The following is a 55858-nucleotide window of genomic DNA, read 5'->3' as shown; positions in this document are numbered from 1 at the left end:
CAACAGGATCTTCAAGTCCTACGAAGACATTCTCGACCATTGCTGTTTCGCTTGGAACAAGCTCATCGCCCAACCATGGCGCATCATGTCCATCGGCCTCAGGGACTGGGCTCACGCGTACTGATCAATGCGGATTGGTATAAAGCGCCACGAACAAAGCTGTCATGTCTCATGGCATTGACGCTCTGGAGCCCGGTCTCCGCATCCCACAATCGCAAGGTTTGGTCATCCGACCACGACAGGATGCGGCCGTCAGGCATTTTTAGAGCGCCCTGAATAGAGCTGTCATGTTTCATCGCGGGGCCACTCTGCAGCCCGGTCGTTGCATCCCACAATCGCATGGTAGCGTCAGCCAACGTGAACAGGATACGGCTGTCCGGCATTTCTAGAGCGCCCTGAACCAAGCTGTCATGTTTCATGGTGGGGCCACTCTGCAGCCCGGTTGTTGCGTCCCACAGCCGCAAGGTCTGATCGTGCGACGATGACAGGATGCGGCCGTCAGGCATCACCAGCGCATCATAGACCGGACCGTCATGTTTCATGGGGGCGCCGCTCTGAAGACTGGTCGTCGGATCCCACAATCGTAACGTCTGGTCATCTGACCATGACAAGATGCGGCCATCAGGCGTCACCAATGCACCAGTGACTACGTCGTCATGTTTCATAGCGGGGCGGCTCTCCAGCCCGGTCGTAGAATCCCACAGCCGCAGAGTCTGGTCTTCCGACCATGACAGGATGCGGCTGTCAGGCATCAAGAGCACACCACTGACGGGGCCTTCATGTTTCATGGCCGTACCGATCTGTAGTCCGGTACTTGCATCCCACAGCCGCAGGGTCTGGTCGTCCGACCATGACAGGATGCGACCGTCAGGCATCACGAGGGCACCGTGAACAGAACTGGCATGTTTCATGGTGGGGACGCTCTGCAGACCGTTCCCAGAGTCCCAAAGCCGCAGGGTGTCGTCCATTGACCATGACAGGATGCGGCCGTCAGGCAGCACCAATGCACCAGTGACCACGTCGTCATGTTCCATAGCGGGACCGCTCTGAAGACCGGTCTCTGCATCCCACAGCCGCAAGGTCTGGTCGCCTGACCTTGACAGGATGCGGCCGTCAGGCATCAAGAGCGCACCACTGACTGGGCCTTCATGTTTCATGCCCGTGCCGATCTGCAGACCGGTACTTGCATCCCACAGCCGCAGGGTCTGGTCGTCCGACCACGATAAGATGCGGTCGTCAGGTGTCACAAGTGCACCAGTGACCACGTCGTCATGTTCCATGGCGGGACCGCTCTGCAGCCCGGTGTTCACATCCCACAGCCGCAGAGTCTGATCTTCCGTCCATGACAGGATGCGGCCATCCGGCATCGCGAGGGCACCGTTGACCCAATTGTCATAGCGCAGCAATCGTGCAGGCAGTCGCTCGGATGAGATCGTCCTGGAGATGGTGGTGAGAGCGCCGGGGAGCCTTGGACGCGAATCCGCCTCGTTCCTCGGCCATGACGCCAACGCCAGCTTCAGTGCCTGAACGGGCCTGTGGTTCAGAAGCATCGCATCCGCTGCGGCAGCCAACGCATGTGACTCGTTGATCGTTGCCACACGAGCCTGACGGGTGCTCTCGAAGTAGCCATAACCAGCCGCTGCTAGTGCCAGAAAGACCACGCCAAGTGCTGCCATCAGCAAACGGTTCCGCAACCGCAACCCAGTCTGAGCTAAACTTGACAGATCAAAAGCCCTTTGCCTTTCCTCTGCCAGCTTTTGGCTTTCTTCTGCGAGTTTGTTTGCCAGTTCTTCGCGTTCTTTTGCCTTTCGGACTTCTTCTTCAGCTTCGCAGGTGGCATTGTCGCGGCTGGCTTCGATGAAGGCCACCTCACGGGCATTGAGTTCGTCGCGATGGCTGGAAAGCCAGCCCGCCGCCTCCGCCAGCACCCGGCCCTGCAGCAAGGCGTCCTCCGGTTTGTCCGACCAGCGCTCCAGATCGACCTTCAGGCGCTGCTGCCACAGCTTGAACAGCCGGTCTTCCGCGATCCAGTCGCGCAGCCGCTGCCAGGACCCGATCAGCGCCTCGTGCACGACCTCCGCCGTCTCCTCGCCGCGCGATGGGCTTTGCCCGATCATCACCAGACGCTCGTCAGCAAGGCGCTGCACCAGCGTCCAGTCTTCCGGCCGGAAGTCGTTGCGCAGCGCGACTGCCCGCGCATCGGGAGTGGCCTCCGCATTCTCCCCCACATGCACCAGCCGCAACATCACCCGGCGCAGCCGCTTCTCGATGTCACTGCCCAGGTCGCGGTTGCGGCGCAGGCTCTCCAGCACCGTCTCGGCATGATCATCAAGAGCCGTCTCGAGGCCACCCCGGCCATTCGGGCCGCGATACGCCTGCCAGGTCAAGAGGCGGTCCTTCTGCCGCCGCCACAACCGGTCGAGGGCAAACTGCAGCAGCGGCAGGCCGCCGGGCCGTCCCTTCATGCTGGCAACGATCTCCTCGACCAGACCATCCTCGAAGCCGACCCCGAAGAGCTTTGCCGGCTCGCGGATTGCCGCGGTCAGCTCCGAGGCCCCCATCGGTCCGAGCTTCACATCCGCGTCGCGCAGCAGCTTTACCAAGGCACCGATCTTCAGCGCCGGGCTCATGAAGTCCGCCCGCAGCGTCGCCACCGCACGGATTGCCAGAGGCCGGCTTGCGTCCTGGCTGCCGATCGTCTCGAGCACCTTCAGGAAGGCCTTCTGCCGCGGCGAGCCATGGTCGGGCGTCACTTCATCAGGCTTCGCCACCGCCCCGTCAGGCGCCGTCACATCATCGGTGAACAGCTGCTCGAACTGGTCGATGATCAGAAGCGTGTAACCGGAGTCCTCGCCGTGGGACCGGGCAATGCCTGAAGCAAGCTCGAGGATGCGGCCAGGGTCTTCCCGCAGCCGTTTGGCCCATTCCTCCGCCCGCGCGTTGCGGGCTGCGAAGTCGTCGCTGCCTGCGCCAAGCAGGGGTGCCAGGCCGTAAGCCAGGTCGTAGATCGCATCGCGGCCCGGCCGGCAGGTGGCGATCCGCCAGCCTTCCCGGCGGAGCTGCGGCGCAAGCCCGGCCATCACCACCGAAGACTTGCCGGACCCCGAAGGACCGACCACCACCGTGAAGGGGTACCGGTCGAGCTTGGCGCGCAGTTCCTTGACGAAGTCTGCCCGGCCGCACAGCAGGTCGGCGTCTTCTTCCTTGAAGGCGGCGAGACCCCGATAGGGCTGGGCCAGCGCCGGCCAGGCCCTGCACAGAAGTTGCGCCGGAAGAACAAAGGCCAGCCTGCGGGCCTCGTCCCGATCGGCCTGGGTGGCCATGCCGATCAGCCGATTGCCGCCCGGCGAGAAAACCGGCGCACCGCTGAAGCCCCGCTCGATGAAGTAACCGTGGTCCCCGATGCCGCGCACCTGCAGCCAGCCGCCGGGATCCTCGATCAGGACCTCGCCATCAGCCACAGTGCCATTGTCCAAACCCACCGGAAAGCCGTAGCTCACGAACGAGGCTCCGGCAGCCTGCCTCCGCCGGTCCACCTTCGCAGGAACACTGACCCCCGAAACATCTGCCTCTGCCGCCAGTTCCAGGACCGCGATGTCGGCCAACGGGTCGGCAATCAGCGTGGCGGGGTCCCGCATCGGATACCAGGCAACCACCCGGCCCTTCAGCCCCGTCCTGCCAAGAAACGGAAGGTCAAGGGCGATCTCCTCCGCCGGGCACTGCGCCGTCCCCCGGCTCCGCTTCAGCGCATCGTCGATCACATGCGCGCAGGTCAGCACATGACGGCCACCCACCAGAAAACCTGTCCCGCAGACCTCACCATCCGACCTCAAAATCCGCGCAACAGGACCGGTAAAATGTACCGTCATCGGTCAGATCCGTATTCTTTTGAGTTCCTGGCTGTCGTAACGATACATTTGCGATTAATCTACAGCAAGCAAACACTTCTTCCAAAATTGGTGTTCATGTTGCGGTAGTCGTGGCGCTACTGCACTCGGATAAAAGTGAAACGCTTGAAACAAGCACCAAGTGCATCGGAAAACATCTTCCACTAGCCAATCTGGACACCTAACAATGCTGGAGTACCATCGTGGTACCGCGCACATGTGCTTCAGCAGGTATTCGCGGGGTGATATGGGAAACGTGGTAGGTGTGTTTTCATAGACTTAGGATGAGCTGAGTGACCAACAGATCCATTGGGACATCCAATCCCGAGAATTGAAAATCCGCGTGTCACTGGTTCGATTCCGGTCCCGGGCACCATTCGTTTCCATCGCAATTTTGTCTCCACCGCATCTTTCTGAGTGCCTTCGCGCAAAATCCGTGTGGCACGCAAACTGCGGCGGGCCGTGTCAGGTGACAGCCGTGCTAAGGCCAATGACTACTGCTGGCTGGGAGACAAGCTTTCACAAACCGGGTTTCACGTTTTGCCATGGCGGCGGACTGCCCGCCTGTTTGCAACACACTTCTGCCGCATGATGGGGCTTAGGACGAAGAACGATCAGGACCAGACTCCGGAAGGCACAGCTGTTGCGAACACCCATCATTCTGAGTTGCATTCTCGCGCTAACGGCGCCGGCTGTCTCGGCGGAGGCCATCCGCGAGGTTTCGGCGACCTACAATGTGAACGTGGGGCCCATGACCATGATGGTCGTGAGATTTGGATCCAGTTTCTCGAGCGACGCAGTGCGCTCGCAGGCGACGATCAAGAGCAAGGGGATCAGCGCCGTCTTCTCTGAGTTTACGGCTCGCGCCGAAGGCGATGGCCGCCTCGATGGCCAAATCATCCAGCCCGCGCTCTTCACGCTTTCCAGGGAGCGTGATGACCGCAAGAAGAAGACCACCATAGAATGGGGTGATGGCGGAACCATCACGACAGACCCGCCGGCACACAAGAAGCCCGATGTACGGGCCCGGATCGAGAGCGCGTTGACGCCTGACGTATCCGATCCGATCACGGCGATCCTCAGGGTGGGCACGACTGCCGAGAACCCGTGCAATGCCAAGCAGAGGGTCTTCGACGGCCGCGATGTGTTCGATCTGACCTTGAGCGACGCGGGGGCGGGCGTGAAGAAAAAGGACGGAGCCTATCGGGGGCCTGTCCGCAATTGCCGGGTCCGCTGGCATCCGGTTGCCGGGCGGTCCGCGGAAAGGCGGGAACCCGATGGAACATATGGCATCTCGTTTGCGCCTCTCGGGACGCTCGCATCAGGCCAGACCTTCTGGTTACCCGTTGCGCTGAGCGGCACGATCAAGGGTCTGGACTTCGAGGTTCATATGACCAAGCTCAAGGTGGATGGCGGGCAACGGGCCGATACCGGAACGCAGAACTGAACAGAGTACTGCGCATGCCGCGAACGCCGGGCCACGGCTTTCAGGCTCCATCTTCGGCGGGACCGGCAGGGAGAACGCCCAGCGCCAGCGCCGACCAGATGGCCGTTGGGTATATTGCCCACCGGTCTCGCGGATGCCGGGCGGATAACCCTCGATGCAACCCGGGTCCTGCGGGGACTTGTCGAAAGGTGGCGTGAACAGCAGGGCAAGTCCATCCTTGCGCCTCACACGCTCGCGTTCCATCACTGCCATCGCAATCTCGGCGTGCTCAGGCTTTGCAGCACCCGAAACCATTGATCATGATCGTGCAATCGGTTCGATCCGGCACTCGTCATTTGCGGCGGCAGACGCGGCATCCTCGATCGGGAAGCAGGCAAGCGCCAGTTCCTACTTCCAGCCCTTCTCCATCGCGCGGAGATACTTGCCCAGCGTGTCGCGGTTCGCAGGCTCGTCCTTGAGGCTTGGTTCTGGTTCGAGGATCGCGTCAAGCCGGTCTTCACAGGCCAGGCAAAGCGAGGGGCAGGCGGGATGTTCCGCAAAGCTTCCATCAAGATTGAGCCGCGCGAAGGCAACGATCTCTCCGGTGCCGCACCGCGGGCATACGGCGGAATAGGTGGCCTCGTTGCCTTTTCGCTCCTGGAGCGTGAAGGTGAGGGTGGTTGCGGTCATGCGGGCATTCTTGATGGCGATGGCCGTGCGCGAGGCCGTCAGCGGAATGTCCACGGTCTCGAGAAACGATTCCGGCGGCTGGCGACCTGCGCCACCTTCTATTGCTGTGCTGCTGTGATCGGTCATTGCTGTGTCCACACGCGGTTCGATGTCCCCATGTAGTCATCGCGATGCATGCAATGCCACACAAAAATCGCCACGCCAAAATCGCCACGCCAAAATCGATTGCCCGCAGCGGACCGTCCCGCAGCGCAAAGGAATGCTTGCCGATCTGTGCCTGAAGGCCCATGTTCACAGTCGACACGCGCGACGCAGTGTCTTGAGAGTGCAGGCAATATTGCCGCGAGGCTTCCCTCAGGTGGCGGGCAGGAAGACGGAAGGCGCACTCAAATGGCTGCCGGTTCACGGGTTTCGCCCGGTCCCGGCCTTGGTCCACACAGAGATAATCACACAATGTTTTTTCAATCGACGCCGAAACAAGTCAGGCTGCTGGCGGGCAATCCGGCGCGGTCATCGGCCAACAGATCATTCAGGAACGCCGCCATGGACGATACCGCGATCGACATTGCCGCCATGGGGCGGCTTGCCAAGGCTCTTGCCTTCATCTCGGGTCCGAAGCATCCGGCCACGCTCGCGCTGCAGCTCGCTGCGGTGAGTCAGAATGAGCATGACATCAAGAAGGCCCGCCTGCTCTTCCTGCAGTTGAAGCCCGGCGACCGCAAGGCCGCACTCATGATGATCAGCGACGAGAACTGAGAGCGGACCGGCCTGGCGTTGCCGTTCCGTTTTGGACTGGAACTCAAATGGCTTCGCAATGCAATCGCCCTTCGGTAAAGTTTATTTTCTCCTGAGGCGGAACATGCCTTGTTATTGCCTCGGTTCAGGCTCATATTGCGGCAATCGAGTTTCGGCCGGTTGGCTTGGCTCCGCGCTTTCAACACGCAAGTGCATCAGCCCTATCCCTTGCTTCCAGAACATCGATTGGTTGCTGCGCGCACGTTGCGCGTGGGGCTATGCATTTGAATCTTGAAAGGAACGAACATGGCAACAGGTATTGTAAAGTGGTTCAACGCCCAGAAGGGCTTTGGCTTCATTCAGCCGACTTCGGGCGGCACGGATGTTTTCGTGCACATCAGCGCGGTCGAACGCGCCGGCATGGGCAGCCTCAATGAAGGCCAGAAGATCTCTTACGAAGTCGTGACGGACAAGCGCAGTGGCAAGCTGTCGGCGGATAGCCTTCAGGCTGCTGACTGAGCAGGTTCAGACTTACCGATCGCCCACGAGCCACGGATGTACTGGTGGTGGGCGGCCGGAACGTCGTGTGGCGCTGGTGGTTTCACCGGCGCTATTTTTTTGCCGGAACTTCACTGCCCCCGAACTTCACTGCCCAAGAAGCTTTCTCAGCTTCGCCTCGCGCATCTCGGGTGCTTCGCCATAGGAGATCGTGCTGGCGAAGCGGCCATCGGCGCCCATGAGAAACACCGTTGCGGTGTGGTCCATCGTATAGCCGCCATCGCTGGTCGGTACCTTCGCATAGTAGACGCGGAAAGCGGATGCGAGGCCCGGCAACTGATCGGCCGTGGGAACCAGCGCCTCCATGCGCGGATCGAAGCTCGCGATATACGCCTTCATCTTTTCCACCGTGTCGCGCTCGGGGTCCACGGTGACAAAGAAGACGCGGAAGTCCCTGGCGGCATCGCCCAGCTTTTCCAGCACGTTGCTCATCTCGTAAAGCGTTGTCGGGCACACTTCCGGGCAATTGGTGAAGCCGAAGAAGATGGCGTAGGGCTGCCCCGCCAGATCGCCGGAATCGACATGTCCGCCGCGTGACGAAGCCAGCCGGAAGGGCGCGCCGATGCTGACCGCCTCCCTGACCGTGTCGCGCAAGGCATCACGCTGGAACCAGGCATAAGCGGTGAGCGCCGCCAGAAGGACGGCGCTCACGAGGGTTGCGGCACGAAGATGTTTCAGCATCATTCTACTCCTGTTGGCGGCTTGCCCGGCGCCAGGGGCACAGCCGGTTTCCGGATGCTGTGCAGCATGCAGGGCCTCATGCGCCGGGATCGTCTACTCAGTTCATGCCGGCATTGGGTGCGCCGACCTCGAACTCCACCTCGATTGTGCCCGCCTTCTCGAAGATGAGCGTGCCGGCAATGGTTTCTCCCTCCTTCACCGGAGCCTTCAATTCCAGGAACATGACATGGAGCGAGCCGGGCTTGAGCTCGACTTTCGCGCCGGCCGGAATCGGAATGCCCCCGGCAAGCTCGACCATCTTCATGACGTCGTCCACCATCTTCATGTCATGGAGCTGGACGTTGTCGCTGATGGTGGCGGTGGCGCGCACGAGCCGGTCATCCTGCTGTCCGGTGTTCTCGATCACCATGAAGCCGGCGCCGACGTCGGCCGCCATTGGCGATTGCCGCGACCACGGGTGAGAAATGACGATATCGCCGATCTTCGTCTCATGGGCATGAGCCGTTGCAAGGTCGAGGAAGGCGGCGATGGTGAGGGCTGACGCGAAAGCGATCTGCTTGAAGAGTTTCATGGCTGAAGTCCTTGTGGATTCGTGCCTGCGATCCTGCGGCTCCCGGGAGCACAGCGGATTGTTCAGGGTACTGGTGATGGGCAAGGTTTTGAGGATCCGCCGGGACGGATTTCGGCATCAGGCCGATAGAGGCGGCCCGCGGGGCGGGCTTCCGCGCAGCATGGCGCGAAGATGCGGACTGGCGGTTCCGGTCTCTGCGGGAATGACAGAAACCTGACCGGCGGCCGGGGCTGGCACGCTCACCTGCTGGGCATCGAGGCCTGACGCGTGGACGGAGCAGGCGACCGTACAGACGATGCAATGCTGATGATCCGCGCCGGGCAGACTCCCGTTTGCCGGGTATCCGCTGCCCGACGACGAACAGACGGACAAACCGAGATCGCGATCGAGCGCGGCGGACGCAGAGATGGCGGGCGCAGGCACCAGCGCCATCACGAGCGGCAGCACCATAGCCGCCACCATCCACCGGACAATGCCGCGGCGGTGCGCTCTCAGTGACTGAAGCCAGCCCGTTCTCATGGCCCCATGTGCTGCAATCTGCCTTTTGCTGTCGAGATCACCAAGAGTCGCACCTCGCATAGTGGCGGAGATGGGTGGAGCGTATGGCCGTCAGTTCGCAAGCCAGCCCGAAACCGTCTTCCAGACACCGTTCTTGAGAGCGATGACCGGCGTGTCGCCCTTCACTTGCGGCGGTGCGGACACAGGTGCAGCACCCGGCGACAGGACGGCAACATGGATTTCGCCATCGGTGTAGTAACGGTCGCCCTCCCCGTTCCGGCCATTGAGCGTGGGACCGACGCCGGAGACGTCATAGAGCGCCGTCACCACTTTCACCGCCACGAGATCGGCGATCAGCCGGCCGCGCTCGCCATCGACGTCCGGCGCGATGTGGTGGGTGAACTGGCCCGTATAGTCATTGAAGCCCACGCTGTGATCGAGCGTCGCGGAGCCCAGCCACACGGGCCGGCCTTCCACACCCTTGTCGATCACCTTCCAGAAGCGGACATGGTTGCGCTTGTCGGCGCTCCCGCCGATCGGCTTCTCGAAGGCCAGATCCTGCTTGCGGCCCTCATAGAGAAGCGTGCTGACCGGCGCATCGGCATAGGGCCGGTCGAAGACGACACTCCCGGCAATCTCGATGCTGCTTTTCAGGGTGATGGGGTCGGCCGGATTCCAGCCTGCCTCGTGCATGGCGAGCACCACATCGGCCTGATCGCCGACGAGGCCCACATTCAGCGGATCGCCGGGAATGCCCGAGGGGGTGGTGGTCAGGGCGGGCTTCGCGGCAAGGCCCGGTTGATGCTCGTGATGATACCAGAGCCGCGGAAGGACGATGTAGGCGGCCACGACATAGATGACCACGATCAGCGCCGCCGCCCTGATCGTCCGCACCAGGCCCGAACGCCTGCGCGGCCCTGCCTTGATCTGGTTGCCGTCCATCAGCTGGCCCGGTCAGTTCCGCGCCACGTATTTTTCGCGCTGGTTATAGGTGACCTGTATGGCGCCCGAGGTCTTTTCAGCAATCCGCTTCACATACTTGTCGATCTTGTGGTCCTTGAGATCGGCGATCCCGATGCTGCGCCAGAACTCGCCGATGTCGAGGCGGTTTGCATCGTGGCTTGTGAGGTAGACATAGCGCGGGCCTTCGAGAAGGATCACCTCGGGGCCGACATGTTCATAGGGACCATAGGTCTTGTCGCTGGCCATCGCCGGCGGCAGCATCGGTATCACGTCATTTTCGTCGACCACGCGGGTGAGCGGCAGGAACCCAAGCTTGCTGACTCCCGATGCCGTGGTGAAGCGCGGCTGGCCGAAGGTAACGATCCTATCGACCCGATACCCATCCTCGATCGCGTAGATGCCGATGATGGCGGCAACAGCCCCGCCCAGCGAATGGCCCGTGATATGGGTGCGGTAGCCGGTCTTGAGATAGGGCTTCGCATCGCCATAGATCGCGCGGGCATCGGAATCGAATCCGGCGTGAATGGGAATCTTGGTCCGGCGGTCGTCGCGCACAGCGATATCGAAGTCTTCCGAAATGTTCTTGTTGTTGGCGGTTCCGCGAATGGTCAGGTATTGCGTCTTCGCGGCATCGTCGCGCTCGAGGAAATAGCGGACATCGGTGCCATCCGGCGAGGCGATGCGAACCGTCTTCGGATAGGTCTGGCCGATGGCCGCCTCGGTGCCATAGGCGACCTTCGACCGCCCCGCATAGACTTCATAGCTGGCGAAATTGACATCCTCGCGGGTGAGTTTCGAACCGAGGCTCTGGAGTTCCTGCCGGGAGATGTTGTCGCACGCGGTCAGCAGGCCGAGGCACAGGAGGGCGGCGGCCATGGCGCGGAAGGTCCCACCAGAGAAGGCCGTCAAGCGAATGACGCGATCGATCACGATTTCCTCCCGGGCGGACATCTTGTGTTCCGGTGACCCAAAGCATTGGCGCTCCCGGGGCCGCAAAGTCAATATTGCGAATCGGTTCGCCTGCAGGTTCGCACGTTCGCGTCACTTGAAGGTTTATGAAGCAGGTTCCATACGGCACCCTGATCCCCGATCAGCCAGCCACTCTTTTTCAGGAGACCTAAGCCATGACATCGATCCATCCCGCCATCGCAACCGGCAATGTGGCCGTGATCACCGGCGGAGCGGCGGGCATCGGCCTTGCCGCCGCCCTGCATTTCGCGCGGGCTGGCCTCAAGGTGGCAATCGGCGATCTCGGGCGGGACCGCCTCGAAGCAGCAGCTTCCGCCTTGGCCGCCGCCAGCCCCGGGGGTGCCTCAGATGTGATGGCGGTGGAGACCGACGTGAGCCGGGCAGAGAATGTGGCGGCCCTTCACGAGACGGTGCGGACGCGCTTCGGCGGTGTCGACATTCTCATGAACAATGCCGGCATCCAGCCGGGCAGCAGCATGTTCGGCCCGCGCGAGAACTGGGAAAAGGTGCTCGCCGTCAATCTCTGGGGCGTGATCAACGGCGTCCACGAATTCGTTCCCGCCATGCTGAAGCGGGGAAAGCCGGGCCTTGTCATCAACACGGGCTCGAAGCAGGGCATCACCACGCCGCCGGGCGACCCCGCCTACAATGTCTCGAAGGCGGGCGTGAAGGTCGTCACCGAGGCGCTGGCACATGAACTGCGGAATGTGGAAGGCGCATTGGTCAGCGTGCATCTGCTGATCCCCGGCTTCGTCTTCACCGGCCTCACCGCCAAGGGCCGCACCGAGAAGCCCGCAGGCGCTTGGACGCCGGAACAGACCGTCGCCTTCATGTTCGAGAGCATCGCGGCGGGCGACTTCTACATCCTCTGTCCCGACAACGAGGTCAGCCGCGCCCTCGACGAGAAGCGCATCATGTGGGCCGCGGGCGATATCGTGGAAAACCGTCCGCCGCTGTCGCGCTGGCACAAGGACCACGGCGAGGCCTTCGCCGCCTACCTGAAGGGCGGGAAGGGCTGAGGCCCTACTGCTCAGTCCCAGCCGCTTCCGGCCCAAGCTCGCGGAGCAGGCCGCAGGCGGCTTCCCTCAGCACGGGGATCGTCGGTGCCAGCAGCTGGTTGCGGTCGAAGACCCCGTGGTGCGTGGCGAGCGAGGTTCGCAGGGCCGCACCGAAGGCCATGCGGAGCTCGGTGCCGATGTTGAATTTCTTCACACCGGTTTCGCGCGCGAGCCTCTGCCTGACATGCGGAGGAATGCCGCTGCCGCCATGCAGGACCAGCGGAAGCCGCGTGACCGCCTCGACATGGCGCAGCGCCTCGAAGTCGATGCCATCGGATTTCTCGGTCTGGAGATGCACATTGCCCACTGAAATCGCCAAAGCATCAGCACCGCTCTCGGCCGCGAAGCGATGGGCGTCTGCCGGAGACGTGACCGCCGAAGGCCTGCCGTTGGCATAGCCCACCACACCGACCTCGCCTTCGACCGACACGCCTGCGCGCCGCGCGATCTCGGCCACGCGCGCGGTGATCTCGATATTGGCGCCGATCTCCAGTGCCGAGCCGTCGATCATCACGGACGTGAAGCCGTGCTCGATCCCGGCCGCGCATTCCTCGACCGTATAGGCATGGTCGATGTGGCAGACGACAGGAACCCGGGTCTCGTCCGCGAGGTGGCGGAACATCTTGCCCAGAACCTGAACCGGCATGTACCTGCGGCACCCCGGTCCCGCCTGGAGGATCACGGGAAGGCCTGTTACGTCCGCGGCTTCCACGAAGGCGCGGGCATCTTCCCAGCCCAGCACCACAAGACCCGCCACCGCGCAGCGCTGCCGTGTGGCCCAGTCGAGAACCTCGGTGAGCGGTGCTGCGGTCATTTGAACTTGGCGATCATGTCCTTGATGCCGGGAATGGTCTCGATCTGATAGGCATGGGCCGGCTGGAAGAACTGCACCAGCGGGCGCTGGCTCAGCCCTCCGAGAATGGTGAAGTAGTACATCTCGTAGCCTGGCGCTGCCACGCAAGGATGGTAGCCCTTTTCGAGTACCACGGTGGAGCCGTCGACGAGATGATAGGCATCGCCCACCTTGCCATCCTCACGCTGCACGAGTTGCAGACCGAATCCATGGTTGGGACGGAAACGGAAATTGTAGGTCTCGTCGTGGCGCGTCTCCAGCGGCAGGCGGTCGGTATCGTGCTTGTGCGGCGGAAAGCCCGACCAGCCGCCCTGACCCACGGTGAACAGTTCCGACACCAGCAGGCGGCCCACGCGGTCGCGGTACTTCGTGCCGAGAATGTGCTTGATCTTGCGGTGGGTCTTGGTCTCGTCGGAACCGTACTGCACCTTGTCGATGTCGGCGGCGCGCACTGCGAAGGGCGTCAGGGCCTGATCGAACTTCGCCCCCGCGATGAACACCTCCGCCTGTTCCGACCGGCAGACGAGCCTCGTCGTCGCGGCGGTCGGCACATAGACGCCTTCGGGCTCGCCATCCCAGACGTCGGCACCGCGATGGCCGATGCCATCGAAACACTCGCCCTCCACATCGACGTCAACCGTGCCAGTGGCGGGGACGATGGCCGTCTCGTAGCCCGGCACCCGGTACTCGAAGGCATCGCCCCGCTTCAGCTTCACGATGTTGAAGTAGTTGAGCGGCACGCGGGCGTCGCCGGTGTCGATGATGGGCCGGTTTGCATTGTCGTGGGGTGGAATGTGCATGGGTGAAATCTCCTCAGCCGGCAGCGGCCATCGTGTGGCGCCGCATGAAGTCATCGAGTTCGGTATGGGTCGGGATCGCGGGTGCGCAGCCCACGCGCATGACGGTGATGGCGGCGGCGGCGGACCCGCGCGCAACGCAATCCTGAAGCGGGAGGCCCGCCGCAAGCCCGGTGACAAACCCGCCCATGAATGCATCGCCCGCTCCCGTGGGCTTGAGCGGCGTCACGGGATAGATGCCCGTGGCGAAGGACTGGCCACAGCCGAAGCTGACGGCCCCCTTCTCGCCCTTCTTGTAGATGACGGTCCGCGCCGAAGCGCCAGCCAGCTCCTGTGCCAGCGCAAGCCCGTTGCCGGCGCTGCCCATCACGTCGAATTCCACATCGTTGCCGATGACGATGTCGCTGGCCCGCGCGGCCTGGAGTGAGATGGCGGCGGCCTCTTCCGGGCCCGCCCATGAATAGGGCCGGTAATCGACATCCAGGATGATGACGAGACCGGCCTCGCGCGCAAGCTCCATCGCGCGGAACGTGGCCCCGCGCGACGGCTCCACGGCGAGGCTGGTGCCCGTGACGATGAGGGTTCCGAAATCCGCGAAGTCGACGGCGTTCACGTCCTCGCCCGCGAGCAGGAAATCAGCCGCGCCATTGCGATAGATCACCGACTGGCAATTGACGGCGCGGGTCTCGACCACGGCCAGCGACGTGCGCGCCTCGCCGCCCGCCACATGCACATGATCGGTGGCAACGCCATAGCGCCGCAACTCGTTCGTCACGTAGCGCCCAACCGAATCGTCCGAAACGCGGGTGAGGAGCGAGGCCGCGCCGCCGAGCTTGACGATGGCCACCGCGATGTTGGCCGCGGACCCGCCAAGGGCAGCCGAGAACCGCGCGGCATGTTCTGTCTCGGTGCCTGGCGGATCGGCATAGAGGTCGATCCCCGCGCGGCCCAGCACGAGGAAGCGGTATTTCAGGGTGTTTTCCGAATGCGGCATGCAGGGGTTCCGGGCGAGCTTGACGGCAAAGCTTAAATGCGGTTTGAGATCATTGCAACCGGTTGCAACATTCGAGGAGCCTGCATGTCGATCAGGATTGGAAATGCGCCCTGCTCCTGGGGCGTCGAGTTCGGGAACGATCCGCGCAATCCGCCATGGCAGCGCGTCCTCGATGAGTGCCGCGCCGCGGGCTACAACGGCATCGAACTTGGTCCCATCGGCTTCATGCCAGAAGATCCTGCCATGCTGGGTGACGCCCTTCAGTCCCGCGAGCTGGAGCTCATCGGCGGCGTGGTCTTCCGCCCCTTCCACGATGCCGCCTCATGGGACGACGTGAAGGATGCCTGCGTCCGCACCTGCCGGGCGCTGGTGGCGCATGGCGCGCAGCATCTGGTGCTGATCGATTCAATCTCGCCCCGCCGCGCGCCCACCGCCGGCCGGCCGGCTGAGGCCGAACAGATGGACAAGGCGGAATGGACAAGTTTCGCTGTGCGCTTCCGCGACATCGCCCGGATGGGCACCGAGGAATACGGGCTCACCGTCTCCATTCACCCGCATGCCGCGGGCTTCATCGACTTCGAACCGGAAGTGGAACGCCTGCTGGGCGAGATCGACCCGGCCATCCTGAAGATCTGCCTCGACACCGGCCATTCGCACTATGCGGGATTCGACCCCGTGGCCTTCATGTCCCGCCACATGGACCGTATCGCCTATGTGCATTTCAAGGACATCGATCCGGATGTGAAGGCCAGCGCGGTAGCCAAGCGCACCGGTTTCTATGACGCCTGCGGCCAGGGCATCTTCTGCAATCTCGGCAAGGGCATCACCGACTTCGACGCCGTGCGGAACCTGCTGCTCGACAGCGGCTACCAGGGCTGGTGCACGGTGGAGCAGGACTGCGATCCGCTGGGGCCGACATCACCCGTGGACGACGCCCGCGCCAATCGCGACTACCTCCGCACCATCGGCTTCAACTGAACGGGGCTTACGCCATGAAACGACTGAACTGGGGCATGATCGGCGGCGGCGAAGGCAGCCAGATCGGCCCGGCCCACCGCATCAGCACGGCACTCGACGGGCTTTTCGACTTCAAGGCGGGCGCGCTCGACGCATACCCGGGCAAGGGCCGCGACTTCGCCATGCGCCTCGGCATCGCGAAGGACCGCGCCTATGGCGACTGGAAGGAGATGCTGCAGGGCGAGATGAACAGGCCCGACCGCATCGACCTCGTCACCGTGGCAACACCCAATTCCACGCATTACGAGATCACAAGAGCCTTTCTCGAGGCGGGCATCAACGTGCTGTGCGAAAAGCCGATGACCGTGACTGTGGAAGAGGCCGAGGACATCGCCGCGACGGCGAAACGCACCGGCTCCATCTGCGCGGTGAACTACGGCTATTCCGGCTATCCGCTGGTGCGCCACATGCGGGCCATGGTGGCGCGCGGCGACCTCGGAAAGGTCCGCCTGATCAAGGCCGAGTTCTCGCATGGCTTTCACGCCGATGCGGCGGACGCCGACAATCCGCGTGTGCGCTGGCGCTATGACCGGGCACTCGCCGGCATCTCGGGCCAGTTCGCCGATTGCGGCATCCACGCGCTCCACATGGCAAGCTATGTGGGAGGCCAGGATGCGCGCGAACTCACCGCCGACTTCGCCTCCTGCCTTCCGCAGCGGACCCTTGAAGACGACGCGATGGTCAGTGTACGGATGGATGGCGGAGCCCTCGTGCGGCTGTGGACCAGCTCGGTTGCCGTGGGCAGCATGCACGGCCTCAACATCCGCGTCTTCGGCGAGAAGGGCGGGCTGCGCTGGGCCCAGCAATGGCCGGACCAGCTCTACTGGACACCGCTCAACAGCCCGACCGTAAGGCTGGAGCGAGGCGGCCCCGGACTGTCGCCGCTGGCCGACCGCGCATCGCGCATCGCGGTGGGACATGCCGAGGGCATGCCGATCGCGTTTGCCAACATCTATGCCGATCTGGCCGAGGTGATCCAGGCGAGGAAGGACGGCCGCGCGCCCGATCCGCTGGCCTGCCACTATCCGACCGCCACCGATGGTCTCCGCTCGATCGCGGCGATCCGCGCTGCCGTCGATTCGGCAGAAGCCGGCGGCACCTGGACCGACGCACGGCCTCCCAGCCTGAGGTAGCCGGCTCAGGGAAGCGGTTTCAGCGTCGCGCGCTCGACGATCTCGCAGGCCAGCAGCCGCACCTCAGGGGCGCGTGCAGGCTCTTCCGCAAGTTCCACGATGAGTTCGACCGAGGCGAGGATGATGCCGCGCAGCGGCTGCCGGATCGTGGTGAGGCGGTAGGCGTCCCACGACGCCATGGCCATGTCGTTGAAGCCGAGAAAGCCGATGTCGCCGGGTATGCCGAGGCCCCGCGCGCGCGCCGCATCCATGGCACCCATGCAGATCAGGTCATCTCCGCAGAACACGGCATCGCCCCCCTGCTGGTCGAGGAGCCGGACCATGGCCGCGCGGCCCGCGTCATAGGTGTAGTTCGCGGCATAGGAGATGCTCGACACTGTGCGGCCGAGTTCGGCCATGCGACGGGTGAAGCCCGCCACGCGATCCTGCGTCGAGGTCGCATATTCGGGCCCGCCGATGACGGCGATCCTGCCATAGCCGCGCCGCACCAGCGTCTCCGCCGCCATGCGGCCCGCCAGCACATTGTCGATCCCGACCACGTGCACATTCACGCCGGGATCGAATCGCCCGAAGGCATGAACGACCGGCACCTGCGCCTCGCGGAAGGCGCGGGCAAAATCCGGCGGCAAGGTCGAGGTTGCGACGATGACGCCATCGACGCTGTATTGCCGCAGCATCCTGACCGAGAGTTCCGGATCGGTCTCGTCCGTGAGGTTGACAAGCAGCGGGCGCAATTCGCGCTGCTGCAGGGCGCGGGTATAGAGATCGAAGACCTCGAGAAAGGCGGGATTCTGGAAGTTGTTGGCGACGAGGCCGATGAGCTTGGTCTTCTTGGTGGCAAGGCTGCGCGCGATAAAGCTCGGCGAATAGCCCAGTTCACGCGCGGCGCGTTCCACCTTCTCGCGCGTCCGGGGCGAGACGCTGGCCCCCGCGGTGAATGTGCGTGACACAGCCGAGCGCGACACGCCCGCCCGCTCCGCCACATCTTTCAGGGTCACCGACATGGCCGGGGAAACTGGCAGGTCGAAGGCACTGACGCAACATCGCTGGCGATGGTTCCGGCGCGAGGCTCCATGCTAGAAGAGAAACATGACCCTGTTGGACCAGTATCACGCTCACGGCTGGCTGAGCTTTTCCTTTGACGGCAAGATCGCAGAGTGGGCCGCAAGCGCACTCCCCGCTGCGAAGGCTTCCGCACGCGACCCGCAACAGGCGCATTGGCTGCGCTGCGGCGGCACCTGGTTCGTGGGAGTGGATGCGTTGCCGAACGACGCCATGGGGCGCGTGGATGGTGGCCTCGCTCTGGAAGGCGCCGCGATGTCCTTCATCCGCGATGGCCTCGGGCACTCGCTGCCGCTGCACCGCGCGCAGGTCTCGGTCTGCCACGAAGGCTACCCCCGCCCGTCAGATGACGAAACGCCCGCTGCTTATCAGTATCGCGTGAAGCGCGACGCGGCCCATGTTGATGGTCTTCTGGCCGAAGGCCCGGACAAGCGCCGCTACCTGAAGGAGCCGCACGCCTATATTCTCGGCCTGCCGCTGAACGACGCGGGTTCGGACGCCGCCCCGCTCGTGGCATGGAAGGGCTCGCACCACATCATGCGCAAAACCTTCGAAGCGGCTTTCGCCGGAACCTCTCCCCGCTTGTGGAAGGATGTCGATGTGACGGACATCTATCAAGCCGCGCGCAAGGAAGTCTTCGCCAGTTGCGAGCGCGTGGTTCTGTTCGCAAGGCCGGGCGAGGCGACGCTGCTACATCGCCACGTGCTGCATGGCGTGGCGCCCTGGGGCGATGCCAGGGATGCAAGCGGCGATGGCCGCATGATCGCCTACTTCCGCCCGGAGTTCGAGAACGCCGAAGACTGGCTCCGCGCGCCGTGACGCTTCAGCGCCAGATTCGGCGGAGCTTCAGGAACCCCGCGTATACGACGTCGAGAACGGCAATCGCCGGCCCATTGCGGAACAGCGGCGCGATCAACCTGAGGCCTGGCGTCCGGCTCCACAGTTCAACGAAAGCCCGCGCGCCCGAAACGAGTGTCCCATCCGCCATCCGCACATGAAACCGCTTCAGCGCATCCTCGCGCGTGAGGTCGGGTGCGGGGCAAGTGCCTGCAGCAACGTTGCAATAGTCTACCGCCTGCCCGGTCCTGCCTTGATAGAAGCCAATCTCACGGCGGCAGACAGGGCAGTCACCATCGTAGTAAACCGTGAGGGGCGATTGCGGCTTGGCGGTCATGCGGGTTATTACGGCACGAGGTCCATGGCGGATTTGAGGTCCTGACGGCATGAGCGTTTTCGAAGAACTTGGCGTGCGCACCATCATCAATGCAAAAGGCCCGGCCACGCGCCTGTCGGGCGGCATCATGCGGCCCGAGGTGGCGGCGGCCATGGCGGAAGCCTCGCAATCATGCGTCGACATTGCCGAGCTTCAGGCAGCGGCCTCCCTGCTCATCGCTGAAGCCACGGGTGCCGAAGCGGGATATGTCGCGTCGGGCGCGTCCGCCTGCCTGCTGATCGCGGCGGCGGCCACCATCACCGGGCTCGATCCCGGCCGCATGGCAAGGCTCCCCGACACCACCGGCATGAGACAAGAATGCGTGATGGTGCGGAGCCAGCGCAATTTCTACGACCACGCGATCCGCGCCGCGGGTTTGAAGATCATCGAGGTCGGCCTTCCCGACCGCTATGCGGGTGCGGGCGTGCGCGATGCCGAGGCCTGGGAGATCGAGGACGCGATCACGGCCAATACGGCGGCCGTGTTCTACGTGGCGGATTCCCAGTCCCGCCCGCCGCTCCGGGAAGTGGTCGAGGTGGCGCATCGCCATGGCATTCCCGTCATCGTGGATGCTGCCGCGCAATTGCCGCCGCAGTCCAACTTGCGGAGGTTCATCGCCGAGGGTGCCGATCTCGTGGCTTATTCCGGCGGCAAGGCGCTGGGCGGCCCGCAGGCCAGCGGAATTCTCTGCGGCAGACGCGACCTCGTGATGGCGGCGGCCCTGCAGCATCTCGATCTCGACATTTTCTGGGACATGTGGGAGCCGCCCGCCACGCTGATCGACAAGTGGCGCCTGAAAGGAACGCCGCAGCATGGCATCGGCCGCAGCTGCAAGGCAGGCAAGGAAGAGATCGTCGGCCTGCTGACAGCACTCCGCCTCTTCATCGCGGAAGGCGATGCCGTTCGCCACGCCCGCTGGCTGAAGGATTGCGAAACAGTGGCGAAGGCGCTCGACGGATTCCTCGTCACCATCACCGGCAGCAACGACGTCGATGCCGTGCCAACGGTGGAGATCACGCTCGATCCCGACCGCATCACTGCAGCAAGGCTTTGCCTTCGGCTGCAGCAGGGAGTGCCCGCCATCGCGGTCGACCCGTTCCTGCGCGACCGCAACATGGTGATCGTCAATCCCCTCTGCCTCAAGCCCGGAGAAGCCGAGGTCGTCGGCCAGGCGATCGCCCGTGCCCTCGCCATCGCCTGATTTATAAAAACCGTTTGCATAAATCTGAATTCAAGGCATGATCTGCTCCTGAACAGGGCGGAAAAACGTGTCTCTCAAAGGGACCAACCAGGAATTCGGGCGGCCTTACAACCGGCGGATCGTTCTTGAAACGATCCGGCAGCACGGGCCCATCGAGCGTGGCGACATCGCCCGCCGCGTTGGACTCACGGTCCAGACGGTCGCCAACATCATCCGCGAACTGGAAGAACTCGACTTCGTGACGGGTGCCCGCGCCCAGCCCAAGGGCCGTGGCTCTCCTGCGACCAGCCTCAGCATCAATCCCTCCGGTGGTTACACGATTGGTGTTCACGTCGCGCAGTTCAAGCTCGAAGCCGCCGTTGTCGACCTCTCGGGCAACATTGCCACCGTCATCGCGCGCGATATCAGTACCGACAATCCCGAGACCGCTTTCGATGCCATCGGTGCCATGATCCGCGAACTGGCCGCCAGCAGGGAAAAGCAATTGCTCGGCGTTGGCCTTGCCATGCCCGGCCCCTTCGATGTCGACCAGATGAGCTTCATCGGCCCGACCACGCTCGAGGGCTGGCGCGGGTTTCCTGTGGCGCAGCGCCTTGCCGAAGTCTCGAACGTCCCTTCCTTCATCGAAGCCGACAGCGCGGCGGCGGCACTGGGCGAAAGGCTGCATGGCGCGGGCAAGGCCTTCCGCGACTTCTTCTATCTCTACTTCGGCATCGGGCTTGGCGGGTGCATGGTGCATGACGGCGAAGCGCTGCGCGGCGCCTTCCGCAACGCCGGCGAAATCGGCCACGTGCCTCTGATCCCCGATGGCGAGCCCTGTGCTTGCGGCAACAATGGCTGCGTGGAACGCTACGTGTCGCTGGAATCCTATTACCGCAGGAGGCCCGTGGTCGGCCGCGAGGGATGGATCGCCGAGGCCGCGCCCGTGTTCAGGCGCACCATCGCCACCATCGAGAACCTCTTCGATCCGGAGACCATCATTGTCGGCGGAATTGCGGAAGACGAGTTGCTCGACGGACTGATCGCCGCCGCAACGCCGCTGCTGAGTTCGGTGTCGCAGAGAAACGGCCGCAAGGTGCCGCGCATCCTGCGCTCGGCGAGCGGGCATGACGCGGTGTTGAAAGGTGCGGCGGCCTTGGCGCTCTCAGGCGTGCTCTCGCCGCGCTTTGGCATCATGTTCAAGGATGCCGACCGGACCGACACCGACCCGACCTTCGCAAGGAGCCGCGTGGCATGAGTTTCGAGACCCTGCTCGACCTTCAGGATATCCGCATGAACTTCGGCGCCATCGAGGCGCTGCGCGGCATCAGCTTCACCGTGGGCAAGGGCGAAGTGGTGGCGCTTCTCGGTGACAACGGCGCGGGCAAGTCGACGCTTGTCAAGATCATTTCAGGCGGCCTGAAGCCAACAGCGGGGCGCATGATGTTCGAGGGCAACGAACGCGCCTTTGCGTCGCCAGCGGAGGCCAAGGCGGAAGGCATCGAGACCGTCTACCAGGACCTCTCGCTCTGCACCAATGTCGATGTCGTCGGCAATTTCTTCATGGGCCGCGAGATTGTGAAGAAGTATTTCGGCATTCCCGTGCTGCAGGAAAAGGAAATGGAAAAGGTGGTGGCCGATGCCATGGCCCATGCCGGCACCCGCATCCCCTCGCTTCGCACCAATGTCGAATATCTCTCGGGCGGCCAGCGCCAGGCGATCGAACTCAACCGCTTTGCCCATTGGGGCGGCAAGCTGGTGCTGCTCGACGAGCCCTTCGCGGCCTTAGGGGTGGAGCAGACGCGGCGCGGCCTCGACATGATCAAGCGCATTGCCGCGCAGGGGATCGGCGTCATCATCATCACACACATCATGACCCAGGCCTTCCAGGTGGCTGACCGCATCGTGGTCATCCGTCAGGGAAAAGTCGCGGGCGACGTCGCGGCGAAAAAGACCAGCCCCGACGAGGTCGTCCGCATGATCACCGGCGAGTCCATGATCGGAACCGCCCAAGAAACGAGGCCGAACGGCCCATAATGTCCAACCAAAGCAAAAGGAGACGTCCATGAACCGCATCCGCAGACTTCTGACTGCGTCCATCGCCATCGCGGCGGTGGGCCTCGTCAGCCCGGCCTTCGCCCAGTCGAAGGGCAAGATCTATTACATGGTGCCGACACTGCTGGACGAGTTCCAGACCGAGTCGGTCTCCTCGCTCACCAAGTTCCTGGGCGATGTCGGTTATGAGGTCGTGACGCTCAATGCCGACAACAAGACCGACCTGCAGCAGAGCCAGATGAACGACACCATCCTGCTCCAGCCCAAGGCCATCGTGCTCGCAGCCGTTGACTTCAACGCGCTCGTGCCCTCGATCGAGAAGGCACGCGCCGCAGGCATTCCGGTGATCCAGTTCGACCGCCAGATCAAGTCGACCATGTCGGACTTCACGTCCGTCGCCGGAACGGTCGAGATCGGCTACGTCGCAGCGGGTGAGGCCGAGCGCATGCTGAAGGAGAAGAACGGGTCCGTGAAGGGCAAGATCCTCCAGGTGCTGGGCGATCCGGCAGATCCCTACACGCTCGACATCCAGCAGGGCTTCGAGGAAAAGATGAAGGCCTTCCCTGACGTGCAGATCATTTCGCTGCCAGCCATGCAGTGGGAAGCGTCGAACGCCGGCACCATCGTCTCTGACCAGATCGTTGCCAATCCCGACATCGACCTGATCTTCCTCCATGCGGCGCATCTCTCGGTCGCGGCCGTGGCGGCACTCGAAGCCAAGGGCAAGAAGCCCGGCGACGTGATGCTGATGTCGTCCAATGGCGCACCCGTCGGCCTTGACCTGATCCGCAAGGGCTGGCTCAATGCCGAAGTCGAACAGCCGCTCTATGCGCAGTCGGCTGCCGTGGCGATGTTCGCCGACAAGGTGGTGAACAAGCAGGAGATCAAGCCCGGCACCTACAATGTGCTGGGACTTGAATCGACGGTGACGATCGAAACCTGGGGACCGAACATCAAGATCCCCGGCGCCGCGATCACCAAGGCGAACGTCGATGAACCGCGCTTCTGGGGCAACCTGAAGGCGCCCACCGACAAGATCACACCGGTGGAATAACGAGCAAGGTTCCGACTCCTCCGGCCGTCATCCCGGCGAAAGCTGGGGCGGCGGCCGGAGACCAGCAATTGAACTTCATCTGGACTCCCCATGACATCTCCCCGCCAGCGGGCCATTGCCGAATTCGTGCTCGACCATCTCGTCTGGTTCATGCTGGCGGTGGTGCTGATCATCTTTTCCATCTTCGTGCCGAACTTCTTCCAGATCGGCATCTTCGCGAACATCGTGGAGCAATCGACCTTCGTGGGCGTGATGGCAATCGGCCTCGCCATCGTCATCATCGCGGGCCACATGGACCTGTCGGTTGAATCGACTGCGGCGCTGGCCGCCATGGTCACCGGCATACTGTTCTGCTCGCGCGGCATCGGCATCGGGCTGACGCTGACGCCCGAATGGCTGGTGCTGCCGCTCTCGCTGTTGCTGGCGCTGGCCGTTGGCGGCATCATCGGGTTGCTCAACGGCTTCTTCGTCATCCGCCTCAAGATGAATGCCTTCATTGTGACGCTGGCATCCTACATCTGGGTGCGCGGCCTTGTCGTTGCCTTGTCCGGCGGCCGCTCCGCGCAGGACATGGATCCGGCACTTCGTTTCATCGGTATCCAGCACTTTGTCTTCATACCGCTCATTGCCTGGATCGCCATTGCCTGTTTCGTGGTCTTCTCCTTCATTCTGGGGCGTACGCCGTTTGGCCGCCATGTCACTCTCGTCGGCGGGAATGCTGTCGCCGCATTTCGCGCCGGCATCAAGGTTGACCGGCTGATGTACATTGCCTTCATCATTGCCGGAGCAGTCGCCGGTCTTGCCGGCTGGCTTCTGGCCATTCGCACCAGTGGTGCCACCGCCAATCTCGGCACCGGCATGCTGTTCAATGCATTTGCCGCCGTCGTCATTGGCGGCGTCAGCCTGAAAGGCGGCGTCGGAAAGTTGCCGGGTGTCTATGCCGGTGTGCTGCTGCTGTCCTCCATTCACACGGCGATCAACCTGATGGGCCTTCCAGCCCACTATACTCAGGTGATCCTCGGCCTGCTAGTGCTGGCCGCCGTGCTGCTCGACACATTGAAACTCCAGATCCGCCAGAGGTTCGCATGACGGCCAGACTAGAAGGCAAAGTGGCGCTGGTCATCGGCGCCGCACGCGGCATCGGCGAGGGCATCGCCGAGCGCTTCGTGGAAGAAGGAGCCAGGGTCGTCATCGCCGATACAGAGGTGGACGCCGGCAAGGAAACCGCAAAGCGCCTGAACGGCCTCTTCATCGAGACCGACATCTCGCGCTTCGACCATGCGCAGCGCGCGGTCGAGACGGCACTCGACGGCTTCGGCGCTCTCGACGTTCTCGTGCAGAACGCCGGCATCTACCCATGGACGCTGATCGAGAACACATCCCCGGAAGAATGGGACAAGGTGCTCGCCGTCAACCTGAAAGGCACATTCCTCGCCGCGCGCGCCGCGCTGCCGCACATGAAGGCAAAGCGCTCAGGCCGCATGATCTTCACGTCCTCCATCACCGGGCCGCGCGTGACCAGCCCTGGCCACGGCCACTATTCCGCCAGCAAGGCCGGCATCAACGGCTTCATCAAGTCGGCGGCGCTGGAGTTTTCCAGCTACGGCATCACCGTCAACGGCATCGAGCCCGGCAACATCCTCACCTCGGGCATGAAGATGCACCGCTCGGAAGCCTTCATCAAATCCATGGAAGTGGCCGTGCCGCTGGGCCGCCTCGGAACGCCGCGCGACATTGCAAACGCAGCTCTCTTTCTGGCCTCCGACGATGCCTCCTACATCACCGGGACAACGATCATCGTCGATGGCGGACAGACGCTGCCAGAGGGTGCGGACTTCAGGATCAACCCGGATTGAAGCGATAGTGGCCTGTGACGGGATAACGTCCCAGCACATCTTCCCGCTGCGCGCCGCCGCCGATGTTATGCACCAGCAGCGGGCGTGAGCCATCGTCGCTCAGCGTGAAACTCGCGATGCCGATATGCGGCAAGTTGCCGGGAAGCATCATGGTGACGAGATCACCCGGCCTGACATCTTCGGTATCGCGTTTGGCACCCTTCAGCTTGAGATAAGTCTGCAGGTTGGGCACGCGACGATGGTCGATATTGCGGTCGGGCCGCTTCAGGCCCCAGTGCTTCGGGTATGCGGAGAATCGCGCCGACATGTCGTCATGCACCGCCTTCTGCAGGTCGAAGCTCAAGCCCTTGCGATAGGCGCGGATGACGACATCGGTACAGACGCCGCGATCTTCCGGCACATCGCCGCCCGGATAGGTAAGCTTCACATAGGCGGGGTCGTAATGGATCGTGCGCCCGATCTGCGCTTCTGCGGCCTCGACCAACTTCTCCTGCCAGGACGCGGCGCGAACCGGCGTGGCGATGAGCGCAAGCGATGAGGCGAGGAACAGGCGGCGTGTGATCATGCGGCCCACTCCGCCACGCCAATGCGGCGGCATTGCGGAGATCAGGCGGGGCGGAAATCAGGCGGGCTCCACGGTCACGAACACTTCGTTGTAGGCCGGCTGCCCCGCTGGCGACCAGCGCGATGGGGTGAGCAGGTTCATGGCGGCAAGCGGCTTGTCCTGCTCCCACCATTTTCCCTCCATCGTCGCCACGCCGGGCCGCACGGCATCGCTGACCTTCAGCACGAGTTCGAGTGCCTCGCCTCCGGACTTCACCGCGACACGGCTGCCCTGCACCAGTCCCAGCCGCGCTGCGTCGCCTGCGTTGAGCGTGATCACAGGCTGGCCCTGCGAAGCCTGATGGCGCGGCATGTTGGCGAAGGTGGAGTTGAGAAAGTAATGCGACTTCGGGTTCAGCAATTGCAGCCGCGCTCCATTAGCTCGGGGCGGCGCCACGATCGAACCATCGGAAATGCGCAACCGCTCTTTCAACGGTGTCGCAGGAAGACGCGGCGCAGGCGATTTCCGCCAGCCTCCGCGTGCGAGATCGTCGAGCGACCAGCCCTCGGGAAGTGCGGAGGCAGCGATCTCCTCGTCGGTTTCCTTCAGTGCCGGATGATCGAGCCCCAGCTTCTCGCCAAGCCCGCGCATGATGGCACCACCGCTGCGCGCCTCACCCAGCGGCGCAATGGTGGGCGTGTTCGCCAGAACATAGTGGTGGCCCCAGGCGCCCTGCACGTCGAAATGCTCGAACTGCGTGGTGGCAGGCAGCACGATGTCGGCAAGGATCGCCGTGTCGGTGAGAAAGTGATCGGCCACCACCGTGAACAGGTCATCCCGCATCAGCCCGCGCTTCACGCGGGGCGCATCGATCTGTGTCGCCGCCGGATTGGCCGACCATACCATCAGGCCTTTGACGGGAGGCGTTGCGCTGTCGAGATGTACCCCGAGTCTTGCGATGTCGAGGGACCGCGGGTTGCCCGGAACAAGATCGGGACGGGCCGCCTGTGCCTCGTTCATCTCGGGCATCGACAGGATCGACAATCCCCCGCCCCTGTGGCGCCAGTGGCCGCCCAGAATGGCAAGCGCCGAAAGCTCGCGCACGAAGGCCTCGCCGTTCTCGGCCTGCTGCGGCGCGATGCCGGCACGAATGAGTGCCGGGCTGGCGCTGGCGAAGGCCTCAGCCAAAATTTCTATCTCGTTGGCTGTCAGCCCGGTCGCTTCCGCTGCCGCAGGGAAGGTCCACGGTGCGACGCTCGATTTGTAAGACTCAAGATCTTCCACCCAGAGCGCCGCCAACTCGAGATCGGCACGCCCTGTTTCAAGCAGATGCCGCCCGATTGCCGCCGCCAGAATGGCATCGGTGCCCGGCAGCGGTGCCAGGTGCATGTCGCATTGCCTCGCGGTCCGCGTGCGGCACGGGTCGATGGCGATAACTTTCGCGCCACGCTTTCGGGCTTCCTCGATGAAATGCCACTGGTGATGGCAGGTCGAGAGCACGTTCTGCCCCCACAGGATGACGAGCTTTGCGTCGGGCGTCTCCTCCGGATCGACGCCGATGGGATGCCCCTCGATCAGAAGCGAGATGGCCGAGACGGAGCAGACGCCGCCGGTCTGGCGGCTGGCGCCCAGCGCATGGAAGAGGCGCGCCAGTGCCAGCCGCTGCACCACGCCTTGCGTGCCGAGATAGGAAAACGGCATCAGGGCTTCCGCCCCATGCTCGGCAATGATCGCCTTGAAGCGGGAGGCAATCTCATCCAGTGCCTCGTCCCACGAGATCTGGGTGAACTGGCCGGAGCCCTTTGGCCCTGACCGCCGCAGCGGATGCAGCAGCCGGCCGGGTGCGGTGAGTCTCGCCTCGTAGTCCTTCACCTTGGCGCAGAGCACGCCGCGCGTGACGGGATGGTCCTTGGCGCCTTCCACTTTCACCACGCGGCCATCTTCGACATGCGCCACCCAAGCGCAACTGTCCTGGCAATCGAGCGGGCAACACCCTTTGACCTGCATGGCTTCTCCCCGTTTCCGGCCCCCTGTCCCAGACGCGAGCATCCGCCGTTTTCCGCCTCCCTGTAAAGACCCGGCCTGCAAACCTGCCATGCCGCGGCATGCCGGGGTTTGACTTGGACCCCCAAGTCGCTAAATACGCCCCAAAATCCATCTCACCCGAAGGCGAACACCCGATGGCCAAGCCGCGCACGCTCTATGACAAGATCTGGGACGATCATCTGGCCCATGAAGCCGAGGACGGCACCTGCCTGCTCTATATCGACCGCCATCTCGTCCATGAAGTGACGAGCCCGCAGGCTTTCGAGGGCCTGCGCATGACTGGCCGCAAGGTGCGCCACCCGGAGAAGACGCTGGCCGTTGTCGACCACAACGTGCCGACGACCGACCGCACCAAGGGCATCGCCGAGCCCGAAAGCCGCATCCAGGTCGAGACGCTGGCCGCCAACGCCAAGGAATTCGGCATCCTCTATTTCCATGAGCGCGACAAGCGCCAGGGCATCGTCCACGTGGTCGGCCCCGAGCAAGGCTTCACCCTGCCCGGCACAACCATCGTCTGCGGCGACAGCCATACGTCCACGCATGGCGCTTTCGGGGCGCTGGCCCATGGTATCGGCACCTCCGAAGTGGAGCACGTTCTGGCCACCCAGACGCTGATCCAGAAGAAGGCCAAGAACATGCTGGTGCAGGTCGATGGCAAGCTGCCGAAGCATTCGACCGCCAAGGACATCATCCTCGCCGTCATCGGCGAGATCGGCACCGCGGGCGGCACCGGCTCGGTGATCGAGTTCGCGGGCGAAGCGATCCGCGACCTTTCCATGGAAGGCCGCATGACCGTCTGCAACATGACGATCGAGGGCGGTGCGCGCGCTGGCATGATAGCACCCGATGAAAAGGCCATCGCCTATTTCGAGGGCCGCCCCATGGCGCCCAAGGGCGAGGCGTGGGACAAGGCCAAGGCCTATTGGCAGACGCTGCGGACGGACGAAGGCGCGCATTTCGACCGCGTGGTGACGCTCGATGCCGCCTCCCTGCCGCCCATCGTCTCGTGGGGAACCTCGCCTGAAGACGTCGTCTCGATCGGCGGCGTCGTTCCGAACCCCGACGACATCGCGGATGAGGGCAAGCGCCAGTCGAAGTGGCGGGCACTCGAATATATGGGCCTCAAGCCCGGCACGAAGATGACCGACATCGAGCTCGACGTCGTGTGGATCGGCTCGTGCACCAATGGCCGCATCGAAGACCTGCGCAATGTGGCGAAGGTCGTCGAGGGCAAGAAGATCGCCGGCAATCTCGCCTACGCGATGATCGTTCCGGGTTCCGGCCTCGTGAAGGAACAGGCGGAAGCCGAAGGCCTGCACAAGATTTTCCTCGCCGCCGGCTTCGAATGGCGCGAGCCCGGCTGCTCCATGTGCCTCGGCATGAACCCCGACCAGCTGAAGCCCGGCCAGCGCTGCGCCTCGACCTCGAACCGCAACTTCGAAGGCCGCCAAGGCTACAAGGGCCGCACACACCTGCTCTCGCCAGAGATGGCCGCAGCGGCAGCGCTCGCGGGCCGGTTTGTCGACGTTCGCAAGAACGGCTGAAACCATTCAAGACGTTCCTGCCGTGCGGGAACGTCCAATACTCTTGTCACAATCGTTTTCGTCAACCCTGGGGATTGGGTGGAACCGAAGTGACTCCGCAGGAATTGGACAAATACGTCACCAGATTGTGACGCACATCATTAATGGTTGATGAACTTTTCGTTAGGCTTTATGTCACCGGCGTGGCGTTAAGGTGATTCCTGCGTCAAGAGCAGCGCCACAATTTTATGGGGGTTTAAGTGGGTACGACAGTTCAGGCGGATGCAAAGTTTCTCCGCCGCATATTTTTGGGTCTCGTGTTCCTGACGCTGGTGACCGGCGGCATGGCTGGCCTGACGACCGTGCAGGCCATGAGCGGCACGAGCTCTTGCGTGATGTTCTGTCAGTAACGCGCTGACCATGGCGGAACACAGGCTTTCTGGCCTTTCCGCCCCGACCCTCTCCGACATCGAAGAATTGGCCGCCGAAGCCTTCGCAGCGCTCCCCGAGGCTTTTCGCGCGCTCTGCGGCGACATCGTGATCGCCGTGCAGGACTTTCCGGACAAGGATGTCCTGGACGAGATGAACGCCGGGGAGTTCGACCTTCTGGGGCTGTTCCACGGCGTGGGCCTCGCGCATGACGCCGCGTCGCCCGAAACCGGGCGCATGCCCAACATGGTTTTCCTCTATCGCCGTGCCATTCTCGACTACTGGGCCGAGCATGACGAGACGCTGGGCGCCATCGTCACCCATGTGCTGGTGCATGAGATCGGTCATCACTTCGGCCTCTCCGACGAAGACATGTACGCCATCGAGGATCAGGTGAAGTGAGCCGCGAGGACGACGCGAAGCGCGACCTGCGGCGGCTTGAGAACGAGCGCGAGAAACTCTTCCACGGCTCACCCACGTCGGGCGACAATGACAATGATCCGATGGAAATCCTCGGCAAGCGCATCGCCCGCATCCTGGGGCCGCTTCTTGCCGCGGGGCTGCTGCTCTATCTGCTCGCCACATATTGGCCACGAGGCTGAAACGACACTGACATGCCCGTTGCGCCTGCGTTCAGGTGCATACCGCTAGAAGCGGGGCACACTCTGAAAGGGAGCCAAACCATGAAATCCTCAGTGATCGCCATCCTTATCCTCGCTGCCACCGCACTTCCCGCCGCCGCGGGCACAGCGCCCGTCACGTCGAAGCTGTCGCCCGCCACCGCCGCTGCCTCATGTGAAGCACTCGGCGCCAATGGCGCCACGTTGACATCTGGCTGCGTGAACACGGTGACTGGAGGCGCCGTCACCTGCTCCGGCGGTCAGTGCACGGACTATTTCGCCGATCCGCGCTACGGCAAGATCAAGGCGCTGCTCGACGCCGACCGCGCGCAGCCGCAAAAGCAGCCGCTCTGACGCTGCTCCAACGCCTTGAGGACACGCGCAACGCAATACGCAACGCGTGTCCTCAAACTATTCCGGCAATTCGATCGGCTTCAGCTTCTCGAACAGGTCGCCGGGACCGGGATTGTCCGTCGGGCTCTTGCCTCCCAGGTGGTGCATGATGCCCCACACGGCATTGAGCGAGGTCTGCACCGCGCCCTCCACCCAGCCGGGCGTCCATGACACGCCATCGCCCGCCATGAAGATGCCGCGCTCGTGGGCGGGCATTTCATCCTGCATGAAGTGGCAATACATGCGGCGATTGTAACGGTAGTGTCCGGGCAGCGCTCCCTTGAAGGCGCCAAGGAAATTGGGGTCCGACTCCCATGAGACCGTGATCGGATCGCCGATGATGTGGCTGGCGAGATCGAGGTTCGGATAGATCTTCGCAAGCGACTCGAGGCAAAGCTTCACGCGGTCCTCCGGCGTCTCGGGAAGCATCTTCAGCGCATCGCTCATCCATGAATAGGAGAGGCAGATGACGCCCGGCTTGTCGTCGCCATTGTCGAACAGGTAGGTGCCGCGCGTCAGCCGGTCGGTGAGCGTCTGGCTCATCAAGTCGCGGCCCGTCGCCGGGTCCTTGTCCTTCCAGAATGGCCGGTCGACCATCACGAAGGTCTTTGACGACTGCATGTAGCGCGTGCGGTCGAGCGCCATCCAGAGCTTGGGCGAGAACAGGTTTTCCTCCACCTCCATGTTGGTGGTGAGAACCCAGCTCTGCACGGTGACGAGGCAGGCCTCGAAGGATTTCGTGTGGCCCCAGCGGTCGGTGACTGAAATCCTGCCGTCACTATCACGCGAGATCCGCCGCGCGGCGGGCCGTGTCGCGCCGCTGTGCAGGCTGGCGAGGCTGGTGCCTTTGGGCCAATGTGCCATGTTCTCTGGCGACATATGCCACAGGCCACGGGGCACCTGCTCAACGCCGCCCACCATGAAGCGCTGGTTCTCGTCGCAGTCGGTGCAGACCACGCGGAGAATTTCCAGCATCGAGTTGGGAAAATCCGAATCCCAGCCGCCGGTGCCGAAGCCGACCTGCCCGAACACCTCGCGGTGACGGAACGACTTCTGCCCGAAGGCATAGGACGTGGCGACGAAGTCATAGAAGGTGCGGTCGTCCCAAATCGGCACCAGCCTGTTCCAGATCTCCTTCACCCGCGCCGTGTCGCGCTCGCGCACTGCCTGGCGCAACTCGGTAAATGCGGCGCCTTCTTCCAGCGCCTTCGACCAGCATTCCTGGATTTCCTTGAAGAAGGGCGGTAGCTGGTCGGGGCGCTCCACATAGATCGTCTCGCCCTCGAGATCGATCACGGTGGAGTTCGAAGCCGGGTGCGCGAGCGGGTTGGGGAACGGTTTCGAGTCGATTCCCAGCATGTTCACGTAATGATAGAAAGCCGTGGAAGACTCCGGAAATCGCATGCCGCCCAGTTCCGCGATGATGCCCTCGGCCCCCTCGAAGGGCTGCGAGCGGAGCCTGCCGCCAATGCGGCTCGCCTCGTAGATGACGGGTTTCAGCCCCATCTTCATCAGTTCATGGGCGGCCGCCATGCCGGCCATTCCGGCTCCGATGATGGCCACCTCGGCCCCCAGCACGTGCGGTGGAACCGAGCCAAGCCCGGACGGGTGCTTCAGCCAGTCGTCGTAGGCGAAGGGAAAGTCCGGCCCGTACATGGTGATGGGTTTCGACGTGTCGGCTTCGGGAAGAAACAGGTGGGAAGGGGCGGACATGGCTTTCCGGTCTCCGGCGCAAGGGTTGCGCAGGGAGAACTCTAGCCCGATTACAAGGCCTCCGTCATGGGCTAGGTTGAACGGCGTGGTCCTTCCGGCACGGGACTTGCTGGAAGCGCACAAGGCATCATCGCGTGAGGCGTAAACCCAATGGCAAAGCTCATCGTCGCTCGTTCCACAGATTTTTCCGGCACATTCCTGTTCCGCATTGATACAATCGATTTTATCGCACCCGCGATCATCACCTTTTCGGGCACGCAGTTTTACGGCAACCAGATCAGCGACAACGTCCACATCGACGGCAGCAGCGGCACCAACCGCATTGTGATCAACACCGGAATCCAGGGCTTCAACGGGGCAGGCTGGACCTTCAGCAACTGGCAATCGGCCGACCTTGTCGTGGTGAACGGGTCGAACTTCGGCGAGACGCTGGCCGGCACGATCCGCAACGACGAGATCCATGGCAATGGCGGCCGCGACACGATCTTCGGCGGCGCGGGCGACGATGTGATCTCCGGCGGGTCAGGCTATGACAAGCTGACCGGAGGCGCTGGCATTGACTGGGTGAGCTACGAAGAAAGCCTGTCCGCGGTGAATGTGAACCTCTCGTCGAACCGCGTGAGCGGCGGCGATGCCGCGGGCGATACCATCTCGGGCTTCGAGAACGTGAGGGGCGGCAGGGGCAACGACATTCTCACCGGCAACGGAGGCCGGAACCAGCTACAGGGCGACCTCGGCAGCGACATCCTGACCGGCGGTGCCGGCGCTGATCGCTTCGTCTTCCGCATCTTCGAGGAATCGCGCGCCGGGACCAGCCGAGACATCATCACGGACTTTTCGAGATCCCAGGGCGACCGGATCGACTTCTCGCGTCTCGATTTCGACTCGTTTCCCTTCATCTGGGACGGCGAACTTCGCTTCATCGGATCCGCCGCCTTCGATCTGGCAGGCGACATCCGCGTGGTGCGCAGCGGTAGCCTCACGGTGGTGCAGGTCGATTTCAACGGAGACGGCGGAGCCGATCTCGAAATTGGACTGAAAGGAAGCTACACACTGACGGAAGGCGACTTCATTCTCTGAAGAAGGGCCATCTGGGCCCCGAAACGGTGAAGCCAGCCGCGGAGGGGAGGCCACGGCCGGCTTCTTGAACTGCGTGGCTCCGGAGATTTGCAGGGGGGATGGGGGAGCCGGATACCCGCAGATGGAGGGAAGCGGTCAGTTGGGAGACCAATTCCTTCATGTGTAGATAACGCGCGGGATAGCCTGTTGGTTCCACGTCGGGCGGTCGACGCTCACGGTTTGCCTCCTGCGGACGGCTGCCGTTCATGTTGCAGGGGCACCCCAACCCTTCTATATGGCGCCCCATGACCAGCATTTTCATTGATGGCGAGGCGGGAACGACCGGCCTCCAGATCCGCGACCGGCTGAAGACCCGGACCGATGTGACGCTCGTTTCGATTGCACCCGAGCGCCGCAAGGACCCGGAAGCCCGCCGCGAACTGCTGAATACCGTCGATGTGGCCATCCTCTGCCTGCCCGATGACGCGGCGAAGGAAGCCGTGGCGATGATCGACGCCTCCTCCCGCACCCGTGTGATCGACGCGTCGACCTCCTTCCGCACGGCGGAAGGCTGGGCCTATGGCATGCCGGAGCTTTCGAAGGCGCATAAGTCGAGGATCGCTGGCGCCCCGCGCGTCGCCAATCCCGGTTGCTACCCGCAAGGGCTTATTGCCTGCCTGCGCCCCATGATCGCCGCGGGCATCATCTCGGCTGACTATCCCGTCACCTACAACGCGGTTTCGGGCTATTCGGGCGGCGGCAAGAAGATGATCGAGGACTATGAGGCGCAGGGCGCGGGCGCGATCCCCTATCACCCCTATGGCCTCAGCTTCGCCCACAAGCACCTGCCCGAGATGCAGGTTTATGCCGAGCTTGCCCATGCCCCGATCTTCCAGCCGGCGGTGGGCAATTATGCGCAAGGCATGATGGGTTGCGTGCCTGTGTTCTCGGAACTGCTCCTGAAAAAGGCCCACGGCCAGCAGATCCGCGATTGCCTCGCCGAAGCCTATGAGGGCCAGCCCTTCATCGAGGTGGCACCTTTCGAGCCGATCGAGCGGGCCGCCCATGTGCGGCCGGATGACCTCAACAACACCAACCGCATGCGGCTCCATGTCTTCGCCAACGACACGCGCGGACACGTGCTGCTGATGTCGATCTACGACAATCTCGGCAAGGGCGCATCCGGCGCTGCCGTGCAGAACCTCAATCTCATGATCGGAGCCGATGAAACGCTCGGCGTCGATCTTCCCCTGACCGCGTAAGAGAGAACCATCATGCAGAAGTTCGAAAAGCTCACCGGCGTTGCAGCGCCCCTGAACATCGTCAACATCGACACCGACATGATCATCCCCAAGCAGTTCCTGAAGACGATTTTGCGCACAGGCCTCGGCAAGTCGCTGTTCTTCGAAATGCGCTACACGCAGGATGGCCAGGAAATCCCTGAATTCGTGCTGAACAAGCCCGCCTACCGCAAGGCGGAGATCCTGGTGGCGGGCGACAATTTCGGCTGCGGCTCGTCGCGCGAGCATGCGCCCTGGGCGCTTCTCGACTTCGGCATCCGTTGCGTGATCTCGACGAGTTTCGCCGACATCTTCTATAACAATTGCTTCAAGAACGGCATCCTGCCGATCAAGGTGACGCCGGAGCAACTGAAGCTCTTGATGGACGATGCCGAGCGCGGCTCCAACGCCACGATGACGGTCGATCTCGTCTCGCAGGAAATCCGCGGCCCCGACGGCGGCACAATCAAGTTCGACATCGACCCCTTCCGCAAGCACTGCCTGCTGAACGGCCTCGACGACATCGGCCTGACGATGGAAAAGGCACCCTCGATCGACGCTTTCGAGAAGAAGCAGGCGGCGAGCCAATCCTGGCTGTGATGAATATGTCTTCTCCCGCTCGCGGGAGAGGAACGGGGCCTGCTGCGAAGCGGCAGGAGAGGGCATAAGTTGGATTCCATCCTCAACACCGTCCTCCCCGTCTTCGCCATGATCGTGCTGGGCTTCGGCTTGACCAAGCTGAAGATCTTCGACGCTGCAGCCGGCAGGGGCATCTCGCTTTTCGTCTTCAACGTCGCGATCCCTGCCCTGCTGTTCAAGACGGTCGCCACCATGGAGCCGCAGCAGGCGGCGCCCTGGAGCCTGTGGTTCGCCTTCTTCGGTGGCCTCGCCATCACCTGGATCGCCGCTGCCTATGCCTCGCGCTTCATCGAGTCGCTCAATGTCTCAGGGGGCGCCGCAGCCTCGATGGCGGCGGGTTTCGGCAACCTGGCGCTGCTTGGAACGCCGCTGGCGCTTGCCCACTATGGCCAGCAGGTCGCCATTCCATTGGGCATGATCCTGTCGGTCCACGCGCCTGTCCTGTGGTTCGCGGCCATGCTGCACCGCGAACTGTCGCTCCATTCGAGTTCCTTTTCGATTGCCCGGACGGCCAAGGAACTGTTCCGCAATCTCGCCACCAACGCGATCGTGCTGAGCCTGATTGCCGGAAGTCTCTGGCGGTTTCTGGGCCTCGGCCTTCATCCTGTCGCGGGCACCATACTCGACATGCTGGCCGATGCCTCAGTGCCAACGGCCCTTTTCGCACTCGGCGTGTCGCTCGCCGGGTATTCGCTGAAGGGCTCATGGAGCGGCATGTTCGCCCTCATCGGCCTCAAGATGGTGCTGATGCCAATTCTGGTCTTTCTGATGGTCCGCTTTGTCGTGACGATCCCGCCACTCTGGGCGCAGGTGGCCGTACTGTTTGCGGCGATGCCGACAGGCGCCAATGCCTTCCTGTTCTCCCAGAAGAACGAGGAGGCGGTCGCCGCCGTCTCAGGCGCCATTGCACTTGGAACGGGACTTGCGGCCATTTCGGCCTCGATCCTGCTCTATCTCATGGACAGAGGCATGATCTGAGCCCCGCTCAGGCTTGATTTTGACCGCCAACAGGTCCATTTTCCGCGCGACTTCGCGAACCCCCCTAAAGGAGCCACATGGCCAAGGAAGAACTGCTCGAATTCGAAGGTACCGTCACCGAACTTCTGCCCAACGCGACATTCCGCGTGAAGCTCGACAACAATCACGAAATCATCGCCCACACCGCCGGCAAGATGCGCAAGAACCGCATTCGTGTGCTCGCAGGCGACCGCGTGATGGTCGAAATGACGCCCTATGACCTCACGAAGGGCCGCATCAATTATCGCTTCAAGTAAATCCCGGGCAAAGAGCCCCGTAAAGCTTGTGCTCGCTAGCGCTTCGCCGCGGCGGCTGCAGCTTCTGGAACGCGTGGGCCTTGTTCCCGATCTCCTCAACCCGGCCGATGTCGATGAGATCCCGCTCAAGCGCGAGACACCGCGGAAGCTCTCGGTCCGGCTCGCCCGCGAAAAGGCGGAACATGCGCTCGACATGCCATTGGTGCGGGCCCTTGGGCCCAACACCTTCGTGCTCGCCGCCGATACGGTGGTGGGCCTCGGGCGGCGCATCCTTCCCAAGGCCGAGACGGAGGAGCAGGCAAGAGACTGCCTCTCCCTGCTCTCGGGCCGCTCGCACTGGGTCTATTCCACTGTCTGCCTCATCGCGCCCGGCAACAAGGTCTCCACACGCTGCGTCGAAACAAAGGTCCGCTTCAAGCGTTTCTCACGCGAGGACCTCGACAGCTACATCGCCAGTGACGAATGGCGCGGCAAGGCCGGCGGCTATGCCATCCAGGGCCGCGCCGAAGCCTTCGTCCGCATGCTGACGGGTTCGCATTCCGCCGTGATCGGCCTGCCGCTCTATGAGACGGTCAACCTGCTCGAAGGTGCTGGCTATCCTGTCTTTCACAACTGGATGACAGGTCCGCAATCGGAGGTCTGAGATGGCCGAGCCCGTCCGCCTGCGCCCCAAGCGCCCCTGCCCCATCTGCCAGAAGCCGTCGCAGCAGAAGTTTCATCCCTTCTGCTCGAACCGCTGCGCGCAGATCGACCTCAACCGCTGGTTCGGCGGCAACTACGCCATCCCGGTGAAAGACGACGAGTCCGACGAAGACGAACAGCGCGAAACCTGACTACTCCGCCGCAGCCGGAACAGCATGCGGCACAGGAACAGCCTGTTTCGGCCTGTAGCCCATCACCGCATAGACGCATGGCACAACGAAGAGCGTGAGCAGCGTGCCGAGCGACATGCCGCCGACGATGACCCAGCCGATCTGCTGGCGGCTTTCAGCGCCCGCACCCGTGCCGATCGCCAGCGGAATGGCGCCGAGGATCATCGCCGCCGTCGTCATGAGGATGGGCCGGAGCCTGAGCCCCGCCGCCTCGATGATGGCGTCCCTCCGGGCACGGCCTTCTTCCTGCAGCTTGTTGGTGAACTCGACGATGAGAATGCCGTGCTTGGTAATGAGGCCGATCAGGGTCACGAGGCCGATCTGCGAATAGACGTTGAGCGTGCCCCCGGTGAGCCATAGCGCGCCCAGCGCGCCCGTCATGGAGAGCGGCACCGTCACCATGATCATCACGGGATCGCGGAAGCTCTCGAACTGCGCGGCGAGCACCAGATAGATGAAGGCGAGCGCCATCACGAAGACCAGCAGCAAGTTGGAGCTTGCATCGCGGAACTCGCGGGCCTGGCCCGTGAGGTCCGTCACGGTGCCCTGCGGCAGCACCTCGGCGGCGGCGGCATTGACGGCGGCGATGGCCTCGCCCAGCGTATAGCCCGGCGACAGATTGGCCTGGATGGTGACGGCGCGCAGCTGGTTGAAGCGGATCAGCTCGCGCGGCGCTACAGTTTCACGCGCCTTCACCACATTGGAGAGCTGCACCATCTGACCGTCACTGCCCTTGACGAAGATGCGCGACAACGTCTCGGGCGACGTGCGCTCCGAGGCCGGGAGTGCGACGGTCACGTCATACTGCTCCGAGCCGATCTGGAACGTCGACACGTTGCGCCCGCCGAGAAGCGTCTCCAGCGTGCGGCCAATGACCGAGATGTCGAGACCGAGGTCGGCCACGCGGTCGCGGTCGATGTCGACTTCGACCTCCGGCTTGTTGAGCCGCATGTCGGTGTCGATGTCGGCGAGGCCCGGATTGTCCTTCAGCCTCTCGACCAGCTTGTTGGCGATCTCGTTGATCTCCTCGTAGGGTGCCGAGGACTGGATCACGAACTGGAACGGCTTGCCGAAGCCCCGCGTGCCGAGCGAACCGGGATTGGAGGCGAAGGCCTGCACGCCGGCGATCTTGCGGAGCTTCGGCAACAGTTGCTGGGTCACCTGCTGTTGTGAGACGTCACGTTCCTCCCAGTCCTTCAGGCGCGCGAAGGACAGGAATCGCGTCACCTCGCCAGCGCCTACGATCATCAGGTAGGAGCGGAGTTCAGGGATCTGCGCCAGAAGCTCCTCCACCTGCCCGCCATAGCGCTGCGTGTAGCCGAAGCTGGCACCTTCCGGCGCATTGCCCGTGACGATGACGACGCCACGGTCCTCCGTGGGCGAGAGCTCAGACTTCATCTGCGTGAAGAGCCAGCCGCCGCCCGCTCCCACGCCAAGAGCCACAAGCAGAACCAGCCACCGCAGCTTCAGCGCGACGTGAAGACTTGATGCATAGCCGCGCTCAAGCCCGCCAAGGAAGCCCTCCACGATGCGGGCGAAGACGTTCTTCTTCTCGGAATGCTTCAGCAGCTTCGAGCACATCATCGGCGTCAGCGTCAGCGCCACGAAGCCCGACACGATGACAGCGCCCGCCAACGTGATGGCGAATTCGAGGAACAGCCGCCCTGTGCGCCCCGGTGTGAAGGCGATGGGCGCATAGACGGCGGCAAGCGTCATCGTCATGGCGATGACCGCGAAGCCGATCTCGCGCGCGCCCTTGATGGCGGCTTCGAAAGGCTTCATCCCCTCCTCGATGTGGCGATAGATGTTCTCGAGCACCACGATGGCGTCATCGACGACGAGGCCAATGGCCAGCACCATGGCGAGCAGCGTCAGCGTGTTCACGGTGAGGCCTGTCGCATACATGATGGCGAAGGTGGCGACGAGCGACACCGGTATGGTGACGACCGGGATGAGTGCTGCGCGGAAAGAATGCAGGAAGAGCAGGATGATGATCAGCACCAGGCCCACGGCCTCGAGGATGGTCTTGAACACGTTCTCGATGGAGCGGTCGATGAACACGGTCGTGTCGAAGCCGATGGTGACTTCGGTTCCCTCCGGCAGTTCATCATTGAGGCGCGGCAGGATCACGTTCACCTCGCGGGCGACATCGAGCGGGTTCGCCACCGCCGTCTTGACGATCCCGATGGAGATGGAGGTGGCGCCATTGTAGCGGCTTTCGCGGCGCACATCGGCGCTGCCGAGTTCGATCTTCGCCACATCGCTCAGCCGCACCTGCAGCCCGCCCGCTTCCTTCAGCACGATCCGGGAAAACTCTTCTGCTGTTCCAAGCGAAGTGCGCGACAGCACGGTGAACTCGCGCTCGGTGCTCTCGATGCGGCCCGCCGGAATGTCGGCATTCTGGTTGCGGATGGCATTCTCGACATCCTGCACGGTGAGCCCGTAGCCGGCGAGACGAGGCGGATCGATCCACACCCGCATGGCATAGCGGCGCTCGCCGTTGACGGTGACATCCGCCACGCCATCGAGGTTCTTGAAGCGGTTCACGACGAAGCGGTCAATGTAGTCCGTCAACTCAAGCGAGTTCATCGTCAGAGACTGGACTACGAGGAACATGATCGGCTGCGCGTCCGCCTCGACCTTGGAAATCGTCGGCTCCGTGATCTCGTCGGGAAGCGACCGGCGCACGCGGCTCACCCGGTCGCGCACGTCGCTGGTAGCGGAATCGATGTTGACGGTGGAGCGGAAGCGGATGGTGATGCGGCTTGATTCGGCCCGCGAGGTCGACCCGATGGTGTCTATCCCCTCGATGCCGGCAAGCGAGCCTTCGAGCACCTGCGTCACCTGGCTTTCGATGACCTCGGCGGAAGCGCCGGGATAGTTCGTCTGCACCGTAACCTGCGGCTCGTCGATGTTGGGATACTCACGGATCGTCAGGCGGCTGAACGACATGAGACCGGCCAGCAGCAACACGAGGCTCAGCACGGTCGCGAAGACCGGCCGCCTGATGCAAAGTTCGGTAAAGCCCATGGCGCTACTCGGCCGACGCTGCGGCCGAGACGACCTCGACCGCCGCACCGTTGCTGAGGCGCGTGTTGCCCGCCGTCACCACCGTATCGCCCGCGGCGATGCCTTCGAGTATCTCGATCTTGCCGGGAAGCCGCTTGCCCAGCCTCACCTTCAATTCCGCAGCCTTGTTGTCGGTCACGGTATAGACGAAGGCGCTCTCGCCCCGCTGCACGACGGCAGCCTCCGGCACCACGACCGCCTGACGCTCCTGCCCCTTCACGGCAACGCGCACGAGAAGGCCCGGCTTCAGCCTGGAAGCGCTGTTGTCGAGGTCAGCCCTCACCAGCAGAGCACGGCCGTTGACATCGATCGACGGATCAAGCGCTGAGACGACGGCGTTGAAGCTTTCGTCCGGAAGCGCATCCGCAAGGACTTCGACCGTCTGGCCCACGGCGATGCGCGATTGCTGCAATTCCGGCACCGAGAAGCTCACCTTCAGCTTGTCGATCTTGTCGAGCTGGACGAGCGGCGTTCCCGCCGTGAGGTAGGCGCCTTCGGACACCGAACGGAAGCCGAGCGTGCCGGGAAACGGCGCGAGGATGGTCAGCTTTTTCAGCAGCACCTGAGCGGAATCGACAGCGGTCAGTGCCACGTCGCGCTCCGTCTGGGCGGTTTCGAATGTGCTCTGGGCCACGTTGCCCGACTTCCGGAGCGTCTGGTTGCGGTTGAAATTGGCCTCGGCCAATTCAAGCCGCGCCTTGGCCTCTTCCAGCGATGCTGTGGCAAGGTCGGTGTCGAGCTGGAAGAGCGGCGTTCCCGCGGCAACCGTCGCGCCATCCTCGAACAGTACTTTCGCCAGCCGCCCGCTGGTTTCTGGCGCGATCGAGACCGATTCGTCCGCCAACAGCGTGCCGATGGCAGAGATGTCATCACTCAATTGTGATGTTGTGGCGCGGGCGGTTTCCACGGGAGAGGGCCCCCGGTTGCCTCTTTGGCCGCCTTGGCCTGCGGCCTGGCCCTGAGCCGGTTTGCCCTCGCCCTGGATAGCGGCTACGGCCTTGTCGAGCCCCGTCAGTGCAACGACATCAATGCCGTAGTGGCGCACGCCCAATGCCGCGCCCCCGGCGAGGACGGCCATGATCAGCAGAAACAGCCACTTCTTCATCGATTGTCCGGACCTTTCGAAACCACGACCCTAGGATGGATTGCCAGGCCGCTCCATACGTCTTTGCACCGTCAGCAGATTGAAGGACGCATGACACAACTGAATCCGTCACTGAATTGCGCCCTTTCTCAGGCACTGGCCTTGGAGGCCCCGCCGCGATATGTGCAGACCCGAGACCTGATTCAAGAAAAGGATGCCCTCCATGAAAACCCGCGCCGCCGTTGCCTTCGCCGCTGGAAAGCCGCTCGAAATCGTCGAGGTCGATCTTGAGGGCCCCAAGGCGGGCGAGGTTCTGGTCGAGATCAAGGCCACCGGCGTCTGCCATACCGACGAATTCACCCTCTCGGGCGCCGATCCAGAGGGGTTGTTCCCCGCCATACTGGGCCATGAGGGCGCGGGCGTCGTCGTCGAAGTGGGCGCGGGCGTCACTTCGGTGAAGGTCGGAGACCACGTCATTCCCCTCTACACGCCGGAATGCCGGCAATGCCCGTCCTGCCTCTCGCGCAAGACCAATCTCTGCACGGCGATCCGCGCCACGCAAGGCCAGGGCCTGATGCCGGACGGCACCTCGCGCTTTTCCTACAAGGGCCAGAAGGTCCATCACTACATGGGCTGCTCGACGTTCTCGAACTACACTGTTCTGCCCGAGATCGCGCTGGCCAAGGTTGACCCAGCCGCGCCCTTCGACAAGATCTGCTACATCGGCTGTGGCGTGACCACAGGCGTCGGCGCCGTCACCAACACCGCCAATGTCGAAGCGGGCGCCACGGCGATCGTCTTTGGCCTCGGCGGCATTGGCCTCAACGTGATCCAGGGCCTGAGGCTGGCGGGCGCCGACATGATCATCGGCGTCGATCTCAACAACGCGAAGAAGGAGTGGGGCGAGCGCTTCGGCATGACGCACTTCGTCAATCCTTCCGAAGTCGAGGGCGATCTCGTCGCCCATCTCGTCAACATGACCAAGCGCGGAGCCGACCAGATCGGCGGCGCGGATTATACCTTCGACTGCACCGGCAATGTGAAGGTGATGCGCATCGCGCTCGAAGCGTCGCATCGCGGCTGGGGCCAGTCGATCGTCATTGGCGTCGCCGGCGCGGGCCAGGAAGTTTCGACGCGGCCCTTCCAACTCGTCACCGGCCGCACCTGGAAGGGCACGGCATTCGGCGGCGCGCGCGGCCGCACCGATGTGCCGAAGATCGTCGACTGGTACATGAACGGCAAGATCGAGATCGACCCGATGATCACCCACACCATGCCCCTGGATGACATCAACAAGGCCTTCGACCTGATGCACGAGGGCAAGTCGATCCGCAGCGTGATCCTGTTCTGATGGCGCTCGAGACGAAATCGCTGGCGAAGGCCCATGGCGGCACGCAGGGCGTCTACACGCATCCGTCCGATGCGTGCGGATGCCCGATGACCTTCGCCGTCTTCGTGCCGCCGCACGAGCCCGGCGCCAAGCTCCCCGTGCTCTGGTATCTCTCGGGCCTCACCTGCACCCATGCCAATGTCATGGAAAAGGGCGAATACCGGAAAGCCGCTGCAGAGCATGGCGTGATCATCGTCTGCCCGGATACATCGCCTCGCGGCGAAGGCGTGGCAGACGAACCCGGAAACTGGAAGCTCGGCTGCGGCGCCGGCTTCTACGTCGATGCGACGCAAGGGCCATGGTCGGCGCACTACAAGATGTACTCCTATGTGACGGCGGAGCTTCCCGCGCTCGTCGCCGCGAACTTTCCCGCCGACATGACCCGGCAATCGGTGTTCGGTCATTCGATGGGCGGCCATGGTGCATTGATCTGTGCACTGAAGAACCCCGGCCGCTACAGGAGCTGCTCGGCCTTCGCGCCCATCACGCACCCGATGACGGCGGACTGGTCGAGGCCAGCACTCGCTGCCTATCTCGGTGCCGACGAGCAAGTCTGGCGCCAGAACGATGCCGTGGCGCTGATCGAAGACGGGGCGCGACTGCCTGAGCTTCTGGTGGACCAGGGCACCGCCGATTCCTTTCTGAATGACGGGCTCAGGCCGTGGCTTCTGGAAGACGCCTGCAAGGCGGCGGGAATTCCGCTCACACTCCGCATGCAGGATGGCTATGACCACTCCTACTACTTCATCTCGAGCTTCATGGCCGACCACGTTGCATGGCACGCCAAGCGGTTGAAGGGATAGGGCGCTACTTCAGCAGCGCCCTTGCCTCGGCAACGCCCAAGGGCCTCGGGCGCGTGCAGGTCGTCTTCAGCGTTTCGAACTTGCCGGTTTCGCCGGACTTGAGAATGGCGGTCATGATCTCGACCACATGCAGCATGCGCGGGATGCCGCAGCGGATGTCGCGTTTTGCGGCGATGGCCTGCGCCATGTCGGCGAGGCCGGCGCCACGGTAATTGGCCTGCATGCCGTCCGGATGCTTCTCGTTGGGTTTGCCGAACGGATGCTCCCAAGTGTCGAGCGGCTTCGGCGTCCCGTCAGTCCCTGCGGCCATGACCGTGCCGCCGAAGAAATTGGGGTCCGGCAGGAACATGGCGCCGTCGCTGCCATAGACTTCCAGATTGGGATGGCGGTGGGCAAAGACGTCCCAGCTCGCGGTCAGGGTCACCGCCGCGCCCGTGGCAAATTCGAGCAGCGCGTGAATGGTGGTGGGCGTCTTGACGGTGATCTTCTCGCCCATGCGCGGCCCGTTGGCGATGACGCGCTGCTTGCGCGCCATGCCCGTGAGGGCGGCCACGCGCTTCACCGGCCCGATGAGATTGATGAGCGCCATGATGTAGTAGGGGCCCATGTCGAGGATGGGTCCGCCGCCGGGCTTGAAGAAGAAGTCGGGGTTCGGATGCCAGTGCTCCATGCCGGGCCCGAGGATGTGAGCCGTGCCACCGGCGATCCTGCCGATTGCGCCATCATCGACGGCGGCGCGGGCCTGCTGGTGGGATCCGCCGAGGAACGTATCGGGCGCGGCGGCCACATGAAGTTTCCTCGCCGTGGCGAGCTTGAGCAGCGCCTTGCCTTGGGCCAGCGTCAGCGTGAGGGGCTTTTCGGAATAGACGTGCTTTCCGGCCTCCAGAATCTGCTTCGACACGTCAAAATGCGCGGCGGGCACCGTGAGGTTCACCACAATATCGATGTCGCTGCTGGCGAGGAGGTCCGTCACGGTTCGTGCCTCAACACCGAACTGCGCCGCGCGCGACAGGGCGGCGGCCATGTTCAGGTCCGCCACCACCCTGATCTCGAAGCCTTTGAACAGGGGGCCGAGTTTCAGATAGGTCGTCGAAATGTTTCCGCAGCCGATGATGCCGACGCCGAGTGTCCGGGCCATGTGGTCTCTCTCAGATCTTGTGGACGAAGCTGTAGGAGCGTCTTGCAAAGCGCGCGATGTTCGACGGGTTGTCGTGCTCCATCACATAGTGGAGCGCCCGCGTGTTGCGGAGCGCGGCGAGGAGTTTGGGCCAGTCGAGCACGCCCTGCCCCACGTCGGCCCATCCGTCTTCATCGCGGCATTGGCCCTTGGGCGCGATGTCCTTCACATGCACGGCCGTGATGCGATGGCCATGGCGCCTGATCCAGGCCAGCGGATTGGCCTTGGCCCTGGCAACCCAGGCAACGTCGCATTCCCAGTCGATCAAGGGTGCCGCCTCGAGCAGGAGCTCCATCGGGACCTCGCCGCCGGGCAGCTTGACGAATTCGAAATCGTGATTGTGCCAGCCAAACGCGAGGCCCTCGCCGCGGGACCATTCGCCGATGGCGGAAAGCCTCTTGCCGAGCTTTCGCCAGCCCGCGGCGCTGCGGGGCCGCTCTTCTTCAGCGAGATAGGGAGCGAAGATCTGCCTCAGGCCAAGCGTCCGGGCGATCTCCATGACCCCGGCGCGGTCGTTCTCCAGCATGTCGAGGCCGAAATGCCCGGTGGGCATCGCAAGACCGGCCCGGTCGAGCATCCGCGCGAGCGCCTCCGGCTTGGAATAGACACCGCCATATCCCTCGACTTCGCGATAGCCTGTGCCCGCGAGAAGGCTGAGCGTGTCCTTCAGTGATCTGGCGTTCCGCACCGAATAGAGCTGGAGGGAGAGGCGGCGGGGCATGGCGGCTCCATGTGGCGATTGCAATGCTGCGAGCTCTTATAGCAGCAACTGCGATGCACAACCACGCCGCGCGAATCGAATATCCTAGCGATAGGTCCAATTTGACATAAAATGTGGTCCAGAACAAGCTGGCCGTCCAATTTTGGGGAATCCTATAGCGTGGAAGTTGTATGCAGATTGATGTCATTTGTAACAGCCGGGGGGCTCACACATGTCTATTGCCAACAGACCTACTCTGAGTGATGTGGCCAAACTCGCGGGCGTATCGGTCGCCACGGCCTCGCGCGCGCTCAGCAATCCCGACCTTGTTGCGGAAGGAACCCGCCACGCGGTGCGGGATGCGGCGCAATCCTGCGGCTACAAGGTCAATCTGGTGGCGAGGTCGCTGCGCATGCAACGCACCAACACGATCCTTGTGCTTACACCTTGTATAGACAACCCGTTCTATCCCGGGCTTCTCCGCGGCATCGAGGATGCGGCGCATGACAGGGGCTTCTCGGTCATCGTCGGGTTCACGCTGAAACGGCCTGAAAGCTGCCAGCCCTATTCCGATCTTCTCAGCAACGGCCGGGTCGATGGCGTGGTGGTGATCGACGGCGGAACCAACATGCAAGGCCTGACTGGTCCCCGGCCCAGCGTTCCCGCTGTTCAGGTGCTGGACATGATCTACGGACCGGCTGTGAGCGCCGTGCGCGTCGACGACCATCAGGTCGCCGAACTCGCCGTGCGCCATCTGGCGGGTCTCGGCCATCGCCGGATCGCGCATATCTCCGGCGCCCAGGAATCAATTGCCGCGGTCCATCGGCGTGAAGGCTACCTGAACACGCTGGCAGCGCTGGGCCTGCCGGCGGATGAACGCCTGATCGAATGCGGCTTCTACCGGCGGGAGCCCGCTGCCGAGGCGATGCAGAAGCTGCTGTCGCTCGGCATGCCGCCGACGGCGGTGTTCTGTGCCAACGACACCATGGCGACGGGGGCTCTCCGCGCCTGTCAAGACCGCGGCCTGCGCGTGCCCGACCATATGTCCATCGTGGGCGCCGGCAATACCTTTGACGGCGAGATTACGGAGCCGCCGCTGACCACCATCCATGTCCCGCGTCACGACATCGGAATGTTGGCTGCGGAAAGGCTGATCGGCCTTATCAAGGGCCAGGGCAGCATGCCGCACGATACCGTAGTGCCGGTCGAACTGATGACGCGCGGATCCACATCCTCCGCGCGCGCCATTGCTGCCGCCTGATCTGTTTTTCAAATTACCTATTTTTCGTAATACTGGGCAACGAAGCGGTCGAGAAGGCGCACGCCCCAGCCGGGACCCCAGCTCTGGTTGATAGCGCTGCGCGGGCCGTCCATGGCCGTGCCCGCGACGTCGAGATGGGCCCAGGGCACGTTATTGACGAAACGCTGGATGAACTGCGCCGCCGTGATCGAGCCCGCATGACGCCCGCCGGTGTTCTTCACGTCGGCTACGTCATGGTCGATGATCTTGTCGTATTCGGGCGCGAGCGGCATCCGCCAGACCTTTTCGCCCGTCGCGTATCCGGCCTCGGAGAGCCTGTGAGCCAATTCGTCGTTGTTGGAGAACAGGCCGGCGTGCTCCTTGCCCAGCGCCACCAGGATGGCGCCGGTGAGGGTAGCGAGGTCGATCATGAACTTCGGCTTGAACCTGTCCTGTATATACCAGAGCACGTCGGCCAGAACGAGCCGGCCTTCGGCGTCTGTGTTGAGCACCGCGATGGTCTGGCCGGACATCGACTTCACGATGTCGCCCGGCCGCTGCGCCTTGCCGTCCGGCATGTTCTCGACAATGCCGATAGCGCCGATGGCGTTGACCTTCGCCTTGCGCTTGGCCAGTGCCAGCATCAGACCCGCCACGCAAGCGGCCCCGCCCATGTCGCCCTTCATGTCTTCCATGCCCTGCGCCGGCTTGATCGAGATGCCGCCGGTATCAAAGGTGACACCCTTGCCGATGAAGGCGAGCGGCTGGTCGCCGCGCTTTCCGCCGTTCCACTGCATCACCACGATGCGGGCCTCGTGATCCGACCCTTGCGCAACGCCCAGCAGCGCATTCATGCCCAGCTTCTTCATCTGGGCCGGGGTCATGACCGACACTGTCAGGCCGAGCTTCGCCAAGGGTTTCATGCGCTCGGCGAAAGCCACCGGATGAAGCGTGTTCGGCGGTTCGTTGACGAGGTCGCGGGCCAGATGAACACCTTCGGCAACCGCCTCGAAGGCCGGAAAGCGCTGCCTGGCGCCCTTGGCGTCGGGCGTGAGGATGACGGCATCCTTCAGTTGCCTCGTATCCGGCTTCTTCGACTTGTAGTGATTGAAACTGTAGACCCTGAGGCAGAGGCCCGAACCGATGAGTGCCGCCGATTCCTTGGCCTGCAGGCCGCCCATGGTGACATCGGCTGCGATGACAGCCGATTCGGCTTTCACCGACTGCAGCACGCCGGCAATGGCGCCGCCCAGCATCTCGAGGTCGAGATGGCGGAGCGAAGCCGGAGCCCCGAGGCCGAACACCACGATCCGGTTGTAGCCGCCGCCCGGAGCCACCAGGTCGAGGGTCGAATCACGCCGGCCGGTGAAGCCCGCCGCCTTGATCGCCCGCGACACCTGGCCCTGCGTGCGGGAGTCGGCATCTGCAGCCAGACCCGCCAGTGCGCCGCCTTCCGGCAGCAGGAGAACAAGCACACCGGATTTGGGCAGGGTGGGAGACGAGAAACTGATTTTCATGGCGCGCCTTTATGGAATGATTGTTTCCCCTTAGCGGTTTTTCAGGCGGGAGGAAATCATGCAGGCGCAGGCTTGGTATGAAAGCGTTAACCACGCTGCAAGCCTGCCCGTCTTGCCGCCGCAATGCCGGGTGATGCTCGGTCATAAACTGGGTACTTCCCGGCTCCGGGGAAAGCCGTTAAGAATATGTAAAGTGAAGTGATTGGGGACTGAGTGGGTCGAGCAGGTTTCACGCGGCGGGGCGGCGTGAGGTACAGGATGCGGTCATGCGTTCTGGGCCTGCTGGCGGCTGCCGGAATGTGCGTGATGCCATTGCCGCAAACCGTCGCGATGGCCGCAACCATGGACGACGCGCCCAAGTTCGTGGAACCGCAAACCGATGCCGTGCCGAAGGGCACCCGCGTCGATGTTCTGGCCGACCGCCTGACCTATGACGGCAAGTCGGAGATCGCCCGGGCCACGGGCACCGTGCAATTGACTTATGGCCCTTATGTGCTGACCGCCACCGAGGTGGTCTACGACATGAAGAAGGGCAAGTTCCGGGCGAATGGGTCGATCGTCTTCCGCGAGCCCAATGGCAACGTCATGGAAGCCGACTTCGCCGAACTGGAAGAGACCTTCAAGGAGGGGTTCGCCCGCCACGTGAAGGCGCTGCTCACCAATGATGTGACCATCACCGCGCAATATGCGAGGCGCTACGAGAACGGCGTTACCGTCTACGAGAAGGCGACCTACACCGCCTGCAAGACCTGCGTGGACGAAGGCGGAAACCCGCTGTGGCAGATCGTGGCGCGCGAGGCCAAGCACGACATGGAAACGCGCACCATGTACTACCGCGACGCGCATCTGGAGATCGGTGGCGTGCCCTTGGTGTACACGCCCTATTTCTCCTATCCGGATCCTTCGGTGAAGCGGCGGACCGGCTTCCTGCTGCCCTCCTTCCATGGTGGGTCCTATGGGATCGGCGTCACCACGCCCTTTTTCTGGGAGGTTGCGCCCAACAAGGATGTCACATTCTCGCCCATGTGGACGACGCGGCAAGGGCCGCTGGCCGATGCCGAATGGCGCCACAGGCTGGCCTCGGGCATCTACTCGATCCGCGGCGCCGGCATCCATGAACTCGATCGTGACGAGAGCGACGCGGCGGATGGGCCTTGGCGCGGCGGGGTGCGCACCAAGGGCGCCTTCGAGATCAACGATACATGGGACTGGGGATGGGATGGGACACTCACCAGTGACCGCGGCTTCCTGAGCGACTACGACCTCGACAACCGCAACATGGCGGCGAGCTACGTGCAGACGACGGGACTCGCGGACCGCAACTATGCCAAGGCGCAGATCATCGGCTGGCGCACGCTGACGCGGCACGAGGAACAGGATGAACTCCCCATTGCGCTCCCCTTCGTGACGGCGAACTACATTTTCGGCGAGCCGGTTGGCGGCGGCGAACTGTCGCTGGATTTCAATGCCTATTCCCTCACCCGCCGGGATGCGGTGGACAAGCATGACCTTGGCACCGAGCAGACCCATGCCTTTGTGCGGGCCAAGTGGCAGCGGCAGATGGTGACGGGCATGGGGCTGCTGGCGACGCCCTTCGCGGAAGTGCGGACCGACGCCTATATCGCGCAGAACGTGCCCGGCGCCGACGGCAACGAAGACCCCGATATCTATCTGATGCCGCAGGCCGGGTTCGATGTCCGCATGCCCTTCATCGCCGACCACGGTTTCGCGCAGGGCGTGATGACGCCCGTCGTGCAGCTGATCGCGGCACCTGCCGAACAGCGCGACGACGATGCAGGCAACGAAGACGCCATCACCATCAACTTCGATACCACCAGCCTGTTTCTCAGCGACCGCTTCACCGGATTCGACCGCTATGAAGGCGGCGTCCGCGCCAATGTCGGCCTGACCTACACGCTGATGGGCGAGGACGGCGGCTTTGTCCGCACCAGCTTCGGCGAGAGCTTCCACATCGCGGGCGAGAACAGTTTCCTGGTGGGATCGGGCCTCAACGGCACCTCTTCCGATCTCGTTGGAGCCATTGCATTGCAGCTTTTCGAAGGGATGACACTCGGCTACCAGGCACGAATCGAGGAAGACCTGTCGCGCATCAACGTCCAGGAAGCCTCGCTGGGTCTTACTTTTGACAGGTTTTCCGGCTCTTTGAGCTATGCGGATGTTGCCGCCGCCGCCAATTATGGCCGTCCCGATCATGAGGAACAGGTCTGGGGCGATGGCAAGTTCCTGGTGGGGGAGGCATGGAGCCTCTTCGGCGGGTTCCGCTATGATATCGAGGGCAACAAATTCATGGACAAGACCATCGGCGTGGCGTTCGAGTGCGAGTGCATGAGGGCCCAGCTCGCCTACAGCGAATCCCGCGAGGACGATGACGGCACCGAACGGCGCATTGAAGTCGGCGTCGAGCTTCGCACCATCGGCGCTGTCAACGGCGGCTTCCAGTTCTGATGCGCATGAGCCGTATCATCGCTGCTGCCCTTCTGGCGGCACCACTACTGTTGATCGTTCCCGGCGTGGCACCAGCCCACGCCCAGGGACAAGGCATCGTTGCGGTTGTCAACGACTTGCCCATTACGGAACTCGACATCACACAGCGCATTGCGCTCATGAAGATCATCGGTGATGGGCCCGACGGGATGACCCGCAAGCAGGCACTGCAGGCCCTGATCGACGACCAGGTAAAGATCACGGAAGCCACGCGCCTCAAGATGATGCCGGGTGACGGCGAGATCACCGATCGCATTGCGCGCATGGCGAAGAGCAGCGGATCGACATCCGAAAGCCTGCTGTCGAAGCTTAAGGCACAAGGCATCAGCGAAAAGAGTTTCCGCCGCTATCTGTCGGCCCTCATCGGCTTCAACCGTATCATCACCGGAAAGTACGGCAAGGACATCAAGTCCAATCCCAAGGATGTGGATGCCAGGATGGCCGAGATCAAGGGCAAGGTGAACGAGCAGCTCTCCAGGATCATGAACGATCCGCGCATGAAGCCGATCACGGTGTACACACTCCTCGAAGTCACGCTTCCCCTCGATGGCGAGGATGCGATGCTGCTGCAGTCGCGGTTCGTCGAGGCAAAGCGGTATCAGCAGCAGTTCAAGGGTTGCGGCTCGGCGAAGGCCGCGGCGTCGGGCATCTTCAACGTGAAGATCGGCAAGAAATTCGAGGCCGACGCCTCCAAGCTGCCGCCGCAGATGAAGCAGGCCCTCGACAAGTCGGGGCAGGGGAGTGCAGTGGGGCCGATGCGCGGGAAGGCCGGCATCCAGCTCATCGGCTTCTGTGGCTCACACAAGATCACGCCGCCCAAGCCCGACTTCAAGATGCCGACGCGCGAGCAGATAGAACGCATGGTCATCAACGAGAAATACGACAAGATCGAAGAAAACTACCTGAAGACCATCCGCGGCAACGTCTACGTCGAGTACCGCAACAACAGTTACGCCCAGCAGTGAGATGGCGACCGCTCCCCTGGTGCTGACGAGCGGAGAACCCGCGGGCGTTGGCCCCGAAATCACCGCGAAAGCCTGGGAGGCCCTGCATGAAGATCCTGCGGCCTGCTTCGTGCTGCTGGCCGATGCGGATTACTGGCAGGCCCGCAATCCCGGCCTGCCGGTGGAGAAGATCGGCGATCCCGCGCAGGCAAGGGGCTGCTTTGCCCGGGCATTGCCCGTGCTGCACCGGCCTCTTGCTGTCCACCCGGCACCGGGCCTGATCGATGCCGCAACAGCGCCACACGTCATTTCGGCGATCGGCGAGGCAGTGGAGCTTGCCTTCGCCGGGACAGTTTCCGGCATCGTCACCAACCCCATCCAGAAGGACGCGCTCTATGCGGCGGGCTTCCGGCACCAGGGCCACACCGACTATCTGGCGCATCTCTCGGCTCTCCATGGCCATCCCGTGCAGGAAGTGATGATGCTCGTGGCGGACGATCTCCGCGCCATTCCGGTGACCGTCCACATTCCGCTGAAGGATGTTCCAGCCGCATTGACCGGAGAGGCGATCATGTCGCAGGCCCGTGTCACGGCACGCGGCCTTGCGCGTTACTTCGGGATACCAAGGCCGCGGCTCGCTTTCACCGGACTGAACCCCCATGCCGGCGAGAACGGCATGATGGGCCGCGAGGAGATCGACGTGATCATCCCGGCGCTGAAGCAATTGCAGAAGGAAGGCCTCGATGTCCTGGGCCCGCTGTCAGCCGACACGGCCTTTCATGCCGAAGCGCGCGCCGCTTACGATGCCATTCTCTGCATGTATCACGACCAGGCGCTGATCCCGGTGAAGACGCTCGACTTCCATGGCGGCATCAACGTGAGCCTGGGGCTTCCCTTCATCCGCACCTCGCCCGACCACGGTACGGCGCTGGGGATCGCGGGGCGGCACGTTGCCAACCCGAAGAGCCTCATTGCCGCGCTCCGTCTCGCCGCCCGCATGGCCGGAGCGGCGGCGTGACCTCTGACCCGCTGCCACCGCTTCGCGACGTCATCGCAAGACATGGGCTGGCGGCAAAGAAGAGCCTGGGCCAGAACTTCCTCTTCGATCTCAATCTCACGCGCCGCATTGCCCGCGCCGCGGCACCGCTCGAGGGCTTCACCATCATCGAGGTCGGCCCGGGCCCCGGCGGCCTCACGCGCGCGCTACTGATGGAAGGCGCCACCCGAGTCGTCGCCATCGAACGCGACGAGCGGGCCATCGCAGCACTTGAGGAAATCTCTGCCGCCTGGCCGGGAAAGCTCACCATCGTTTCAGGCGATGCCCTTGAGGCGGATTACGATAGGCTGGCGGCGGGTCCCGCGAAGGTCGTCGCCAACCTCCCCTACAACATCGCCACGCAACTGCTCACCGGCTGGCTGACGGAAGCTGTCTGGCCTCCGTGGTTCTCGTCTCTCACGCTGATGTTCCAGAAGGAAGTCGCCGAGCGCATCGTTGCGCCTCCTGGCGGCAAGGAATACGGGCGCCTGTCGGTACTGACTCAATACAGATGTGAAGCGAAAAAGATCTTCGACGTGAACCGGTCGGCTTTCACACCGCCGCCAAAGGTGACGTCGAGCATCGTGCATCTCGTTCCGAAATCGAAGCCGGAACCCGCTTGCGACCTGCGCGTGCTTGAGCGCGTAACGGCGGCAGCCTTCGGACAGCGCCGGAAGATGCTGAGATCCAGCCTGAAAAGCCTGCTGCCGGAGCCGGGTCCACTTCTCGAAGAATGTGGTATCGGCTCGGAACTCAGGGCCGAGCAGGTTCCCGTTGACGGGTTCGCCCGCCTGGCCGCACGCTTCGCCACGCTGGAGACGGCTTAAAGCCCCTTGGTCAGATCGCGCACGAACTGCGTGAGGCCCACGCGGCGGTGACGCTTCAGGCGTTCCGCCGTGAGGATGGCATCGATCTGAGCGCCGGCAGCGTTGATGTCCTCGTTGACGATCACATAGTCATACTCGGGCCAGTGGCTGATCTCGTCGGCCGCCTTCGCCATGCGCTTGGCCACCGTCGAGGATGAATCCTGGGCGCGGCGGATCAGTCGCTCGCGGAGTTCCTCCGCCGTCGGCGGCAGGATGAAGATGCGGACGAGATCGCCCTCCATCGCCTGCGCCAGTTGCTGGGTGCCTTGCCAGTCGATGTCGAACAGCACATCGCGGCCCGCCTGCAGGGCCTCCATGACGGGGCGCTTCGGTGTGCCGTAGAAATTGCCAAAGACTTCGGCATACTCAAGCAGGTCGTCGCGATCGCGCAGGCGCCCGAACTCTTCATGCGTGATGAAATGATAGTCCTTGCCGTTGACTTCACCGGGACGCGGCTGGCGGGTGGTGACGGACACCGACATGGTGATGCCGGCATCGGCGGCAAGCAGACGGCGCGACAGCGTCGTCTTGCCGGCGCCCGATGGCGACGACATGACCAGCAGAAGGCCGCGGCGTGAAATCTCGGTCATGATTCTGATCTCACTCGATGTTCTGGACCTGCTCGCGCATCTGGTCGATGACGGTCTTGAGGTCGAGGCCAATGGCGGTCAGCGTCCGGTCGGACGCCTTCGAGCACAGCGTATTGGCCTCGCGGTTGAACTCCTGCGCGAGGAAGTCGAACTTCCGTCCGATGGCATCGCTGGAGGCGAGCAGCGCGTGCGCGGCCTCGACATGCGACTGCAAGCGGTCGAGCTCCTCCTGGATATCGGCGCGGGTGGCGAGGATGACGGCTTCCTGGTGCAGCCGGTCAGGATCGAAGTTCGCCCCCGTCTCCATCAACCGCGCGACCTGATCGGCAAGCCTCGTCTTGATGGCCTCGACCGAACGCGCCGGATTGTCGCGCGCGGCCTGAGTCAGTTCTGCGATGCGGCCGATCTGCGCGGAGATGACGGATTGGAGGCGCGCACCCTCCTCGCGGCGCGCGGCCGCAAGGGAGGCCAGGGCATCGCCGAAGCTCTTGAGCATGGCGGCGTTGCGCTTTTCCAGTTCCGCCTCGTCCTCGATGGGCGCGGTCACTTCGACCACGCCTCTCAGGGCCAGAAGCGCATCCGCCCGGAGCGGCTCTCCGCCGATGCGGTCGCGCAAGGCTTCTCCGGCGGCCACTAGCTGGTCAAGCACATCGGTGTTGAGGCGGACACTCTCGCCGGCAACCGCGCCGCTGACCGTGAGATTGACCTGCAGGTTGCCGCGCCTGAACGCCTGGGTGAGGGCGGCGCGCAGCGGCGCTTCGAGCGCCTCGAAGCCCATGGGCAGGCGGCAGCGCACATCCAGCGCCTTGCCGTTCACGCTCTTCACCTCCCATTGCCACAGCAACCCGTTGCGCGAGGAAGACGCGCGGGCAAAACCGGTCATGCTGGAAATCGGCATCAGTGCCTCGGAAGCGTGATTCAGGGGCCACCCTTCTAGCGCATTGGGCGAGCAAGTGGAATCACTTGCGAAGCGGAAAATGCGCCAGATTCAAGGCTCTTGAGCAGTTCAACCCGGCAGGGAAAGGCTCAGCGCGCCGGACGGAGCTTCGGGATGGCGGTCCGCTTGCCATCGACCGTGACCACCGACCCGGGCGGGAGGGCCTCGACATTCTTGCGTGGCGGCGCGGCAGGCTTGGCCTTGGGCACGGGCACGGTGGCCGTTGTGGCCGGAGGCGTGGCGGCTTTCTGCGTTGCGGGTGTCGTGACCGCCTCTGCAGCAGGCGGGGTGGCAGCCTCCGTTGCGGGTGTCGTGACCGCCTCCGCAGTAGGCGGGGTGGCAGCCTCCGTTGCGGGTG

The 55858-nt window shown here is 63.4% G+C and carries 56 protein-coding genes and 1 pseudogene; 33 read left to right on the top strand and 24 right to left on the bottom strand.

What is annotated here, in order from left to right:
- Positions 1-124 (top strand): annotated as a pseudogene (locus ACEW8Q_RS09760) (IS630 family transposase); the annotation flags it as partial.
- Here the strand turns inward: ACEW8Q_RS09760 and ACEW8Q_RS09755 are convergent.
- Complete coding sequence (locus tag ACEW8Q_RS09755; protein WP_373503862.1) at positions 99-3869, bottom strand: trypsin-like peptidase domain-containing protein; 3771 nt, start codon at positions 3867-3869, stop codon at positions 99-101. The pseudogene ACEW8Q_RS09760 and the gene ACEW8Q_RS09755 sit on opposite strands and share 26 nt — an antisense overlap.
- A 661-nt stretch (positions 3870-4530) precedes the next feature.
- On the opposite strand from ACEW8Q_RS09755, the gene ACEW8Q_RS09750 reads away from it, so the two are divergent.
- The gene (locus ACEW8Q_RS09750; RefSeq protein WP_373503861.1) at positions 4531-5334 is read left to right on the top strand and encodes a DUF3108 domain-containing protein; all 804 of its coding nucleotides are present in this window, start codon (positions 4531-4533) and stop codon (positions 5332-5334) included.
- Here the strand turns inward: ACEW8Q_RS09750 and ACEW8Q_RS09745 are convergent.
- Positions 5227-5628, bottom strand: a complete 402-nt coding sequence (locus tag ACEW8Q_RS09745) for a GH36-type glycosyl hydrolase domain-containing protein (protein ID WP_373503860.1) — start codon at positions 5626-5628, stop codon at positions 5227-5229. The two genes, ACEW8Q_RS09750 and ACEW8Q_RS09745, sit on opposite strands and share 108 nt — an antisense overlap.
- 93 nt (positions 5629-5721) lie before the next feature.
- Positions 5722-6129, bottom strand: a complete 408-nt coding sequence (locus ACEW8Q_RS09740; RefSeq protein ID WP_373503859.1) for a hypothetical protein — start codon at positions 6127-6129, stop codon at positions 5722-5724.
- A gap of 417 nt (positions 6130-6546) precedes the next feature.
- On the opposite strand from ACEW8Q_RS09740, the gene ACEW8Q_RS09735 reads away from it, so the two are divergent.
- Together ACEW8Q_RS09735 and ACEW8Q_RS09730 are read left to right on the top strand one after the other, a co-directional pair.
- On the top strand, positions 6547-6759 hold the full coding sequence (locus ACEW8Q_RS09735) for a hypothetical protein (protein WP_373503858.1): 213 nt from the start codon (positions 6547-6549) through the stop codon (positions 6757-6759).
- Positions 6760-7044: 285 nt separating this feature from the next.
- Positions 7045-7257, top strand: a complete 213-nt coding sequence (locus ACEW8Q_RS09730; protein WP_373503857.1) for a cold-shock protein — start codon at positions 7045-7047, stop codon at positions 7255-7257.
- 126 nt (positions 7258-7383) lie between these two features.
- Here the strand turns inward: ACEW8Q_RS09730 and ACEW8Q_RS09725 are convergent, their stop codons facing one another.
- The 5 genes from ACEW8Q_RS09725 to ACEW8Q_RS09705 all read right to left on the bottom strand — a co-directional run bounded on the left by ACEW8Q_RS09725 (position 7384) and on the right by ACEW8Q_RS09705 (position 10939).
- Positions 7384-7980, bottom strand: coding sequence for an SCO family protein (locus ACEW8Q_RS09725; RefSeq protein ID WP_373503856.1), 597 nt, complete (start codon positions 7978-7980; stop codon positions 7384-7386).
- Positions 7981-8074: 94 nt separating this feature from the next.
- On the bottom strand, positions 8075-8548 hold the full coding sequence (locus tag ACEW8Q_RS09720) for a copper chaperone PCu(A)C (protein ID WP_373503855.1): 474 nt from the start codon (positions 8546-8548) through the stop codon (positions 8075-8077).
- Between the two features lie 117 nt (positions 8549-8665).
- The gene (locus ACEW8Q_RS09715) at positions 8666-9067 is read right to left on the bottom strand and encodes a DUF2946 family protein (RefSeq protein WP_373503854.1); all 402 of its coding nucleotides are present in this window, start codon (positions 9065-9067) and stop codon (positions 8666-8668) included.
- A gap of 90 nt (positions 9068-9157) precedes the next feature.
- Positions 9158-9988, bottom strand: coding sequence for an LssY C-terminal domain-containing protein (locus tag ACEW8Q_RS09710; RefSeq protein ID WP_373503853.1), 831 nt, complete (start codon positions 9986-9988; stop codon positions 9158-9160).
- A 12-nt stretch (positions 9989-10000) separates the two neighbouring features.
- Positions 10001-10939 (bottom strand): lipase family protein, encoded by a 939-nt coding sequence (locus ACEW8Q_RS09705; protein ID WP_373503852.1) that lies wholly within the window; start codon positions 10937-10939, stop codon positions 10001-10003.
- A 194-nt stretch (positions 10940-11133) separates the two neighbouring features.
- On the opposite strand from ACEW8Q_RS09705, the gene ACEW8Q_RS09700 reads away from it, so the two are divergent.
- Positions 11134-11997 carry an SDR family NAD(P)-dependent oxidoreductase gene (locus ACEW8Q_RS09700; RefSeq protein ID WP_373503851.1) on the top strand — a complete coding sequence of 288 codons (864 nt, stop codon included), beginning with the start codon at positions 11134-11136 and terminating at the stop codon, positions 11995-11997.
- A gap of 4 nt (positions 11998-12001) precedes the next feature.
- On the opposite strand, the gene ACEW8Q_RS09695 is transcribed toward ACEW8Q_RS09700, so the two are convergent.
- From ACEW8Q_RS09695 to iolC, 3 genes are read right to left on the bottom strand one after another with little or no spacing between them, the layout of a single operon-like run.
- Positions 12002-12850, bottom strand: a complete 849-nt coding sequence (locus ACEW8Q_RS09695) for a class II fructose-bisphosphate aldolase (RefSeq protein ID WP_373503850.1) — start codon at positions 12848-12850, stop codon at positions 12002-12004.
- Positions 12847-13689, bottom strand: a complete 843-nt coding sequence (locus ACEW8Q_RS09690; protein WP_373503849.1) for a 5-deoxy-glucuronate isomerase — start codon at positions 13687-13689, stop codon at positions 12847-12849. Before ACEW8Q_RS09690 ends, ACEW8Q_RS09695 begins: the two co-directional genes overlap by 4 nt.
- 13 nt (positions 13690-13702) lie before the next feature.
- A complete protein-coding gene (gene iolC, locus ACEW8Q_RS09685) occupies positions 13703-14680 on the bottom strand; it encodes a 5-dehydro-2-deoxygluconokinase (RefSeq protein WP_373503848.1) in 978 nt (325 codons plus the stop codon).
- An 84-nt stretch (positions 14681-14764) separates the two neighbouring features.
- On the opposite strand from iolC, the gene ACEW8Q_RS09680 reads away from it, so the two are divergent.
- Both ACEW8Q_RS09680 and ACEW8Q_RS09675 read left to right on the top strand, forming a co-directional pair.
- A complete protein-coding gene (locus ACEW8Q_RS09680; protein ID WP_373503847.1) occupies positions 14765-15658 on the top strand; it encodes a TIM barrel protein in 894 nt (297 codons plus the stop codon).
- Between the two features lie 14 nt (positions 15659-15672).
- Positions 15673-16830: a Gfo/Idh/MocA family protein gene (locus ACEW8Q_RS09675; protein WP_373503846.1), complete on the top strand. Its 1158-nt coding sequence runs from the start codon at positions 15673-15675 to the stop codon at positions 16828-16830.
- 5 nt (positions 16831-16835) lie between these two features.
- Here ACEW8Q_RS09675 and ACEW8Q_RS09670 read toward each other — a convergent pair whose 3' ends face one another.
- Positions 16836-17834 carry a LacI family DNA-binding transcriptional regulator gene (locus ACEW8Q_RS09670; RefSeq protein ID WP_373503845.1) on the bottom strand — a complete coding sequence of 333 codons (999 nt, stop codon included), beginning with the start codon at positions 17832-17834 and terminating at the stop codon, positions 16836-16838.
- A gap of 85 nt (positions 17835-17919) precedes the next feature.
- Here ACEW8Q_RS09670 and ACEW8Q_RS09665 point away from each other — a divergent pair, with 85 nt between their 5' ends.
- Entirely contained in the window at positions 17920-18711 is a 792-nt protein-coding gene (locus ACEW8Q_RS09665; RefSeq protein ID WP_373503844.1) for a hypothetical protein, read from the top strand.
- A gap of 4 nt (positions 18712-18715) precedes the next feature.
- On the opposite strand, the gene ACEW8Q_RS09660 is transcribed toward ACEW8Q_RS09665, so the two are convergent.
- The gene (locus ACEW8Q_RS09660; protein WP_373503843.1) at positions 18716-19066 is read right to left on the bottom strand and encodes a thiol-disulfide oxidoreductase DCC family protein; all 351 of its coding nucleotides are present in this window, start codon (positions 19064-19066) and stop codon (positions 18716-18718) included.
- 49 nt (positions 19067-19115) lie between these two features.
- Here ACEW8Q_RS09660 and ACEW8Q_RS09655 point away from each other — a divergent pair, with 49 nt between their 5' ends.
- The 6 genes from ACEW8Q_RS09655 to ACEW8Q_RS09630 all read left to right on the top strand — a co-directional run bounded on the left by ACEW8Q_RS09655 (position 19116) and on the right by ACEW8Q_RS09630 (position 25250).
- Positions 19116-20306: an aminotransferase class V-fold PLP-dependent enzyme gene (locus ACEW8Q_RS09655; protein ID WP_373503842.1), complete on the top strand. Its 1191-nt coding sequence runs from the start codon at positions 19116-19118 to the stop codon at positions 20304-20306.
- A gap of 67 nt (positions 20307-20373) precedes the next feature.
- Positions 20374-21543: an ROK family protein gene (locus ACEW8Q_RS09650; RefSeq protein WP_373503841.1), complete on the top strand. Its 1170-nt coding sequence runs from the start codon at positions 20374-20376 to the stop codon at positions 21541-21543.
- Positions 21540-22322, top strand: a complete 783-nt coding sequence (locus ACEW8Q_RS09645) for an ATP-binding cassette domain-containing protein (RefSeq protein WP_373503840.1) — start codon at positions 21540-21542, stop codon at positions 22320-22322. The genes ACEW8Q_RS09650 and ACEW8Q_RS09645 overlap by 4 nt, the downstream gene beginning before the upstream one ends.
- Before the next feature lie 28 nt (positions 22323-22350).
- Positions 22351-23394 carry a sugar ABC transporter substrate-binding protein gene (locus ACEW8Q_RS09640; RefSeq protein ID WP_373503839.1) on the top strand — a complete coding sequence of 348 codons (1044 nt, stop codon included), beginning with the start codon at positions 22351-22353 and terminating at the stop codon, positions 23392-23394.
- 90 nt (positions 23395-23484) lie between these two features.
- Positions 23485-24483, top strand: coding sequence for an ABC transporter permease (locus tag ACEW8Q_RS09635; RefSeq protein WP_373503838.1), 999 nt, complete (start codon positions 23485-23487; stop codon positions 24481-24483).
- Entirely contained in the window at positions 24480-25250 is a 771-nt protein-coding gene (locus ACEW8Q_RS09630; RefSeq protein WP_373503837.1) for an SDR family NAD(P)-dependent oxidoreductase, read from the top strand. Before ACEW8Q_RS09635 ends, ACEW8Q_RS09630 begins: the two co-directional genes overlap by 4 nt.
- On the opposite strand, the gene ACEW8Q_RS09625 is transcribed toward ACEW8Q_RS09630, so the two are convergent.
- Together ACEW8Q_RS09625 and ACEW8Q_RS09620 are read right to left on the bottom strand one after the other, a co-directional pair.
- A complete protein-coding gene (locus ACEW8Q_RS09625) occupies positions 25237-25815 on the bottom strand; it encodes a DUF1287 domain-containing protein (protein WP_373503836.1) in 579 nt (192 codons plus the stop codon). The genes ACEW8Q_RS09630 and ACEW8Q_RS09625 overlap by 14 nt on opposite strands.
- 57 nt (positions 25816-25872) lie before the next feature.
- Positions 25873-27801: a molybdopterin-dependent oxidoreductase gene (locus ACEW8Q_RS09620; protein ID WP_373503835.1), complete on the bottom strand. Its 1929-nt coding sequence runs from the start codon at positions 27799-27801 to the stop codon at positions 25873-25875.
- Between the two features lie 173 nt (positions 27802-27974).
- Here ACEW8Q_RS09620 and leuC point away from each other — a divergent pair, with 173 nt between their 5' ends.
- The 5 genes from leuC to ACEW8Q_RS09595 all read left to right on the top strand — a co-directional run bounded on the left by leuC (position 27975) and on the right by ACEW8Q_RS09595 (position 30766).
- Entirely contained in the window at positions 27975-29384 is a 1410-nt protein-coding gene (gene leuC / locus ACEW8Q_RS09615) for a 3-isopropylmalate dehydratase large subunit (protein WP_373503834.1), read from the top strand.
- Between the two features lie 239 nt (positions 29385-29623).
- Positions 29624-29773, top strand: a complete 150-nt coding sequence (locus ACEW8Q_RS09610) for a hypothetical protein (protein ID WP_373503833.1) — start codon at positions 29624-29626, stop codon at positions 29771-29773.
- Between the two features lie 10 nt (positions 29774-29783).
- Positions 29784-30194: a metallopeptidase family protein gene (locus tag ACEW8Q_RS09605; RefSeq protein WP_373503832.1), complete on the top strand. Its 411-nt coding sequence runs from the start codon at positions 29784-29786 to the stop codon at positions 30192-30194.
- Positions 30191-30394 carry a hypothetical protein gene (locus ACEW8Q_RS09600; RefSeq protein WP_373503831.1) on the top strand — a complete coding sequence of 68 codons (204 nt, stop codon included), beginning with the start codon at positions 30191-30193 and terminating at the stop codon, positions 30392-30394. The genes ACEW8Q_RS09605 and ACEW8Q_RS09600 overlap by 4 nt, the downstream gene beginning before the upstream one ends.
- Before the next feature lie 81 nt (positions 30395-30475).
- Positions 30476-30766 (top strand): hypothetical protein, encoded by a 291-nt coding sequence (locus ACEW8Q_RS09595; protein WP_373503830.1) that lies wholly within the window; start codon positions 30476-30478, stop codon positions 30764-30766.
- Positions 30767-30823: 57 nt separating this feature from the next.
- Here ACEW8Q_RS09595 and ACEW8Q_RS09590 read toward each other — a convergent pair whose 3' ends face one another.
- A complete protein-coding gene (locus tag ACEW8Q_RS09590) occupies positions 30824-32518 on the bottom strand; it encodes a flavin monoamine oxidase family protein (protein ID WP_373503829.1) in 1695 nt (564 codons plus the stop codon).
- A gap of 150 nt (positions 32519-32668) precedes the next feature.
- Here ACEW8Q_RS09590 and ACEW8Q_RS09585 point away from each other — a divergent pair, with 150 nt between their 5' ends.
- From ACEW8Q_RS09585 to yacG, 7 genes are all read left to right on the top strand, one after another.
- Positions 32669-33598, top strand: coding sequence for a calcium-binding protein (locus tag ACEW8Q_RS09585; protein ID WP_373503828.1), 930 nt, complete (start codon positions 32669-32671; stop codon positions 33596-33598).
- A 284-nt stretch (positions 33599-33882) separates the two neighbouring features.
- Positions 33883-34839 (top strand): N-acetyl-gamma-glutamyl-phosphate reductase, encoded by a 957-nt coding sequence (gene argC, locus ACEW8Q_RS09580; RefSeq protein ID WP_373503827.1) that lies wholly within the window; start codon positions 33883-33885, stop codon positions 34837-34839.
- Between the two features lie 12 nt (positions 34840-34851).
- Positions 34852-35457, top strand: a complete 606-nt coding sequence (leuD, locus tag ACEW8Q_RS09575; RefSeq protein WP_373503826.1) for a 3-isopropylmalate dehydratase small subunit — start codon at positions 34852-34854, stop codon at positions 35455-35457.
- Between the two features lie 69 nt (positions 35458-35526).
- Positions 35527-36474 carry an AEC family transporter gene (locus ACEW8Q_RS09570; protein ID WP_373503825.1) on the top strand — a complete coding sequence of 316 codons (948 nt, stop codon included), beginning with the start codon at positions 35527-35529 and terminating at the stop codon, positions 36472-36474.
- A 77-nt stretch (positions 36475-36551) separates the two neighbouring features.
- Positions 36552-36770, top strand: coding sequence for a translation initiation factor IF-1 (gene infA, locus ACEW8Q_RS09565; protein WP_111197504.1), 219 nt, complete (start codon positions 36552-36554; stop codon positions 36768-36770).
- Between the two features lie 28 nt (positions 36771-36798).
- Positions 36799-37413, top strand: a complete 615-nt coding sequence (locus tag ACEW8Q_RS09560; RefSeq protein ID WP_373503824.1) for a Maf family nucleotide pyrophosphatase — start codon at positions 36799-36801, stop codon at positions 37411-37413.
- 1 nt (position 37414) lies between these two features.
- Entirely contained in the window at positions 37415-37603 is a 189-nt protein-coding gene (yacG, locus tag ACEW8Q_RS09555) for a DNA gyrase inhibitor YacG (protein ID WP_373503823.1), read from the top strand.
- Here yacG and ACEW8Q_RS09550 read toward each other — a convergent pair whose 3' ends face one another.
- Together ACEW8Q_RS09550 and ACEW8Q_RS09545 are read right to left on the bottom strand one after the other, a co-directional pair.
- The gene (locus ACEW8Q_RS09550) at positions 37604-40672 is read right to left on the bottom strand and encodes an efflux RND transporter permease subunit (RefSeq protein WP_373503822.1); all 3069 of its coding nucleotides are present in this window, start codon (positions 40670-40672) and stop codon (positions 37604-37606) included.
- 4 nt (positions 40673-40676) lie between these two features.
- On the bottom strand, positions 40677-41816 hold the full coding sequence (locus ACEW8Q_RS09545) for an efflux RND transporter periplasmic adaptor subunit (RefSeq protein WP_373503821.1): 1140 nt from the start codon (positions 41814-41816) through the stop codon (positions 40677-40679).
- 202 nt (positions 41817-42018) lie between these two features.
- On the opposite strand from ACEW8Q_RS09545, the gene ACEW8Q_RS09540 reads away from it, so the two are divergent.
- Entirely contained in the window at positions 42019-43146 is a 1128-nt protein-coding gene (locus ACEW8Q_RS09540) for an S-(hydroxymethyl)glutathione dehydrogenase/class III alcohol dehydrogenase (protein WP_373503820.1), read from the top strand.
- On the top strand, positions 43146-43988 hold the full coding sequence (gene fghA / locus ACEW8Q_RS09535) for an S-formylglutathione hydrolase (protein WP_373503819.1): 843 nt from the start codon (positions 43146-43148) through the stop codon (positions 43986-43988). Before ACEW8Q_RS09540 ends, fghA begins: the two co-directional genes overlap by 1 nt.
- Positions 43989-43992: 4 nt before the next feature.
- Here fghA and ACEW8Q_RS09530 read toward each other — a convergent pair whose 3' ends face one another.
- Together ACEW8Q_RS09530 and ACEW8Q_RS09525 are read right to left on the bottom strand one after the other, a co-directional pair.
- Complete coding sequence (locus tag ACEW8Q_RS09530; RefSeq protein ID WP_373503818.1) at positions 43993-45126, bottom strand: Gfo/Idh/MocA family protein; 1134 nt, start codon at positions 45124-45126, stop codon at positions 43993-43995.
- A 10-nt stretch (positions 45127-45136) separates the two neighbouring features.
- Complete coding sequence (locus ACEW8Q_RS09525; protein ID WP_373503817.1) at positions 45137-45886, bottom strand: sugar phosphate isomerase/epimerase family protein; 750 nt, start codon at positions 45884-45886, stop codon at positions 45137-45139.
- Between the two features lie 211 nt (positions 45887-46097).
- Between ACEW8Q_RS09525 and ACEW8Q_RS09520 the strand changes: the two genes are divergently transcribed.
- Complete coding sequence (locus ACEW8Q_RS09520; protein ID WP_373503816.1) at positions 46098-47126, top strand: LacI family DNA-binding transcriptional regulator; 1029 nt, start codon at positions 46098-46100, stop codon at positions 47124-47126.
- 17 nt (positions 47127-47143) lie between these two features.
- Here ACEW8Q_RS09520 and ACEW8Q_RS09515 read toward each other — a convergent pair whose 3' ends face one another.
- A complete protein-coding gene (locus ACEW8Q_RS09515; RefSeq protein WP_373503815.1) occupies positions 47144-48622 on the bottom strand; it encodes a leucyl aminopeptidase in 1479 nt (492 codons plus the stop codon).
- A 306-nt stretch (positions 48623-48928) separates the two neighbouring features.
- On the opposite strand from ACEW8Q_RS09515, the gene ACEW8Q_RS09510 reads away from it, so the two are divergent.
- From ACEW8Q_RS09510 to rsmA, 4 genes are read left to right on the top strand one after another with little or no spacing between them, the layout of a single operon-like run.
- Positions 48929-51088 (top strand): LPS-assembly protein LptD, encoded by a 2160-nt coding sequence (locus tag ACEW8Q_RS09510; RefSeq protein ID WP_373503814.1) that lies wholly within the window; start codon positions 48929-48931, stop codon positions 51086-51088.
- A 5-nt stretch (positions 51089-51093) separates the two neighbouring features.
- On the top strand, positions 51094-52092 hold the full coding sequence (locus ACEW8Q_RS09505) for a SurA N-terminal domain-containing protein (protein ID WP_373503813.1): 999 nt from the start codon (positions 51094-51096) through the stop codon (positions 52090-52092).
- 1 nt (position 52093) lies between these two features.
- Positions 52094-53089: a 4-hydroxythreonine-4-phosphate dehydrogenase PdxA gene (gene pdxA / locus ACEW8Q_RS09500; protein ID WP_373503812.1), complete on the top strand. Its 996-nt coding sequence runs from the start codon at positions 52094-52096 to the stop codon at positions 53087-53089.
- Positions 53086-53934, top strand: coding sequence for a 16S rRNA (adenine(1518)-N(6)/adenine(1519)-N(6))-dimethyltransferase RsmA (gene rsmA / locus ACEW8Q_RS09495; RefSeq protein ID WP_373503811.1), 849 nt, complete (start codon positions 53086-53088; stop codon positions 53932-53934). The genes pdxA and rsmA overlap by 4 nt, the downstream gene beginning before the upstream one ends.
- Here the strand turns inward: rsmA and gmk are convergent.
- From gmk to ACEW8Q_RS09480, 3 genes are all read right to left on the bottom strand, one after another.
- On the bottom strand, positions 53931-54563 hold the full coding sequence (gene gmk / locus ACEW8Q_RS09490; RefSeq protein WP_373503810.1) for a guanylate kinase: 633 nt from the start codon (positions 54561-54563) through the stop codon (positions 53931-53933). The two genes, rsmA and gmk, sit on opposite strands and share 4 nt — an antisense overlap.
- Positions 54564-54573: 10 nt before the next feature.
- Positions 54574-55461, bottom strand: a complete 888-nt coding sequence (locus ACEW8Q_RS09485) for a YicC/YloC family endoribonuclease (protein ID WP_373503809.1) — start codon at positions 55459-55461, stop codon at positions 54574-54576.
- A 128-nt stretch (positions 55462-55589) separates the two neighbouring features.
- Positions 55590-55858: hypothetical protein (locus ACEW8Q_RS09480; RefSeq protein ID WP_373503808.1), on the bottom strand; the 269-nt coding region annotated here is incomplete at its 5' end.

Source organism: Aestuariivirga sp. (assembly GCF_041738905.1).
Lineage (GTDB): Bacteria > Pseudomonadota > Alphaproteobacteria > Rhizobiales > Aestuariivirgaceae > Aestuariivirga.
Note: the sequence above shows the minus strand (reverse complement) of the source record. Positions and strands in the feature narration are given on the sequence as shown.

Bases quoted from the DNA above. Each gene is read 5' to 3' on its own strand.
- ACEW8Q_RS09755 (WP_373503862.1), bottom strand. From the start codon at position 3,869: ATGACGGTACATTTTACCGGTCCTGTTGCGCGGATTTTGAGGTCGGAT.
- ACEW8Q_RS09745 (WP_373503860.1), bottom strand. From the start codon at position 5,628: ATGGTTTCGGGTGCTGCAAAGCCTGAGCACGCCGAGATTGCGATGGCA.
- ACEW8Q_RS09740 (WP_373503859.1), bottom strand. From the start codon at position 6,129: ATGACCGATCACAGCAGCACAGCAATAGAAGGTGGCGCAGGTCGCCAG.
- ACEW8Q_RS09735 (WP_373503858.1), top strand. From the start codon at position 6,547: ATGGACGATACCGCGATCGACATTGCCGCCATGGGGCGGCTTGCCAAG.
- ACEW8Q_RS09730 (WP_373503857.1), top strand. From the start codon at position 7,045: ATGGCAACAGGTATTGTAAAGTGGTTCAACGCCCAGAAGGGCTTTGGC.
- ACEW8Q_RS09725 (WP_373503856.1), bottom strand. From the start codon at position 7,980: ATGATGCTGAAACATCTTCGTGCCGCAACCCTCGTGAGCGCCGTCCTT.
- ACEW8Q_RS09720 (WP_373503855.1), bottom strand. From the start codon at position 8,548: ATGAAACTCTTCAAGCAGATCGCTTTCGCGTCAGCCCTCACCATCGCC.
- ACEW8Q_RS09715 (WP_373503854.1), bottom strand. From the start codon at position 9,067: ATGAGAACGGGCTGGCTTCAGTCACTGAGAGCGCACCGCCGCGGCATT.
- ACEW8Q_RS09710 (WP_373503853.1), bottom strand. From the start codon at position 9,988: ATGGACGGCAACCAGATCAAGGCAGGGCCGCGCAGGCGTTCGGGCCTG.
- ACEW8Q_RS09700 (WP_373503851.1), top strand. From the start codon at position 11,134: ATGACATCGATCCATCCCGCCATCGCAACCGGCAATGTGGCCGTGATC.
- ACEW8Q_RS09695 (WP_373503850.1), bottom strand. From the start codon at position 12,850: ATGACCGCAGCACCGCTCACCGAGGTTCTCGACTGGGCCACACGGCAG.
- ACEW8Q_RS09690 (WP_373503849.1), bottom strand. From the start codon at position 13,689: ATGCACATTCCACCCCACGACAATGCAAACCGGCCCATCATCGACACC.
- iolC (WP_373503848.1), bottom strand. From the start codon at position 14,680: ATGCCGCATTCGGAAAACACCCTGAAATACCGCTTCCTCGTGCTGGGC.
- ACEW8Q_RS09680 (WP_373503847.1), top strand. From the start codon at position 14,765: ATGTCGATCAGGATTGGAAATGCGCCCTGCTCCTGGGGCGTCGAGTTC.
- ACEW8Q_RS09675 (WP_373503846.1), top strand. From the start codon at position 15,673: ATGAAACGACTGAACTGGGGCATGATCGGCGGCGGCGAAGGCAGCCAG.
- ACEW8Q_RS09670 (WP_373503845.1), bottom strand. From the start codon at position 17,834: ATGTCGGTGACCCTGAAAGATGTGGCGGAGCGGGCGGGCGTGTCGCGC.
- ACEW8Q_RS09665 (WP_373503844.1), top strand. From the start codon at position 17,920: ATGACCCTGTTGGACCAGTATCACGCTCACGGCTGGCTGAGCTTTTCC.
- ACEW8Q_RS09660 (WP_373503843.1), bottom strand. From the start codon at position 19,066: ATGACCGCCAAGCCGCAATCGCCCCTCACGGTTTACTACGATGGTGAC.
- ACEW8Q_RS09655 (WP_373503842.1), top strand. From the start codon at position 19,116: ATGAGCGTTTTCGAAGAACTTGGCGTGCGCACCATCATCAATGCAAAA.
- ACEW8Q_RS09645 (WP_373503840.1), top strand. From the start codon at position 21,540: ATGAGTTTCGAGACCCTGCTCGACCTTCAGGATATCCGCATGAACTTC.
- ACEW8Q_RS09640 (WP_373503839.1), top strand. From the start codon at position 22,351: ATGAACCGCATCCGCAGACTTCTGACTGCGTCCATCGCCATCGCGGCG.
- ACEW8Q_RS09635 (WP_373503838.1), top strand. From the start codon at position 23,485: ATGACATCTCCCCGCCAGCGGGCCATTGCCGAATTCGTGCTCGACCAT.
- ACEW8Q_RS09630 (WP_373503837.1), top strand. From the start codon at position 24,480: ATGACGGCCAGACTAGAAGGCAAAGTGGCGCTGGTCATCGGCGCCGCA.
- ACEW8Q_RS09625 (WP_373503836.1), bottom strand. From the start codon at position 25,815: ATGATCACACGCCGCCTGTTCCTCGCCTCATCGCTTGCGCTCATCGCC.
- ACEW8Q_RS09620 (WP_373503835.1), bottom strand. From the start codon at position 27,801: ATGCAGGTCAAAGGGTGTTGCCCGCTCGATTGCCAGGACAGTTGCGCT.
- leuC (WP_373503834.1), top strand. From the start codon at position 27,975: ATGGCCAAGCCGCGCACGCTCTATGACAAGATCTGGGACGATCATCTG.
- ACEW8Q_RS09605 (WP_373503832.1), top strand. From the start codon at position 29,784: ATGGCGGAACACAGGCTTTCTGGCCTTTCCGCCCCGACCCTCTCCGAC.
- ACEW8Q_RS09595 (WP_373503830.1), top strand. From the start codon at position 30,476: ATGAAATCCTCAGTGATCGCCATCCTTATCCTCGCTGCCACCGCACTT.
- ACEW8Q_RS09590 (WP_373503829.1), bottom strand. From the start codon at position 32,518: ATGTCCGCCCCTTCCCACCTGTTTCTTCCCGAAGCCGACACGTCGAAA.
- ACEW8Q_RS09585 (WP_373503828.1), top strand. From the start codon at position 32,669: ATGGCAAAGCTCATCGTCGCTCGTTCCACAGATTTTTCCGGCACATTC.
- argC (WP_373503827.1), top strand. From the start codon at position 33,883: ATGACCAGCATTTTCATTGATGGCGAGGCGGGAACGACCGGCCTCCAG.
- leuD (WP_373503826.1), top strand. From the start codon at position 34,852: ATGCAGAAGTTCGAAAAGCTCACCGGCGTTGCAGCGCCCCTGAACATC.
- infA (WP_111197504.1), top strand. From the start codon at position 36,552: ATGGCCAAGGAAGAACTGCTCGAATTCGAAGGTACCGTCACCGAACTT.
- yacG (WP_373503823.1), top strand. From the start codon at position 37,415: ATGGCCGAGCCCGTCCGCCTGCGCCCCAAGCGCCCCTGCCCCATCTGC.
- ACEW8Q_RS09550 (WP_373503822.1), bottom strand. From the start codon at position 40,672: ATGGGCTTTACCGAACTTTGCATCAGGCGGCCGGTCTTCGCGACCGTG.
- ACEW8Q_RS09545 (WP_373503821.1), bottom strand. From the start codon at position 41,816: ATGAAGAAGTGGCTGTTTCTGCTGATCATGGCCGTCCTCGCCGGGGGC.
- ACEW8Q_RS09540 (WP_373503820.1), top strand. From the start codon at position 42,019: ATGAAAACCCGCGCCGCCGTTGCCTTCGCCGCTGGAAAGCCGCTCGAA.
- fghA (WP_373503819.1), top strand. From the start codon at position 43,146: ATGGCGCTCGAGACGAAATCGCTGGCGAAGGCCCATGGCGGCACGCAG.
- ACEW8Q_RS09530 (WP_373503818.1), bottom strand. From the start codon at position 45,126: ATGGCCCGGACACTCGGCGTCGGCATCATCGGCTGCGGAAACATTTCG.
- ACEW8Q_RS09525 (WP_373503817.1), bottom strand. From the start codon at position 45,886: ATGCCCCGCCGCCTCTCCCTCCAGCTCTATTCGGTGCGGAACGCCAGA.
- ACEW8Q_RS09520 (WP_373503816.1), top strand. From the start codon at position 46,098: ATGTCTATTGCCAACAGACCTACTCTGAGTGATGTGGCCAAACTCGCG.
- ACEW8Q_RS09515 (WP_373503815.1), bottom strand. From the start codon at position 48,622: ATGAAAATCAGTTTCTCGTCTCCCACCCTGCCCAAATCCGGTGTGCTT.
- ACEW8Q_RS09510 (WP_373503814.1), top strand. From the start codon at position 48,929: ATGCCATTGCCGCAAACCGTCGCGATGGCCGCAACCATGGACGACGCG.
- ACEW8Q_RS09505 (WP_373503813.1), top strand. From the start codon at position 51,094: ATGAGCCGTATCATCGCTGCTGCCCTTCTGGCGGCACCACTACTGTTG.
- pdxA (WP_373503812.1), top strand. From the start codon at position 52,094: ATGGCGACCGCTCCCCTGGTGCTGACGAGCGGAGAACCCGCGGGCGTT.
- gmk (WP_373503810.1), bottom strand. From the start codon at position 54,563: ATGACCGAGATTTCACGCCGCGGCCTTCTGCTGGTCATGTCGTCGCCA.
- ACEW8Q_RS09485 (WP_373503809.1), bottom strand. From the start codon at position 55,461: ATGCCGATTTCCAGCATGACCGGTTTTGCCCGCGCGTCTTCCTCGCGC.